Source organism: Ruegeria sp. CE9 (assembly GCF_056537425.1).
In genome coordinates, this window is record NZ_JBQFRO010000006.1 from 54,018 (window position 1) to 110,984 (window position 56,967).

The 56,967-nt window shown below is 59.3% G+C and carries 53 protein-coding genes (2 of these 53 running past the window's edge); 20 read left to right on the top strand and 33 right to left on the bottom strand.

The annotated features are described in order from the left end of the window. From hrpB to ACR0B3_RS12985, 3 genes are all read left to right on the top strand, one after another. Nucleotides 1–2,267: the 3' portion of an ATP-dependent helicase HrpB gene (hrpB, locus tag ACR0B3_RS12975; RefSeq protein ID WP_480809445.1), read on the top strand. The gene continues 172 nt to the left of window position 1, outside the view; 2,267 of the gene's 2,439 nt are visible here — the last part of the coding sequence; the start codon falls outside the window, past its left edge; its stop codon occupies nt 2,265–2,267. A gap of 182 nt (nt 2,268–2,449) precedes the next feature. Next, entirely contained in the window at nt 2,450–2,908 is a 459-nt protein-coding gene (locus tag ACR0B3_RS12980; RefSeq protein ID WP_170759177.1) for an NUDIX hydrolase, read from the top strand. 91 nt (nt 2,909–2,999) lie between these two features. Further along, nucleotides 3,000–4,478 (top strand): inorganic phosphate transporter, encoded by a 1,479-nt coding sequence (locus tag ACR0B3_RS12985; protein WP_480809446.1) that lies wholly within the window; start codon nt 3,000–3,002, stop codon nt 4,476–4,478. 62 nt (nt 4,479–4,540) lie between these two features. Here the strand turns inward: ACR0B3_RS12985 and ACR0B3_RS12990 are convergent, their stop codons facing one another. Together ACR0B3_RS12990 and ACR0B3_RS12995 are read right to left on the bottom strand one after the other, a co-directional pair. Beyond that, nucleotides 4,541–5,515: a 2-dehydropantoate 2-reductase gene (locus ACR0B3_RS12990; protein ID WP_480809447.1), complete on the bottom strand. Its 975-nt coding sequence runs from the start codon at nt 5,513–5,515 to the stop codon at nt 4,541–4,543. A 64-nt stretch (nt 5,516–5,579) separates the two neighbouring features. Then, a complete protein-coding gene (locus ACR0B3_RS12995) occupies nt 5,580–6,545 on the bottom strand; it encodes a pirin family protein (protein ID WP_480809448.1) in 966 nt (321 codons plus the stop codon). Between the two features lie 287 nt (nt 6,546–6,832). On the opposite strand from ACR0B3_RS12995, the gene ACR0B3_RS13000 reads away from it, so the two are divergent. Together ACR0B3_RS13000 and ACR0B3_RS13005 are read left to right on the top strand one after the other, a co-directional pair. Further along, nucleotides 6,833–7,321 carry a twin-arginine translocation pathway signal gene (locus ACR0B3_RS13000; protein ID WP_480809449.1) on the top strand — a complete coding sequence of 163 codons (489 nt, stop codon included), beginning with the start codon at nt 6,833–6,835 and terminating at the stop codon, nt 7,319–7,321. 6 nt (nt 7,322–7,327) lie between these two features. Continuing rightward, complete coding sequence (locus ACR0B3_RS13005) at nt 7,328–7,921, top strand: ferric reductase-like transmembrane domain-containing protein (protein WP_480809640.1); 594 nt, start codon at nt 7,328–7,330, stop codon at nt 7,919–7,921. On the opposite strand, the gene argF is transcribed toward ACR0B3_RS13005, so the two are convergent. Next, nucleotides 7,918–8,844 carry an ornithine carbamoyltransferase gene (gene argF, locus ACR0B3_RS13010; protein ID WP_480809450.1) on the bottom strand — a complete coding sequence of 309 codons (927 nt, stop codon included), beginning with the start codon at nt 8,842–8,844 and terminating at the stop codon, nt 7,918–7,920. The genes ACR0B3_RS13005 and argF overlap by 4 nt on opposite strands. Nucleotides 8,845–8,919: 75 nt before the next feature. Continuing rightward, nucleotides 8,920–10,107, bottom strand: coding sequence for an acetylornithine transaminase (locus tag ACR0B3_RS13015; RefSeq protein WP_480809451.1), 1,188 nt, complete (start codon nt 10,105–10,107; stop codon nt 8,920–8,922). Nucleotides 10,108–10,398: 291 nt separating this feature from the next. On the opposite strand from ACR0B3_RS13015, the gene ACR0B3_RS13020 reads away from it, so the two are divergent. After that, nucleotides 10,399–11,292: a DMT family transporter gene (locus ACR0B3_RS13020; protein WP_480809452.1), complete on the top strand. Its 894-nt coding sequence runs from the start codon at nt 10,399–10,401 to the stop codon at nt 11,290–11,292. Here ACR0B3_RS13020 and ACR0B3_RS13025 read toward each other — a convergent pair. Further along, complete coding sequence (locus tag ACR0B3_RS13025) at nt 11,274–12,077, bottom strand: ABC transporter permease (RefSeq protein WP_480809453.1); 804 nt, start codon at nt 12,075–12,077, stop codon at nt 11,274–11,276. The genes ACR0B3_RS13020 and ACR0B3_RS13025 overlap by 19 nt on opposite strands. A 126-nt stretch (nt 12,078–12,203) precedes the next feature. On the opposite strand from ACR0B3_RS13025, the gene ACR0B3_RS13030 reads away from it, so the two are divergent. After that, nucleotides 12,204–12,773: a GcrA family cell cycle regulator gene (locus ACR0B3_RS13030; protein WP_170686119.1), complete on the top strand. Its 570-nt coding sequence runs from the start codon at nt 12,204–12,206 to the stop codon at nt 12,771–12,773. Nucleotides 12,774–13,028: 255 nt separating this feature from the next. Here the strand turns inward: ACR0B3_RS13030 and ACR0B3_RS13035 are convergent, their stop codons facing one another. After that, entirely contained in the window at nt 13,029–14,465 is a 1,437-nt protein-coding gene (locus ACR0B3_RS13035; protein ID WP_480809454.1) for an arylsulfatase, read from the bottom strand. Between the two features lie 249 nt (nt 14,466–14,714). Here ACR0B3_RS13035 and ACR0B3_RS13040 point away from each other — a divergent pair, with 249 nt between their 5' ends. Beyond that, nucleotides 14,715–16,661, top strand: a complete 1,947-nt coding sequence (locus ACR0B3_RS13040) for a DUF3604 domain-containing protein (RefSeq protein ID WP_480809455.1) — start codon at nt 14,715–14,717, stop codon at nt 16,659–16,661. A 152-nt stretch (nt 16,662–16,813) separates the two neighbouring features. Here the strand turns inward: ACR0B3_RS13040 and ACR0B3_RS13045 are convergent, their stop codons facing one another. Further along, nucleotides 16,814–17,890: a DUF2235 domain-containing protein gene (locus tag ACR0B3_RS13045; RefSeq protein WP_480809456.1), complete on the bottom strand. Its 1,077-nt coding sequence runs from the start codon at nt 17,888–17,890 to the stop codon at nt 16,814–16,816. Next, complete coding sequence (locus tag ACR0B3_RS13050; protein ID WP_480809457.1) at nt 17,868–20,159, bottom strand: xanthine dehydrogenase family protein molybdopterin-binding subunit; 2,292 nt, start codon at nt 20,157–20,159, stop codon at nt 17,868–17,870. Before ACR0B3_RS13050 ends, ACR0B3_RS13045 begins: the two co-directional genes overlap by 23 nt. A gap of 177 nt (nt 20,160–20,336) precedes the next feature. Between ACR0B3_RS13050 and ACR0B3_RS13055 the strand changes: the two genes are divergently transcribed. The 4 genes from ACR0B3_RS13055 to ACR0B3_RS13070 all read left to right on the top strand — a co-directional run bounded on the left by ACR0B3_RS13055 (nt 20,337) and on the right by ACR0B3_RS13070 (nt 26,171). Beyond that, nucleotides 20,337–21,236 carry a phytanoyl-CoA dioxygenase family protein gene (locus tag ACR0B3_RS13055; protein WP_480809458.1) on the top strand — a complete coding sequence of 300 codons (900 nt, stop codon included), beginning with the start codon at nt 20,337–20,339 and terminating at the stop codon, nt 21,234–21,236. 93 nt (nt 21,237–21,329) lie between these two features. Beyond that, nucleotides 21,330–24,497 carry a valine--tRNA ligase gene (locus ACR0B3_RS13060; RefSeq protein WP_480809459.1) on the top strand — a complete coding sequence of 1,056 codons (3,168 nt, stop codon included), beginning with the start codon at nt 21,330–21,332 and terminating at the stop codon, nt 24,495–24,497. Between the two features lie 138 nt (nt 24,498–24,635). Next, entirely contained in the window at nt 24,636–25,799 is a 1,164-nt protein-coding gene (locus ACR0B3_RS13065) for a benzoate/H(+) symporter BenE family transporter (RefSeq protein WP_480809460.1), read from the top strand. A gap of 39 nt (nt 25,800–25,838) precedes the next feature. Beyond that, nucleotides 25,839–26,171 carry a DnaJ family domain-containing protein gene (locus tag ACR0B3_RS13070; protein WP_480809461.1) on the top strand — a complete coding sequence of 111 codons (333 nt, stop codon included), beginning with the start codon at nt 25,839–25,841 and terminating at the stop codon, nt 26,169–26,171. Here the strand turns inward: ACR0B3_RS13070 and ACR0B3_RS13075 are convergent, their stop codons facing one another. Beyond that, complete coding sequence (locus ACR0B3_RS13075) at nt 26,172–26,954, bottom strand: crotonase/enoyl-CoA hydratase family protein (protein ID WP_480809462.1); 783 nt, start codon at nt 26,952–26,954, stop codon at nt 26,172–26,174. A 150-nt stretch (nt 26,955–27,104) separates the two neighbouring features. Between ACR0B3_RS13075 and ACR0B3_RS13080 the strand changes: the two genes are divergently transcribed. Beyond that, nucleotides 27,105–28,214: a pyridoxal phosphate-dependent aminotransferase gene (locus ACR0B3_RS13080; RefSeq protein WP_480809463.1), complete on the top strand. Its 1,110-nt coding sequence runs from the start codon at nt 27,105–27,107 to the stop codon at nt 28,212–28,214. 80 nt (nt 28,215–28,294) lie between these two features. On the opposite strand, the gene ACR0B3_RS13085 is transcribed toward ACR0B3_RS13080, so the two are convergent. The 6 genes from ACR0B3_RS13085 to ACR0B3_RS13110 form a co-directional block, all read right to left on the bottom strand. Then, nucleotides 28,295–29,485 (bottom strand): pyridoxal-phosphate-dependent aminotransferase family protein, encoded by a 1,191-nt coding sequence (locus ACR0B3_RS13085; RefSeq protein WP_480809464.1) that lies wholly within the window; start codon nt 29,483–29,485, stop codon nt 28,295–28,297. Between the two features lie 51 nt (nt 29,486–29,536). After that, on the bottom strand, nt 29,537–30,169 hold the full coding sequence (locus ACR0B3_RS13090) for a bifunctional 4-hydroxy-2-oxoglutarate aldolase/2-dehydro-3-deoxy-phosphogluconate aldolase (protein WP_480809465.1): 633 nt from the start codon (nt 30,167–30,169) through the stop codon (nt 29,537–29,539). Nucleotides 30,170–30,173: 4 nt separating this feature from the next. Further along, nucleotides 30,174–31,979, bottom strand: a complete 1,806-nt coding sequence (edd, locus tag ACR0B3_RS13095; RefSeq protein WP_480809466.1) for a phosphogluconate dehydratase — start codon at nt 31,977–31,979, stop codon at nt 30,174–30,176. 2 nt (nt 31,980–31,981) lie between these two features. Continuing rightward, on the bottom strand, nt 31,982–33,427 hold the full coding sequence (gene zwf / locus ACR0B3_RS13100) for a glucose-6-phosphate dehydrogenase (RefSeq protein ID WP_480809467.1): 1,446 nt from the start codon (nt 33,425–33,427) through the stop codon (nt 31,982–31,984). 308 nt (nt 33,428–33,735) lie between these two features. Beyond that, nucleotides 33,736–35,979 carry a phosphoenolpyruvate--protein phosphotransferase gene (ptsP, locus tag ACR0B3_RS13105; protein WP_480809468.1) on the bottom strand — a complete coding sequence of 748 codons (2,244 nt, stop codon included), beginning with the start codon at nt 35,977–35,979 and terminating at the stop codon, nt 33,736–33,738. 45 nt (nt 35,980–36,024) lie between these two features. Beyond that, nucleotides 36,025–37,263 (bottom strand): aspartate kinase, encoded by a 1,239-nt coding sequence (locus tag ACR0B3_RS13110; protein WP_170685947.1) that lies wholly within the window; start codon nt 37,261–37,263, stop codon nt 36,025–36,027. 155 nt (nt 37,264–37,418) lie between these two features. Between ACR0B3_RS13110 and ACR0B3_RS13115 the strand changes: the two genes are divergently transcribed. Continuing rightward, nucleotides 37,419–37,769, top strand: coding sequence for a GTPase domain-containing protein (locus ACR0B3_RS13115; protein WP_170685948.1), 351 nt, complete (start codon nt 37,419–37,421; stop codon nt 37,767–37,769). Here the strand turns inward: ACR0B3_RS13115 and ACR0B3_RS13120 are convergent. The 5 genes from ACR0B3_RS13120 to ACR0B3_RS13140 form a co-directional block, all read right to left on the bottom strand. After that, nucleotides 37,763–38,401, bottom strand: coding sequence for an SDR family NAD(P)-dependent oxidoreductase (locus tag ACR0B3_RS13120; protein ID WP_480809469.1), 639 nt, complete (start codon nt 38,399–38,401; stop codon nt 37,763–37,765). The two genes, ACR0B3_RS13115 and ACR0B3_RS13120, sit on opposite strands and share 7 nt — an antisense overlap. Before the next feature lie 3 nt (nt 38,402–38,404). Then, nucleotides 38,405–38,860 carry a DUF1178 family protein gene (locus tag ACR0B3_RS13125; protein ID WP_170759220.1) on the bottom strand — a complete coding sequence of 152 codons (456 nt, stop codon included), beginning with the start codon at nt 38,858–38,860 and terminating at the stop codon, nt 38,405–38,407. 71 nt (nt 38,861–38,931) lie between these two features. After that, a complete protein-coding gene (locus ACR0B3_RS13130; protein WP_480809470.1) occupies nt 38,932–39,417 on the bottom strand; it encodes an NUDIX hydrolase in 486 nt (161 codons plus the stop codon). 80 nt (nt 39,418–39,497) lie between these two features. Continuing rightward, nucleotides 39,498–40,265: an EcsC family protein gene (locus ACR0B3_RS13135; protein ID WP_480809471.1), complete on the bottom strand. Its 768-nt coding sequence runs from the start codon at nt 40,263–40,265 to the stop codon at nt 39,498–39,500. A 53-nt stretch (nt 40,266–40,318) separates the two neighbouring features. Continuing rightward, entirely contained in the window at nt 40,319–40,813 is a 495-nt protein-coding gene (locus ACR0B3_RS13140; RefSeq protein ID WP_480809472.1) for a GNAT family N-acetyltransferase, read from the bottom strand. 72 nt (nt 40,814–40,885) lie between these two features. Here ACR0B3_RS13140 and ACR0B3_RS13145 point away from each other — a divergent pair, with 72 nt between their 5' ends. Next, nucleotides 40,886–41,491 (top strand): flavin reductase family protein, encoded by a 606-nt coding sequence (locus ACR0B3_RS13145; RefSeq protein WP_480809473.1) that lies wholly within the window; start codon nt 40,886–40,888, stop codon nt 41,489–41,491. A gap of 137 nt (nt 41,492–41,628) precedes the next feature. Here the strand turns inward: ACR0B3_RS13145 and ACR0B3_RS13150 are convergent, their stop codons facing one another. Beyond that, nucleotides 41,629–43,263 (bottom strand): SulP family inorganic anion transporter, encoded by a 1,635-nt coding sequence (locus tag ACR0B3_RS13150; protein ID WP_480809474.1) that lies wholly within the window; start codon nt 43,261–43,263, stop codon nt 41,629–41,631. A 205-nt stretch (nt 43,264–43,468) separates the two neighbouring features. Here ACR0B3_RS13150 and ACR0B3_RS13155 point away from each other — a divergent pair, with 205 nt between their 5' ends. After that, entirely contained in the window at nt 43,469–44,341 is an 873-nt protein-coding gene (locus tag ACR0B3_RS13155; RefSeq protein ID WP_480809475.1) for an S-methyl-5'-thioadenosine phosphorylase, read from the top strand. 2 nt (nt 44,342–44,343) lie between these two features. Here the strand turns inward: ACR0B3_RS13155 and ACR0B3_RS13160 are convergent, their stop codons facing one another. Beyond that, nucleotides 44,344–45,201 carry an alpha/beta hydrolase gene (locus tag ACR0B3_RS13160; protein WP_480809476.1) on the bottom strand — a complete coding sequence of 286 codons (858 nt, stop codon included), beginning with the start codon at nt 45,199–45,201 and terminating at the stop codon, nt 44,344–44,346. A 222-nt stretch (nt 45,202–45,423) separates the two neighbouring features. Between ACR0B3_RS13160 and ACR0B3_RS13165 the strand changes: the two genes are divergently transcribed. Beyond that, nucleotides 45,424–46,434: a DUF418 domain-containing protein gene (locus ACR0B3_RS13165; protein ID WP_480809477.1), complete on the top strand. Its 1,011-nt coding sequence runs from the start codon at nt 45,424–45,426 to the stop codon at nt 46,432–46,434. A 58-nt stretch (nt 46,435–46,492) separates the two neighbouring features. Continuing rightward, nucleotides 46,493–47,122: a LysE family translocator gene (locus ACR0B3_RS13170; protein WP_170759236.1), complete on the top strand. Its 630-nt coding sequence runs from the start codon at nt 46,493–46,495 to the stop codon at nt 47,120–47,122. Nucleotides 47,123–47,124: 2 nt separating this feature from the next. On the opposite strand, the gene ACR0B3_RS13175 is transcribed toward ACR0B3_RS13170, so the two are convergent. Next, the gene (locus ACR0B3_RS13175; protein ID WP_480684407.1) at nt 47,125–47,298 is read right to left on the bottom strand and encodes a hypothetical protein; all 174 of its coding nucleotides are present in this window, start codon (nt 47,296–47,298) and stop codon (nt 47,125–47,127) included. A gap of 322 nt (nt 47,299–47,620) precedes the next feature. Between ACR0B3_RS13175 and ACR0B3_RS13180 the strand changes: the two genes are divergently transcribed. Continuing rightward, the gene (locus ACR0B3_RS13180) at nt 47,621–48,160 is read left to right on the top strand and encodes an adenine phosphoribosyltransferase (RefSeq protein WP_480809478.1); all 540 of its coding nucleotides are present in this window, start codon (nt 47,621–47,623) and stop codon (nt 48,158–48,160) included. Nucleotides 48,161–48,330: 170 nt separating this feature from the next. Then, a complete protein-coding gene (locus ACR0B3_RS13185) occupies nt 48,331–48,813 on the top strand; it encodes a fasciclin domain-containing protein (protein ID WP_480809479.1) in 483 nt (160 codons plus the stop codon). Between the two features lie 35 nt (nt 48,814–48,848). Here the strand turns inward: ACR0B3_RS13185 and ACR0B3_RS13190 are convergent, their stop codons facing one another. From ACR0B3_RS13190 to cyoE, 10 genes are all read right to left on the bottom strand, one after another. Then, nucleotides 48,849–50,264 (bottom strand): FAD-binding oxidoreductase, encoded by a 1,416-nt coding sequence (locus ACR0B3_RS13190; RefSeq protein WP_480809480.1) that lies wholly within the window; start codon nt 50,262–50,264, stop codon nt 48,849–48,851. A gap of 38 nt (nt 50,265–50,302) precedes the next feature. Next, nucleotides 50,303–51,121, bottom strand: a complete 819-nt coding sequence (locus ACR0B3_RS13195) for an MBL fold metallo-hydrolase (RefSeq protein WP_480809481.1) — start codon at nt 51,119–51,121, stop codon at nt 50,303–50,305. A 102-nt stretch (nt 51,122–51,223) separates the two neighbouring features. Then, entirely contained in the window at nt 51,224–51,808 is a 585-nt protein-coding gene (locus ACR0B3_RS13200; protein ID WP_170685964.1) for a GNAT family N-acetyltransferase, read from the bottom strand. Continuing rightward, nucleotides 51,808–53,070: a M16 family metallopeptidase gene (locus ACR0B3_RS13205; protein WP_480809482.1), complete on the bottom strand. Its 1,263-nt coding sequence runs from the start codon at nt 53,068–53,070 to the stop codon at nt 51,808–51,810. The genes ACR0B3_RS13200 and ACR0B3_RS13205 overlap by 1 nt, the downstream gene beginning before the upstream one ends. Next, the gene (gene thrC / locus ACR0B3_RS13210) at nt 53,067–54,455 is read right to left on the bottom strand and encodes a threonine synthase (protein ID WP_480809483.1); all 1,389 of its coding nucleotides are present in this window, start codon (nt 54,453–54,455) and stop codon (nt 53,067–53,069) included. Before thrC ends, ACR0B3_RS13205 begins: the two co-directional genes overlap by 4 nt. Then, entirely contained in the window at nt 54,452–55,129 is a 678-nt protein-coding gene (locus tag ACR0B3_RS13215; RefSeq protein WP_480809484.1) for an SURF1 family protein, read from the bottom strand. Before ACR0B3_RS13215 ends, thrC begins: the two co-directional genes overlap by 4 nt. A gap of 154 nt (nt 55,130–55,283) precedes the next feature. Continuing rightward, the gene (locus ACR0B3_RS13220) at nt 55,284–56,099 is read right to left on the bottom strand and encodes a cytochrome c oxidase subunit 3 (protein WP_170685968.1); all 816 of its coding nucleotides are present in this window, start codon (nt 56,097–56,099) and stop codon (nt 55,284–55,286) included. Nucleotides 56,100–56,121: 22 nt separating this feature from the next. Further along, nucleotides 56,122–56,697: a cytochrome c oxidase assembly protein gene (locus ACR0B3_RS13225; RefSeq protein ID WP_480809485.1), complete on the bottom strand. Its 576-nt coding sequence runs from the start codon at nt 56,695–56,697 to the stop codon at nt 56,122–56,124. Next, a complete protein-coding gene (locus ACR0B3_RS13230; protein ID WP_162896804.1) occupies nt 56,697–56,858 on the bottom strand; it encodes a hypothetical protein in 162 nt (53 codons plus the stop codon). Before ACR0B3_RS13230 ends, ACR0B3_RS13225 begins: the two co-directional genes overlap by 1 nt. Further along, nucleotides 56,855–56,967: the 3' portion of a heme o synthase gene (cyoE, locus tag ACR0B3_RS13235; protein WP_480809486.1), read on the bottom strand. It continues 844 nt past the right edge of the window; the window shows 113 of its 957 coding nt (coding positions 845–957); the start codon falls outside the window, past its right edge; its stop codon occupies nt 56,855–56,857. The genes ACR0B3_RS13230 and cyoE overlap by 4 nt, the downstream gene beginning before the upstream one ends.

Consider the following 56,967-nt stretch of genomic DNA (forward strand, 5'->3'; position numbering starts at 1 on the left):
GGTTGGCCGCACGCGCCGCTGCCGAGCGCATGGCCGAGACCTTGGGCGAACCTGTGGGCCAGACCGTCGGGTACCGCGTGCGTGGCGATGCGAAGGTGTCAAAAGCAACTCGGATCGAAGTGGTGACCGAGGGCATTCTGACCCGCATGCTGCAATCCGAGCCCGATCTGCCGGGTGTCGGCGCGGTGATTTTCGATGAGTTCCACGAAAGGTCCCTGAATGCGGATCTGGGGCTTGCCTTGTGCCTTGAGGTGACCGGGGCGTTGCGGGATGACCTGATCCTGCTGGCCATGTCTGCCACTTTGGATGCCGAACCGGTGGGTAAGCTGATGGAGGCGCCCCTGGTGACGTCCGAGGGGCGCAGCTATCCGGTCGAAACCCGCTGGCTGGATCGTCCGCTGGGTGCGCAGGTGCGGCGGCTGGATGCGTTGATCGATCTGGTGGTGAGGGCTGAGCGTGAGACGCAGGGCGGTATGCTGGTCTTCTTGCCCGGCGAAGGTGAAATCCGCCGTGCCGAAGCCGCACTGAACAACCGGCTGCCCGATACTTGCGCCGTGCGGCCCCTGTTCGGAGCCCTGCCCTTTGCCGCCCAGCGCGCGGCGATTGCTCTGGTGAAACAGGGGCGCAAGGTGGTGCTGGCGACGTCCATTGCCGAAACCTCGCTGACCATCCCCGACATCCGCGTGGTGGTGGATATGGGGCAAGCGCGACGGGCGCGGTTCGATCCGGGATCAGGCATGTCACGGCTGGTGACCGAACGCGTGACACGGGCCGAAGCGACCCAGCGTGCAGGTCGAGCGGGTCGCGTGGCTGAGGGCGTGTGCTATCGCCTGTGGTCAAAGGGCGAAGAAGGTGCGCTGTCGGCTTATCCGCCTGCCGAGATCGAGGCTGCTGATCTGACAGGGTTGGCGTTGGAATTGGCGCTGTGGGGCGCTGAACCCGGAGATCTGGCCTTTCTGACGCCTCCGCCCGAGGGGACTCTGGCTGAGGCACGGGCGTTGCTGGCGATGCTGGGTGCATTGGACACCAAAGGCCGGATCACCGATCACGGTCGGGCGCTCGCAGCGCTGCCGCTGCACCCGCGTTTGGGGCATATGCTGGTGCGCGCTGGGTCTGATGCCGCGCCTTTGGCGGCGCTGATGGCAGAACGTGATCCGCTGCGGGGGGCTCCGGTCGATCTATTGCTACGGCTTGAAGCGCTGCGCGACGTGCGCGCGTTTCAGCGCAACCGGGTCTGGCAGGTCAATATGGGTGCTCTGGATCGGATCAACGGCGAATCCAAACGGCTGCGCGCGCGGGCCAAAGGCACAGATGGCCTGAGCCCGGCGGCGATGGCCGCGCTGGCCTACCCGGACCGGATCGGGCAGCGGCGCAAGGGCGATACGCCACGCTATGTGCTGTCTGGCGGCAAGGGCGTTGTGCTGGACAACGGCGATACTCTGGCCGGTGCGCCTTATCTGGTGGTGACGGATACGGATGGAAACCCGCGTGAGGCGCGCGTTCGTATGGCCGCGCAGATTTCCGAGAGTGAAATCCGCGCGCTGTTCAGTGATCAGATCGCTTGGGTCGACAGCTGCAACTGGTCAAAACGCGAGCGCCGGGTGGTGGCCCGCAGGCAGGAGCGGTTTGGCGCGATTACGCTGGATGATCGCATCTGGAAGGATGTGCCCGAGGACGCTGTGGCGCTGGCCATGTTGGATGGGGTGCGTGATCTGGGCATTCGGTTGAACGGCGCGGCGGCGCGACTGGCTGCGCGGGTCGAGTTGGTGCGCGCGGAAGGGGCTGACTTGCCGGATTTCTCGGATCAGGGGTTGCTGGCTTCGGTGGAAGACTGGCTGCTGCCCATGCTCTCGGGCGTACGCAACGCCGAGGATTGGAAGCGGTTCGATCTGTTGCCAGCGTTACGCGCCAGGCTGGATTGGGACCAGATGCAAGAGCTGGATCGGCGCGCGCCGGGCTCATTCGTGACCCCTCTGGGACGGAAATTGCCGATCGACTATGGGGGTGCTGTGCCCGAAATCTCAGTCCGTCTGCAAGAGGTGTTCGGCGTCACACAACACCCGGTGGTTGGCGGTGAGCCCTTGAAGATCACCCTGCTGTCACCGGCGCAACGGCCGATCCAGATCACCCGCGATCTGCCCGGGTTCTGGGCGGGGTCTTATGCCGATGTGCGAAAGGATATGCGCGCGCAATATCCCAAACACCCGTGGCCCGAAGACCCGACACAGGCCGATCCGACGCTGCGCGCGAAACGCCGGAAGACCTGAAATTTGGTCGTCATGCCAGGCGCCTCCTACAGGAAAACGGCAAAAAACACACATATCTCGCTATAATTCGGCCATAACTGCCCACTAGCGTGGGAGAGTATTGTTTAATCTGCAGTACATAATTAAGTAATGTTTTCTGACCAATGTAGCATTGTCCAAAAATACGTTTGAGCAGGCCGAAAATGACAAAGTGGATACACAACATCTGGGAAGAGGTCGCACGACCTTTGATCCAGCGCCCCAGCCGGGTGCAGGTTGCCGCATTGTGCACGCGCGACACAAGCCCGGACGGTGATGTTCTGCTGATCACCAGCCGAGATACCAAACGCTGGATCATCCCCAAGGGCTGGCCCATCGATGGGCTCAACGGGCCTGAAACGGCGCTGCAGGAAGCCTGGGAAGAGGCTGGCGTTCGGGCGACAGAGGTTGGCCAGACGCCGGTCGGCTATTACTCGTACGACAAGAAATTGAGCGATGGTACGGCGCAACCCGTTACCACGAGCGTCTATCACGTTGAGGTGTCTGATCTGGCCGACGACTATCCCGAGGCTGATCAGCGCACACGCTGCTGGGTTTCGCGAAAAGTGGCCGCTGAGCGGGTGCAAGAGCCTGAATTGCGTGATCTGCTGCTGCAAATGTAACAGTTATACGAAGTTTTGATGACATCCCGGTTGCTGCGCGCGCCGGAAAGGGTTAGCGCCGAGCGTTAACTCAAACAGCTTCTGTGGACTGATGTCGGATCAACCTACCAAAGCCCGCTGGCACGCGCTGGATCGTGATCTTCAGCGTATCTCTCGCGTTGAACATGCCAATGCCCATGTGGCGCGCCCGCTTCTGGCACCCGGTATTGCGCTGGCCTTTATTGCCCTGGCCGGACTGGTCGCAGCGCTTCTGTTCGGACGCGTCGATGGCGGCCTGATCGTTGTCGCTGCAGCTGCGTTCGGGGCCTATATGGCGATCAACATTGGCGCCAATGATGTGGCCAACAATATGGGCCCGGCCGTGGGGGCCAACGCGCTGACTATGGGTGGCGCGATCCTGATCGCTGCCATTGCCGAAAGCGCGGGCGCTTTGCTGGCAGGCGGAGATGTGGTTTCAACCATCTCAAAAGGCATCATCGATCCGATGTCGGTTCAGAACAGCAACGTGTTCATCTGGGCGATGATGGCGGCGCTGATCTCGTCGGCGCTGTGGGTCAATCTGGCGACCTGGGTCGGCGCTCCGGTCTCGACCACGCATTCCGTTGTGGGTGGCGTCATGGGTGCAGGTATTGCTGCCGCAGGCCTGAGCGCAGTGAGCTGGGGCACGATGAGTGCGATTGCCGCCAGTTGGGTGATCTCGCCGGTTCTGGGCGGGGTGATTGCGGCCGCATTTCTGGCGCTGATCAAGCATAAGATTCAGTATCAGGACGACAAGCTCGCCGCCGCGCGCCGCTGGGTGCCCATATTGGTTGCGGTGATGGCCGGGGCCTTCGCCACTTATTTGGCGGTGAAGGGCCTGAAGCGGATCGTGAAAATCGATCTGCAAATTGCGATCCTGATCGGGCTGGCCTTCGGCGGGCTGGTTTGGGCTGTGACGGTGCCTTGGGTCAAGCGCAAGTCCGAGGGTCTGGAGAACCGAACCCGGTCATTGAAAGCATTGTTCGGCCTTCCGTTGGTGATTTCAGCCACGTTTCTGAGCTTTGCCCATGGGGCCAATGACGTGGCCAATGCGGTGGGTCCGCTTGCAGCGATTGTGCACGCGGCTGAATTTGGGGACTTTGCCTCGAAAGTGTCGATCCCGACATGGGTGATGGTGATCGGGGCCTTTGGCATTTCGTTCGGTCTGTTCCTGTTCGGCCCCAAGCTGATCCGGATGGTGGGCAGCCAGATCACCAAGCTGAACCCGATGCGCGCCTTTTGCGTGGCGCTTTCGGCAGCGATCACGGTGATCGTCGCCAGTTGGTTGGGTTTGCCGGTGAGTTCGACCCATATCGCGGTTGGAGCGGTCTTTGGTGTTGGCTTCTATCGGGAGTGGCACGCAGAACGGCGGTGGAAATACTCGAACCGCCAGAGACCCGCAGAGCTGCGTTTGGCGCGCGAGGAGCATCGGCGGCGCAAGCTGGTGCGGCGTTCGCATTTCATGACCATCGTCGCGGCCTGGGTGATTACAGTTCCGGCGGCAGCAGTGATGTCAGCGGTAATCTTCTGGGTTCTGACGGCGTTTGGATGATCGGTTTTCTGCGAGGCTCTGCCTCGCGCTCCGGGATATTTTTGGCCAGATGAAGAGGCGGATCAGGGATTGATCTGATTCACCGTGAGCGGTGTCGACGGGGCTTGTTGGATCAGGTCGGCGATCCGGCTGTTGATCGGGGTTGGGATCGCGTGTTGCTGGCCGAGCCTGATGATTTCGCCCTGCAGACTGTCGATTTCTGTTGGTCGACCTGCCATCAGATCATATGCCATCGAGGTGCGCGCAGTAGGATCGATGGTCAACATCTTTGCCGCGATCCGTGAAAAGACTGGCGTTGGCAAGCGCAGGATATGCGGGGTCATCCATGCGGGCAGCGGTGTGGTCGAGGCGGCATCGATGTTAGCAGCTTTTAGCACGCGTAGCGCCTCGGCCATTTGGTCGGCCATCAGGCGACGCCAGTTTCTGTCGAGCAATTGGTTTTGCAGGGTCAGCCCCGAGAGTGCGTTAAGCGCGTTGTTGAGGTTGATCACCAGCTTGCCCCATTGCACCGCTTCGATCCGGTCGCTTTCTGTGACGGGCAAATCAGGGGTGCTGATCTGATTGGCCAGCGCCCTGGGGCCGTGCTCGATCACAATCTCTCCGGACGTGGCACGGTGATAGGTGGCCGTATCAGTCGGCACCACGTTGAAGGGCACCATTCCAGCGCGCACGTCGCGGCCGGTGAGGGATGCGTGCAATATTCGGGCGTTCTCCAGACCGTTTTGCCAGGACAGGATCGGGGCCGTTTCCGGTGTATGCGCGGCGATCAGTGCAGCCATCTCGGCAGTTGCGCTGGTTTTGACCGTCACGATGACCAGTTCGGTATCCACAAGACAGTCCGGGTCTTCGCTGAGTGTCAGTTGCGCGGCGGGGATGTGATGATGCAGGTTCGAGAAATCTGTCACCGTCAAACCCCGAGCCCGGATCGCGTCCAGCACGCGGGCACGGCCCAGCATCGTCATGTTATGGCCCTTGGCGGCCAGTAATGCGCCGCAAAAGCAGCCGATGCTACCCGCACCTGCGATGACGATCTTCATGGTGCACCTCCGTTGTGCGCCAATGATTGCCGGGATCGCTCAGTGCGGCCAGTGTAACGTGAGGTCAGACGCGGGCGCGGCGTGGCTGCGTGCGTTCCAGTGCATCCGGGATCGGGATGAATTCCTGATCGTCACCGGGGGGCAGATGGAAGGCCCCGTTGGCCCAGTCAGCGGTGTTCCATTCGCGGGTGGCGGTTTCGATCTTTTCCTTGGAGGACGAGACGAAGTTCCACCAGATATAGCGATCTTCGTTCAGCGTCGCACCGCCCAGAAGCATCAGCCGGGCCCCTAGGGCCCCCGCCTTGACCGACAGCTTGTCACCGGGTCGGAACACCATCATGCGCCCTTCATCGAAGGTATCACCCGCGACCTCGACCGAGCCTTGGGTGACATAGACACCGCGATCCTCATGATTGTCGGGCAGCGGGAACGAGGCGCCGGGGGTAAGTTGGACGTCGAGATAGAAAGTCTCGGACAGCATAGTGACCGGGCTGGTTTCGCCATAGGCCGAGCCCAGGATCAACCGGGCGCTGACGCCCGTGTCTTCAATAAAGGGCAACGCGCCTTGTTTGTGGTGTTCGAAATCGGGGGCCATATCCTCATGCGATTCCGGCAGGGCCAGCCAGGTCTGGATACCGAACAGTTTGTTCTGGCGGGCGCGGGTTTCGTCGCTGGTGCGTTCGGAATGGGTGACGCCGCGGCCTGCGACCATCCAGTTGACCTCGCCTGGATAGATCATCTGATGGGTGCCGATACTGTCACGATGTTCAAACTCACCCTGATACAGGTAGGTCACGGTGCCCAGTCCGATGTGAGGATGCGGGCGGACATCGATGCCGCCTTCAGTGATGAATTCTGCCGGGCCCATCTGGTCGAAGAAGATGAACGGGCCGACCAGTTGTCTCTCGACCGAGGGAAGCGCGCGACGCACCTCGAACCCGCCCAGATCGCGGGCGCGCGGGATGATCAACGTTTCGAGCGCACCGTTTTCGGAGGCGCATTCGGGGTTATGGGTGGGGTTCCAACTCATTCCTGATCTCCCTGTTTTCGGTTCCATGAGACACTCTCATGTTCGCTTGTGCAAATGTATAGCTAAATCATCACGTGAAAAGTGCATCTTCGCACAATATCCGTGCGATGGTTCGAGCGGCCTGAGACAACTTACGCTGGATATTCACAGAGGCGTGAAGTGGATCACTTGCTACTCACCCTCATGCCTCTCGGAATCGGGGGTAATCGTGCTAGTCTTAGGGATCGGGTGCGGCTGGTTCAGGAAAGCCAGTCAACGATGGGGTTCAACCGACTGGAGTGGATGCAATGACCCGACTGAAAATCAATCGCCGCAGGTTTGTTGCGACCGGGCTTGGCACGGTTGCCGCCGGCATGACCGGCGTTATTACACCGGCCCGCGCGGCGGGTCTTGCGCCGACACGCTCGATGCGGGGCGGATCCAATAATTACCGACCGGGCGCGCCGATTGTCGACCGGATCGGCGGCGGTGGGTTTTGGATGACCGGAACCGTGCGCCGCGCCGGCGACGGAGCCCCCCTGCCCGACCAGCGCATCCAGATCTGGGCGCATACGACCGAAGGGCATGAGCGCGACCAGCGCAGCCATGGCGCGACGCTGACGGATGCCAACGGAGAATTCCGGCTTGAGATGCCCCAGATCGTGCCTGCCTTTGGTCAGGCGCATGGGCATCTGGCTTATGACAGCGGTGAATTTGAAACGGTATTTCTGCGCCCCGTGATGTCGAGTTCGCGGGACAAAACCCTTGCCGCGCATTTTGTGCTGCAGCCTGTCTGATAGGTGCTGAAACGCGTGGCGATCTGGGCGGCGTTATTCGTTGCCGTTTTGGGTCCGGTTATTGCGGCAGCGTTCAGCCCATACTTGGCGTGGCGCGATCCGATTTACATCGTGGCCGGATTTGCCGGGATCATCAGCATGGGCCTGCTGCTGGTGCAGCCACTTTTGGCGGGGCGGGATTTGCCTGGGATATCCCCTGTCGCAAGCCGACATATTCACCGATTGATTGGGCTGGTTCTGGTTGCGGCGATTGCAATCCATGTCGGCGGGCTGTGGATCACCAGCCCGCCTGATGTTGTGGACGCGTTGCTGTTCGTGTCGCCGACACCGTTTTCCGCATGGGGTGTCGTGGCCATGTGGGCGGCGTTTGCGGCGGCCCTGTTCGGGGTTTTTCGCCACCGTCTGAACCTTCGGTTCCGGGTCTGGAGGCTGGGTCACGCGGGGTTGGCCTGCGTGACCATCCTGGGCAGCGTGGTGCATGCGATGCTGATCGAAGGCACGATGGAGATCATGACGAAAACCGCCCTGTGCGCGCTGGTCTTGATGGCGAGCGTCCGAACGCTCGCCCGATTGAGGATCTGGGACATTAAGCGGCGTTAGACGCCAAGGCACCAACGCATGATCGCCTTTTGCGCATGCAAGCGGTTTTCGGCCTCGTCGAAAATAACCGAGATTGGGCCATCCATAACCTCAGAGGTCACCTCTTCTTCGCGGTGGGCGGGCAGGCAGTGCATGAACAGCGCGTCGGGCTTGGCATGTGACATCAGCTCGGTGTTCACCTGATAGGGGCGCAACATGTTGTGGCGGCGTTCCTTGGCGGATTGGCTGTCGTGCATCGACACCCAAGTGTCGGCCACCACCAGATCGGCGCCTTGGACTGCCTTATGCGGGTCGCGTTCGATCACCACCTTCGAGCCCTGCTGGCGGGCAAGCCCCATAAACTCGTCTTCAGGATCCAGCTGGGCCGGGCCGGTGAAGGTAAAATCGAACCCAAACTGTCCGGCTGCATGCAGGAAAGAGGCGCAGACATTATTGCCATCGCCAGTCCACACGACTTTTTTGCCTTTGATCGGGCCGCGATGTTCCTCGAAGGTCAGCACGTCAGCCATGATCTGGCAGGGATGGGTGCGGTCCGTCAGGCCGTTGATCACCGGTACGTCCGAATATTCCGCCATCTCGGTCAGGATCGTCTCGTCAAAAGTGCGGATCATGATCATGTCGACATAGCGCGAGAGCACACGTGCGGTATCGGCGATGGTTTCACCGTGGCCCAGTTGCATGTCCTTGCCCGAGAGCACCATGGTTTGCCCGCCCATCTGGCGCACGCCGACGTCGAAAGACACGCGTGTCCGGGTTGAAGGTTTTTCGAAGATCAGCGCCACCATGCGACCCTTTAGCGGCTGCTCATCATCTGGCGCGGCTTTGGGGCGGCCAAGGCGGGCCTGCTTCATGACGCTGGCCTGATCGATCATACCCCGCAGAGCGGGTACATCGGTTTTGTGGATATCGAGGAAATGGTTCATTTCATATCGCTTTTGGCTGTCGAAGACCGGGGGCGCTGCCCCCGGACCCCCGGAGTATTTGGGAAAAGATGAAGATCAAGCTGTGGTCAGGCTGGCTTCGATTTGCGCTGCGACCTTGTCGAGGCGGATCATGGCTTGAGCGATGTCGTCCTCGGTTAAGGTCAGGGGTGGCAGCAGGCGGATCACGTTGTCGGCGGCGGGAACCGTTATGACCTCGTTATCATAGCCTGCATTCACCACGTCGATATTGGTTGGTTTGCATTTCAGGCCGAGCATCAGGCCGGAACCGCGCACCTCTTCGAATACCTCGGGATGGTCGGCGATCAGGCCTTCGAGCTTTTGACGCAGCAGGCCTGCCTTGCGGTTGACGCCTTCGAGGAATGCGGGCGTGGCGACCTGATCGATCACCGCGCAGCCTACGGCGCAGCCGAGCGGGTTGCCGCCGTAAGTGGACCCATGCGTGCCTGCCGTCATGCCGCTGGCGGCCTCTTCGGTGGCAAGAACCGCACCCAAGGGGAAACCACCGCCGATGCCCTTGGCGACCATCATGATATCGGGGGTGATACCGGCCCATTCATGGGCGAAGAGCTTGCCGGTGCGGCCCACGCCGCATTGCACTTCGTCAAGGATCAAAAGCAGCCCATTGTCGTCGCAGATCTGGCGCAGGGCCTTGAGTTCTGCGTCGGGAACGGGGCGGATACCGCCTTCGCCCTGGACAGGTTCGATCAGGATCGCCGCCGTTTTGTCGGAGATGGCGTTGGTGACACCATCGAGATCGCCGAACATGACATGCACAAAGCCGGGCAGCAGGGGGCCAAAGCCTTTGGTCATTTTCTCGGACCCAGCTGCAGCGATGCCAGCCGAAGACCGGCCATGGAAAGAGCCGTCAAACGTAATGATCTCAACCTTTTCGGGCTGGCCTTTGTCATAGAAATACTTGCGGGCCATTTTCACGGCCAACTCACAGGATTCCGTGCCCGAGTTGGTGAAGAACACCGTATCGGCGAAGGTGTGCTCGACCAGCTTGTCAGCCAGCGCCTGCTGCTGCGGGATGTTGTAGAGGTTCGAGACATGCCACAGAGCATGCGCCTGTTCGGTCAGAGCAGCGACCAGCGCAGGATGTGCATGGCCCAGCGCGTTTACCGCGATGCCCGCGCCGAGGTCCAGAAAACGTCGGCCATCCGCCTCGGTCAGCCAGGCGCCTTCGCCCTTTACGAATGTCAGGGGCGCACGGTTATAGGTCGGCAGAACGGACGGGATCATCGGATCATCCTTTTCGAATAGCTTGAGCCCTGTGAGTGATACACTGGGGCCATGGTCGTCAACTGATTTGGTGGGGATTGCGCGGATTTGGACAGCGCAAATAGATCAAACGGGCCGGTTACGCGGAAAAGCGTCGGCGTCGGAGTCGCAGGATATGTGAGGTTTTGATCATGGCGGGTCGTATAACGGGGCCAACCCGATCTGAAAACCCTGTTTTTGTCTTTCAGAAAATATTCATTCTGAGATCAGGATTTGCCGCTTGCCATTTGCCCGGCGCTGGCGCACGGGTGAATGATGACGCCGATACGCCAGAACCCTGCCCTTGCGGCCCTGTTAATCCTCGCGGCAAGCGCGCTTTTGGCGGCCACGACGTTGCTGGCCAAGGCATTGGGCACGGATGTTCTGGGCCCTGCGCTGCATCCGATGCAGATCAGCCATGGGCGGTTTCTGTTCGCCTTTCTGGTGATCATCACGGCTGTGGGCGTTCTGCGTCCGCGTTTGGGGCGCGTTCATTGGGGGCTGCATATCGGGCGGACGAGTTTTGGCTGGCTGGGTATCACGCTGATGTTTGCCTCAGTCGCTTATATCCCCATTGCAGATGCAACGGCGATTTCATTTCTGAACCCGGTCTTTGCCATGGTGCTGGCGATCCCGCTGCTGAAAGAAGGCGTTGGCCCCTGGCGTTGGCTGGCTGCTGCGGTTGCGCTGGTCGGAGCCTTGATCCTGCTGCGTCCAACACCCGCCAGCTTTCAACCCGCCGCCTTGCTGGCCCTGACTGCGGCCGCCGTGATCGGGATGGAGCTGATTTTCATCAAGAAACTCTCAGGCCGCGAAATTCCAATACAGATTTTGCTGATCAACAATTCCATGGGGCTGACCATCGCCACAGTCGCCGTGAGTTTTGTGTTTCAGATGCCAACGCCACAGCAATGGGCCGCGCTGGCAGGGATCGGCGTGCTGATGGCTTGCGCGCAGGCCTGTTTCGTCAACGGGATGGCGCGGGCGGATGCCTCATTCGTGGCACCGATCAGCTATGCGACGCTGATCTTTGCAGCCTTTTACGATTTTGCGATCTTTGATGTGATCCCGGACAGTGTCAGCCTGATCGGATCAGCGATCATCCTGACCGGCGGGCTGATCCTTGTCTGGCGCGAAACCCGGCAGCGTCAGGCCTTGAGCCGGTAGCCGGTCCTCAGCATTTGCCAGGTCGCGGCCCCAACCAGCAGTGTTGCGGCACCACAAACGACCATTCCAAGCCACGGAGAGCTGTCAGAGACGCCGATCATGCCATACCGCAATCCGTCGATCAGATAGAAGACCGGGTTCACATGGCTGAGACGGTTCAATACCGGAGGCAGTGCCTGGACCGAGTAGAAAGTGCCCGACAGAAAGGCCAAAGGGGTGACGATGAAATTGGTGATCGCCGCCATCTGATCAAACTTGTTGGCAAAAATCCCCGCCAACAGGCCGAGCGCGCCCATGAACGCGCCCCCGAGAATCACAAAGCCCAGCGCGATCAGCGGATGCTGCGGCAGGATGCCCAGAACCAGCGCCAGCGCAGTGGCCACTACAAACGCAATCAGGACGCCGCGCGCGATACCTCCGGCCAGATATCCCAGCAAAATCTCAAGCGGCGACAAGGGCGGCATCAGTGTATCCACGATATTGCCCTGAATTTTGGCAATCACCATCGACGAGGACGTATTAGCAAAGGCGTTCTGGATCACCGTCATCATCATGATGCCAGGGGCTAGAAAGGTCAGAAAGGGCACGCCCATCACATCCGATCGGCTGGGTCCAATGGCGATGTTGAAGATCAGCAGAAATAATCCCGCCGTCACCAGAGGGGCCAGCAGGGTCTGCGTCCAGACCGCCAGAAAGCGCAGCGTTTCGCGTTGCGCCAGCGTAAAGAGGCCCATCCAATTCACCGCCCCAAAGCGGCGCGCGTCGTGATCCATGAGATTCTGCATGCCCTGCCCTATAACTGATTCGAAGAGCGCTTGTAACTCGGGCAGCAGTGATTAAAATAGGGGGCTGAGACGATTTCCCAAGGCGGCCCGAATCCGGGGCCGCTTTCCGCTTTTGAAAGGCAAATGATGTCCTGGACTGACGAGCGTGTAGAGCTGCTGAAAAAGATGTGGGGCGAGGGCCAGTCGGCCAGCCAGATCGCCAAGGAACTGGGCGGTGTGACCCGCAACGCGGTGATCGGCAAGGTGCACCGTCTGGGCCTGTCGAACCGCGCCACCAGCGCCAGCCCGGCCAAGGCCGAACCCAAGGAAAAGCCGGCGCCCGCGCCCAAGGCCGAGGCCAAGCCCAAACCGGCACCCAAGACCGAACCGGCCCGCCCGGCGCCTGCGCCTGAGGCCAAACCGGCCACCCCGGCCCGCCGTCAGATTATTCCCGCCGGTCAACCGCTGCCGCCGCAGCCTTCGGCCAACGAAATAAGCCCCGAGGCGCTGGCCAAGGTCAACGAGGTTGAGAAGAAGGCCAAAAAGCTGACCTTGATGGAACTGACCGAGAAGACCTGCAAATGGCCCGTCGGCGACCCCGCAACCGAGGATTTCTGGTTCTGCGGCCTGCCGGTTGAGGCGGGCAAGCCCTATTGCGAGGCGCATGTGGGCGTGGCGTTCCAGCCGATGAGCTCGCGTCGGGATCGTCGGCGGTAGTTGCGGGCGCCAGAACCTAAATTATTACTGTGGAACGGGAAAAGAGCGCACGCGTTTCGCCACGCCTCTTACCCGAAGCGTTGCATAATCAAGAACGACGCACGGCGTAACGAGCTCTTACAAGGAATACACCCTCGCTGAATGCTGCGAGGGTGTTTTAGTTCGGAGCGCCAGCTTTCGGACCTAAGCCGCCGTTCGCTGCTGCGCGCCACGTTTCGTTTGAACGAACAACCACTTTACGGACAAAGCCACCATTCAGTTTTTGGGTGGTTCATAGGGATCAGGCGTTCCCGGTGGGATTGGAGGGTATTCCTCGAACGTTGCAATGTGCTCCTGTAGTTGAGGCAGCGCCTTTTCGGCGGCCCATGTGTGCGGGAAGAGTACGCTTTCGCGCTCATGCGGATCATTCAGAAGATTGTAGACCCTTGGTGTGTCGAAAGACTCCGTAGCGCCAAAAGCCGTTGTGTTCTCTTTGAACAGAACTTTCCAATCCTTCCATTTTACGCCGAATATCTGCTCGCCCATGTAGACAATCACGCCTTCTCGGTTCGATCTCGGCTGGACGCCCAGAAAGAACTTGGATTGGTCGATGCCATCAAAAGCCCTGTCCTCTGGCACTTTGCCGCCTGCGAATGCCGCCAGTGTTGGAAATAGATCCATCGAGTGAACAACGTCATTGCTTTCTGAACCAGCGGGAATCTTCCCCGGCCACTTGATGGCGAAGGGCACGCGCATACTTCCTTCGAGGCTTGTGAACAGAGTGCCGCGCCAAGGCCCCGCAGTACCATGTACCGCAGGAACCGGCGAGACGTTGGCATTTCCAATTGGAAGAGCTTCGGGGCCGTTGTCAGCAGTAAATATCACCACGGTGTCGTCGGAAACGCCTGCAGCCTCAATCGCATCAACGATGCGTCCGATATAGCTATCTGTTTGAAGCAGAATGTCGGCCCAGACGCCGTTTCCGGTGGCGCCATCAAACTCCTCGGACGCGATGTTTGGATAGTGGGTCTGCGTATATGCAAGATAGATAAAAAACGGCGCGTCTTCGGCACTCTTTGCTTTGATAAAGTCGATAGCCTTTTTCGTCAGTTCGCCATCAATCTCGCCGCGATAATCCAGATCGTAATCCCGCGCGATGGTTGCGGGCTCGCCTGCAATACCCTGCATCACAACAGGCTCTTCCATGTTGGCTTCGGCAAATCCCGGAAGCGTGCGCCAGACTGTAACGTCAGCGGTCTCAACTCCGTAAAATTCGTCGAATCCTTGATTCGTTGGATAGCGTCCTTCGGTCCAGCCAAGGTGCCACTTGCCGTACATGGCCGTGTTATATCCTTCATCCTTTAGCATCTCAGCCATTGTGATTTCCCACTGAGTTAGGCCGTAGACGCCGCCGCCCAGTGGGACCGTGTGGTTGCCGCTTCGGATACCGTATCGTCCTGTCATGGTCGCTGCTCGGGACGGCGTGCACTGGCTTTCCACGTTGAAGTTTGTGAGTCGTAGCCCCTCTGCAGCGAGGGCGTCCATCTCGGGAGTCGCAGTACCTCGGATTATGCCGCCTCCATTGAACCCGGGCTCGCCCCAACCAAAATTATCTAGAAATATGAATACGATGTTGGGTTTGTCATGTGCTGAAGCAGCTGTGGAAAATAGAAGTGAAAAGGACAGTAGGAATGTGCGGGACAACCATTTCATAGCAACGACTCCATTCAAGCTCACGTAATCAAGACTGTCGAACGAAGCCGCCAGTCGTCAAGAACGTCCACTCGTTGCGGTGTTTTCTCACAACGGTAGAGCGTCAGAATTGCAGACGAAGCGGGGGCCCGATTTTGGTCAAAGCTCCCCCGCGAACTCTATCGCTCAATAAAAACCTTTGTTTTCCTTGACGAACAGCCGCGTCAGATGTTGCCATGGACTGGCATTCAGCTCGGCTGGGAGGTTCAAATGAAGTTTTTTCTGACGACATCGACGGCAATAGTTTCCGCAGCATTCATAGCAAGTTCGTCAAATGCTCAAGAGGCCGCACAAGGTGGGCAAGTCGGAGAGATGACAATTTCGGTAGACGATATGCGTGAACCCGCGCCTGCTGATTTCTCACCTTATGCGGGTCGAGATTTTCCTACACGCCCATTGTGGGTTGACACTCACCTGCACACGTCAAACTCGCTCGACGCCCGCGGATTTGGCGTCATTCTGAGCCCCGACGATGCCTATAGGTTTGCACGTGGTGAGGAAGTCACTACATCACACGGCCTACGCGTGAAGCTGTCACGTCCGCTCGACTGGCTTGTCGTATCCGATCATTCTGATGCCATGGGTGCAATGAATGAAATCATCGCAGGAAACTCCTCGCTGATGCGCGATGCAACGCTCCGAGACTGGAGCGAACGGCTTAACGCGGGTGGAGACGTTGCACTTGGAGCCACTATGGAAGTCATTGAAACCTTTGCTGGCATCACCGGCGAGGCACTTCCCGAGGCTGTTTCAGATCGCAGGTTTGTACAATCCGTCTGGGACGAGTTCACGCAAACCGCAGATCATCACAACGCCCCGGGCACATTCACTGCGTTCATTGGATACGAATGGACGTCCACCGAAGCTGGCAACAACCTCCACCGCAATGTGATCTACCGGGATGATGCCATTCGCGCGCGGCAGATGCTGCCCTTCACAACCGCAGAAACCTTTAATCCGGAACGGTTATGGGACTGGATGGAAACATATGAACAGGAAACTGGCGGTCGAGTACTCGCCCTTGCTCACAACGGCAACGTCTCTAACGGCCTGATGTTCCCAGTCGAGACTAACCCGGAAACGGGTGAAGCGTTGACAGCAGACTACGCAGAACGGCGTGCGAAGTGGGAGCCGATGTATGAGATCACTCAAATCAAAGGTGACGGAGAAGCGCATCCGTTTCTAAGCCCAAATGATGAGTTCGCGGACTATGAAACCTGGGATAAGTCCAATCTGGGTCCGACACCCAAAGAAGACTGGATGCTGCAATACGAGTATGCCCGTGAGGCTCTGAAGAACGGACTGAAGCTTGAGGCTCAACTAGGTACCAATCCATACAAATTCGGGGTGGTAGGTTCAACAGACAGCCATACCGCTTTGGCGACGGCGGAAGAAGACAATTTCTTTGGCAAACACTCTGGCGTCGAACCGGAACCCGGTCGTTGGCAGCATGTCGTTGGTGAGTTCGATACGACAAGAATTCTTGGGTGGGAAATGGCAGCCTCAGGTTACGCTGCAGTCTGGGCAGAAGATAACACGCGCGAAGCGATATTCGACGCCATGGAAAGGAAAGAAGTATATGGGACGACTGGTAGTCGCATTGCGGTTCGCTTCTTTGGTGGCTGGGATTTTACGGAAGCTGATGCAAAATCTCGTTTGCCCGCCGACGTCGGATATGAAAAAGGCGTTCCGATGGGTGGGGACCTCGCAGACGCGACAGAAGGCGCGGATGCCCCAACATTCTTGGTTGCTGCGCTGAAAGATCCGTTCTCCGGCAATCTCGACCGTATTCAGATTGTGAAAGGTTGGTTAAACGCCGACGGCGACACTGAAGAGCGCGTCTATGACGTGGCTTGGTCAGGAGACCGAGAACCTGATGCGGACGGCAACCTACCAGCGGTGGGGAATACCGTGGATGTTGCAACGGGCACGTTTACCAATTCGATCGGGTCTCCAGAGCTGATCACTGTTTGGACGGACCCTGAGTTCGATCCTTCAGTGCGGGCTTTCTACTATGCCCGTGTCTTGGAAATCCCCACGCCGAGGTGGACTATTTACGACGCCGTTCGCTTCGGAGACGAACTTCCCGCGGAGGTTCCGACTTCAACGCAGGAACGCGCGTACACTTCGCCAATTTGGTATACGCCCGAGAACTGAAATATACCTGATCAGATGTCGTTGCGGTAAAAGCCCGGCAGTTCCTGTCGCAGCAATACTAGGATAATACGTTTATGCAAACGTCCGCTTTGGTCTCAAAACAGACATTGAGGTGTCGGTGATCTTGGAACCGCTGGCACGTGATCAGCCTATCACTGCGCCGGATGCGAGGGCAAATCCGGCATCGGCACCCAGCGGGGCAGTTCATCTGGTGAGACCGAGACATGCAGCTTCTCTGACCGGTCACGCCCCACTTTGCGATGCTTGCGCAGCAGGAAAATCTTGCCCCAACCGCGCCATGTGCCGACCGAACGAGCGTGCGGGTCGGTTGGATAGCGGTCGCGCCAGCCTTCGGGCAAGGGCAGGCCGTGTAGTTCGGCCTTGTCCAGCATCCAGATCAGGGAAATGTTACTGAGCGGGCGGGCCTCTTCGAAACCATTCAGCTGGCCCCCCACGTCACCGTGGGTGCCGCGGAACCAGACCTGCTCGATATGGCCTTTGAAATCGGGTGTGCATTTCCACAACACGGGCTCAAACACTTCGCGGGTCTCGTCCAGCGCCATGGCGTGATAGCCGTGGCGGGTGGCAGGGCCAAGCTGGTGGTTGTGGAAAGCGTGGCGTTCCTCGGCCCAGCGCCACAGCAGTGGCAGGCGCAGGCCCAGCGCTTTGACCGTATCCCAGACACCGACCATCTCGATAGCCACATCCTCGTGACAGAATTCCCGACGAAAGACTGCTGCTGCTTCGCCATTGGCGTTACATTCATAGTGGCGGTAGGCCTGTTTGATGTTGCGCACGGTGGCGTGCTCGGCCTTGAGCAAGCCAATCGCATCGATCACGCCCGCAAGGCTGCGCACGCCGTAAGCGCCACGGGAATAGCCAATGAAAAAGATCTTGTCGCCGGGTTTGTAGCGCGAGGCGAGGTAGCCATAGGCACGGCGAATCTGGCGATTGATGCCCCGGCCCATCATCACGTCCATGGTGGATTTCCAACTGTCCCACTGCACGCCTGCCTCGTAAAACACCGAGACCTTGCTGCCCATTTCGCAACACAACTGCAGGGTCTGACCGGCATGGGTTTCCCGCCCCGGTTCCAGCGTCGACATCGTGCCGTCGAGGATGATGACATGGCTGATCGGTTCGCGGTGGCGCGCTTCGGCTGAGTGCTCGGACCGCAGGGGCCGTCCGAGCCATCCCAGTACCTTTCTACTCAGCCGTGACAGAACCATGCGTCAGCAATTCCCAAACTTTGTGAGGTGTGAAAGGCATATCCGCCTGCCGCACCCCGTGATCCCAGAGCGCATCCTGAACCGCATTTGCCACTGCGGCCAGTGCGCCCACGGTGCCGGCCTCGCCACAGCCTTTCATCCCCATCGGGTTGGCGGTTGACGGAACCGGCGCCGAGGTAAACTCTATCATGGGTATCTCAGCAGCGCGGGGCAAGGCGTAGTCCATGAACGAAGCCGTGAGCAGTTGCCCCTCGGCATCATGAACTACATGCTCGGTCAGCGCCTGACCAATGCCCTGTACGACTCCGCCGTGCACCTGCCCCTCGGCCAGCATCGGGTTGATAAGATTGCCGAAATCATCCACCACCGTGTAGCGATCGACCCATGTTTCACCAGTGAAAGAATCGATAACGACTTCGGCAACATGTGCGCCGTTTGGATAGCTGCGAGCTTCGAGCTTGGCGCGCGCCTCGTGCTGCAACAGATCGACGCGCCCGTCTGCGCGCGCCATCTGGGCCGCTTCGGTCAGCGTGGGGGTCAGGTTGGACCCGGGTGCGCGGAAGGTTTCATGGTCGAAGGTCACATCGCTTTCCTCGACCCCCATCTTATCGGCAAGATAGGGCGTGAATGCGGCGATCATCGTATCAACTGTGACCAGCGTGGCATTGCTTTGGGTCGTGACCGAGCGTGATCCGCCGGTTCCGCCGCCCTGCGCCAGCCTGTCCGTGTCGCCCTGAACCACATTGATGAGATGCGCCGGAATGCCCGTCTGGTCTGACAGAAACTGGGCGTAGACCGTTTCATGCCCCTGCCCGTTGGACTGTGTGCCGACATAGAGGTTCACCGTTCCATCTTCGCAAAACTCAACCTTTGCGCCTTCGGAAGGGTCTCCCAAAATACTTTCGATATAGTAACAGAGCCCCTGCCCGCGGATCAGGCCGTTTTCCGCATCTGCCTCCTTGCGAGCCTCAAAGCCGGTGGTCTGATCAGCGGCGCGGCTGAGGACCATGGCGAAATCGCCGACGTCATAGGTTTCACCGGTTGCGGTCTTGTAGGGGAAAGCTTCGGGTCGGATGAAATTCTTGCGCCGCAGCTCCCACGGGTCAACGCCCAGTTCGCGTGCGGCGCGGTCCATGACGCGTTCCAAAACATAGATCGCCTCGGGCCGACCGGCACCGCGATAGGCGTCGACCTGCGTTGTGTTGGTGTAAAACCCTTCGACGCGCAGATAGGTGGTTTGCACATCATAGACACCCATCAGGACCTTGCTGAACAGGCTGGTCTGAATGGCCTGTGCAAAGTGGCTGTTATAGGCGCCAAGGTTGATTTTGTTGTGGACCCGATAGGCGGTAATCTTGTGATCGGTGTCAAAAGCCAGTTCCGCCAGCGAGGTCAAATCTCGACCATGGTGATCCGACAACATCGCCTCGGACCGGTCAGACATCCAATGCACGGGCTGGCCCAGCTTCATCGCTGCCACGGCAACCGAGAAATATTCGGGATACGGCATCGCCTTCATCCCAAAACCGCCGCCGACATCCGGCGTGGTGACCCGGATCGCCTCTGGCTCTAGCTTCAGCTTTTGCGCCAATTGCGCCTTCATCCCCCAGACGCCCTGCCCGCCGTAGGAGAAATGCAGGCGACCACCCGACCACTCGGCCTGACAGCCGCGCGGTTCGATCGAGCTGGCGATGACCCGATTATCATGCACATTCAGCGCAACCGTGTGGGCCGCCGCCTGAAACGCCGCGTTGGTCGCCTGTTCATCGCCCAGCCCCCAGTCGAAGGCGCGATTGTCGGGGGCCTGTGGATGCAACGGCTCCCCGCCTGCGGCGACATCCATCTTGACCGGCAGATCCTCGGTTTCCATCCAGATCTGTTCAGCTGCATCGCGGGCTTGCAGAAAGGTGTCAGCGATGACAACCGCAATTGGTTCGCCGACGAAACGCACGCGGTCTTTGGCCAACATGTGCCGCTCGGACGCGGCGCCTTGGCTGCCGTCGCGGTTGGCGACTGTGGTGGCGTTCATCACCGTATCGATTTCGGCATCGGTCAGATCGTCGAGTGTCATGACCAAACGCACCCCATCCGCGGCGCGCGCGTCTTCGAGGTCCAGCGACGTGATTGTGGCATGTGCGACCGAGCTGCGAAAGAACGCCGCGAACAGGGCAGTCTCGGGAACGGAATCGTCCATGTACTGCCCCTGCCCGGTTAGAAACCGTTGATCCTCGGTCCGTTTGACGGGCTGGCTTTTGCCGAATTTTTCCATGGGGTGATCCTCTGGCTGCCTGAACGCGCGACCCTAGCGTGAAGCTGCGCCTTGTCCAGAGGCCAAGAAATTTACCTGCGCACGGTCTGAAAGCGACATTCATGTCTGGAAACAGCGTTGCGCGCCGATCTGGGCCGCGCCTAGGCTGAACCCATATTCAGTCTTGCGGAGGTTCCTATGCCCACAGAAATCAAGCTGACGAATGGCCGATTGGACAGCCAAAGTGCCGAGGCCTATTGGGACGATGGGTTTATCTTTCCGATCCCTGTGTTCTCTGCCGCAGAAGCCGCCGGATTCCGAGCTGAGTTGGAAGATGTCGAGGCCAATTGGCGCGAGGCAGATCTGCCGCTGCCCCTGAACATGTACAAACGCATCAACGCGCATGTGGTGATGCCGTTCGCAACGCGCATCGCGCTGGACCCGCGCGTTTTGGACGTGGTTGAGGGCGTGTTGGGCCCAGACCTGCTGTTGTGGTCGGCCGAGCTGTTCATCAAGGAACCACGCACGACGCAAGTGGTGGGCATGCATCAGGACCTGACCTATTGGGGCATGGGCGAAACCTCGGACCAGTTGACCGCCTGGATCGCCCTGTCGCCCGCGACGGTCGAAAGTGGTTGCATGGATTTCGTGAAGGCCAGCCACAAGAACCCGATCCTGCCGCATAATGATACGTTTTCCGACAACAACCTGCTGTCGCGTGGGCAAGAGGTGGCGGTCGATGTGGCAGGGGAAGACAAAACCCATATCGAGCTGCAGCCCGGCGAGATGTCGCTGCATCACGGTCTGACAATTCACGGGTCAGGGCCGAACGTTTCGGATGATCGTCGGATTGGCCTCGCCATCCGCTATCTCAACCCCAATGCGCAGCAGAAAGTGGCGGATCGCGACTATGCCATTCTGGCACGCGGTGAGGATCGGGTTGGGAATTTCATCCATATCCCCGAGCCGACCGCACTGTTTGCGCCCGAGGCGCTGGACCTGCACGCCCAGATCCGCAGCGATCAGGCCAAGGCGATGGGCCAAGGAGCCAGCGAAAAACTCGATCTTTACGCGCCCGCCCCGTCAAATCCCGGCTGATCAGCGCAGGACCGCCGCGCAGGGCCTTCCCCTTCCCGCGTCCATTCGCTATTGCAGGCGCTGACCCAAGATAGACGACGCAGGACGCATCCCATGGCGATGGAAAAGACATTCAACGCGGCCGAGGCCGAGGCCCGCATCTACGAGGCCTGGGAACAGGCCGGAGCCTTCAAGGCAGGCGCGAATAAATCGCGCGATGAAAGCTTTACCATCATGATCCCGCCGCCCAACGTGACGGGGGCGCTGCATGTGGGGCACGCGTTCAACAACACGCTGCAGGATATTCTGACCCGCTGGCACCGGATGCGCGGGTTCGACACGCTGTGGCAGCCCGGCCAGGATCACGCTGGTATCGCCACCCAGATGCAGGTGGAAAAGATGCTGGCGGCCACTCAGCAACCTGGTCGGCGCGAACTGGGGCGTGAGGCGTTTCTGGACAAGGTCTGGGAGTGGAAAGGCCAATACGGCGGTACGATCATCGAGCAGCTAAAGCGGCTGGGTTCGTCCTGCGACTGGTCGCGTAACGCCTTCACCATGGCAGGCGCGCCGCGCGACCCGCGCACGGGCCACGAAAATTCTGCGAATTTTCACGACGCGGTGATCAAGGTCTTCGTCGATATGTACGAGAAGCGCCTGATCTATCGCGGCAAGCGGTTGGTCAACTGGGACCCGCATTTCGAAACCGCGATTTCGGACCTTGAGGTCGAGAACATCGAAGTCGCGGGTCAAATGTGGCATTTCAAGTACCCTTTGGCAGGCGGTGAGACATATGAGTATTTGGAAAAAGATGAAGACGGGAATGTGATTTTCCGCGAGGAGCGGGATTATATTTCCATCGCCACGACCCGCCCCGAGACCATGCTGGGTGATGGTGCGGTTGCCGTTCATCCATCGGATGAGCGCTATGCACCCATCGTCGGGAAGCTTTGCGAAATCCCGGTTGGTCCGAAGGAACATCGCCGTCAGATCCCGATCATCACCGATGACTACCCTGATCCCGATTTCGGCTCGGGCGCGGTGAAGATCACTGGTGCCCATGACTTCAACGACAACATGGTTGCGAAGCGTGGTGGCATCCCGATGTACCGCCTGATGGACACCAAGGGCGCGATGCGCGCGGATGGCGCGCCTTATGCGGAGGCGGCTGTTTTGGCGCAGGAATATGCGCGTGGTCGTGAATTTACTGAGAACGAGATCGACGCGATCAACCTGGTCCCCGATCACCTGCGTGGGCTTGATCGGTTCGAGGCGCGCGCGAAGGTCGTAGAAGAGATCACTGCTGACGGCCTTGCCGTGATGACCCGCGCCGACGATCCGGTTTTGGGCACCAAACTGAGCGAGGATGACGATCCGGCGGCGCTGGTCCCGCTGGTCGAGAGCAAACCGATCATGCAGCCCTTCGGCGACCGCTCGAAGGTTGTGATCGAGCCGATGTTTACCGACCAATGGTTCGTGGATGCCGAGAAGGTCGTCGGCCCAGCGCTGGATGCGGTCAAGGATGGCACGGTCAAGATCATCCCCGAGTCGGGTGAGAAGACTTATTACCACTGGCTGGAAAACATCGAGCCCTGGTGCATCTCGCGCCAGCTGTGGTGGGGGCATCAGATTCCGGTTTGGACTGCTCAAGTCCCGGATTTGGACGGGTCTGTTGGGACGCATAGCGTTAACGTTGGTGGCGGAATTGAACTTTCCAGAGCCATTGACTTCATGCGCGAAAACGCTCCCAAAGATGACCCAGAGGCCGGCTACCGGAGCCGCGGAGGCTTACTGGTAAAAGATTTTTGTGCCGCTTCTATCGAGGAGGCGCAGGCCCAAATTTCAAAGGTTTGGATGGATCGTGCTGGATACACCCCTCCGAGTTTCTTCGACACAGAGGGAGACCCGGGTTCTTGGGCAATGAATTTCCCAGAAGCCCCAAATGGTGCCTGCCCGATGTGGCGCGACCCCGACGTCCTCGACACATGGTTCTCGTCCGGCCTCTGGCCCATCGGCACGCTGGGCTGGCCCGAGCAGACCGAGGAGCTAAAGCGCTACTTCCCTACGGACGTTCTGATCACTGGTTTTGACATCCTGTTTTTCTGGGTCGCCCGGATGATGATGATGCAACTGGCCGTAGTCGATCAGATCCCGTTCCACACGGTCTACCTGCACCAGCTCGTCCGCGACGAGAAGGGCAAGAAGATGTCCAAGACCACCGGCAACGTCATCGACCCGCTTGAAATCGTTGACGAGTTCGGCGCCGATGCGCTGCGCTTTACCAACGCGTCGATGGCGGCGATTGGTGGGGTGCTGAAACTATCGCGCGAGCGTATTACCGGCTATCGCAACTTTGGCACCAAACTGTGGAACGCCGTCCGCTTTGCCGAGATGAACGAGGTCTTCACCGATGCCGTTCCGCAACTTGATGTGGCCGACCTGAGACCCAAAGCCGCCGTGAACCGTTGGATCATCGGCGAAACCGCTCGGGTGCGGGAAGAGGTTGACGCAGCACTGGAAAGCTATCGCTTCAACGACGCGGCCAACGGGCTCTACGCCTTTGTCTGGGGCAAGGTCTGCGACTGGTACGTGGAACTCTCTAAACCCTTGCTGCAAGGCGACGATGCCGAGGCACAGTCTGAGACCCGCGCCACCATGCGTTGGGTTCTGGATCAGTGCATGGTCCTGCTGCACCCGATCATGCCCTTTATCACCGAAGAACTCTGGGGCCTGACCGGCAACCGCACGAAGATGGTCGTCCACGCCGACTGGCCAACCTATGCGGCGGCTGACCTGATCGACGCGGATGCGGATCGCGAGATGAACTGGGTGATCTCGGTGATCGAAAACACCCGCTCGGCCCGTGCCCAGATGCGCGTGCCTGCAGGCCTCTATGTGCCGATGCTGGTGACTGAGATCGACGCCGACGGAAAAGCCGCATGGGACCGCAACGAAGCGCTGATCAAGCGTTTGGCGCGGATCGACAGCCTGACCCACGCGGATGAGCTGCCCAAGGGCACAATCTCAATTGCTGCCCCCGGTGCCTCCTTTGGCCTGCCGCTGGCCGATATCATCGATATCGGTGCAGAAAAGGAACGTCTTGAGAAAGCCAAAGGCAAGTTGGCCAAAGAGCTGGGCGGCCTGCGCGGCCGTCTGAACAACCCCAAATTCGTGGCCTCCGCCCCGGAGGAAGTGGTTGCGGAAGCCAAAGCCAACCTCGCCGCTCGCGAGGAAGAAGAGGCGAAACTGAACGAAGCCCTGGCGCGATTGGCCGAAATCGCCTGATCTTCATCTTTTCCTAAATACTCAAATCCAAAAACCCGCCGCATGTGTGGCGGGTTTTCATTTCGCGCTGACGGTTTTCCACTTGTTCGCAGCGGCTTGCGATTGCTAGCAAGTTCACAAAACAACCCCGAGGCTGTGATGGTACGCGCTTTTCCTCCGATGCAGACGATCTCAACCGGTCTGGTTGTGGCTATTGTCGGCTTCTTCAGCTCATTTCCGATTGTCCTGCAGGGGCTAAACGCAATGGGGGCCTCGGCGTCGGAATCCGCATCCGGCCTTATGATGGCAGCGGTGGCGATGGGGCTGGCGGCGATTGTGCTTAGCCTGTGGTACAAGCAACCGATCAGCGTGGCGTGGTCGACACCGGGCGTCGCGCTGCTCGCCGTGTCTGCTGCCCCCGCCGAAGGTTTCTCGGGCGCAATCGGCGCATTCCTCTGCGCTGGGGCGCTGACGGTCATCGCCGGGCTGTGGCGTCCGCTGGGGCGGCTGGCTGCGGCGATCCCAACTACTTTGGCGCAGGCGATGTTGGGGGGTGTTTTGCTGCCGCTGTGTATCGTGCCGTTCAAAGCCGCTGTGGACATCCCCTGGCAAGCTCTACCCGTTATCTTGACGTGGTTCATCGCAGGCCGGATTAACCGGCTGGTGGCGGTTCCTGCAGCGGTTGTCGCGGCGGCGATTGTTGTCATTCTGAATGCCGGTGACAGCTCGATCAGGCCCGAACGCCTTATCGCGGCCCCGGTCTGGACCATACCGGGCTTTTCGCTGGCCTCTGCCATCGGAATTGGCCTGCCGCTGTTTATCGTGACAATGGCCACGCAGAATATCCCCGGCATCGCCGTAATGCGCAGCTTTGGTTATACACCCAATCCGGGCAAGCTGTTCTCAGCCGTGGGCGGGGCCAGTATGCTATCAGCCCCGTTCGGCGCTCCGGCCACTTGCCTGGCTGCAATCACAGCTGCGATGTGTTCAAATGAGGACAGCCACCCCGATCCTGCGCTGCGCTATTGGTCAGCAATAATGGGCGGTGTGTTTTACTGCCTGTTCGGTATCTTCGCCATTGCGATCACCAGCTTTGCCGCCCATGCTGACCCTCTGTTGATGGGCACTCTGGCAGGTGTCGCGCTGATCGGCGTGATGGCCAATGCCACCTTCGCGGCACTGGAGGTTCCGGCAGAGCGGGAAGCCGCCGTGTTGACCTTTGCCATCACGGCTTCGGGCATCACCGCCTTTGGGCTGGGGGCTGCGGTCTGGGGGCTGGCGGTTGGCGGGTTGGTATATCTGGCCAGTAACCGGGTGCGCTGAGCGTTTTCGTATCACGCCCCGATAGCGTAAGGTTGCCCCATGCTGGGATCGTTAGGAAAACTGGTGGAAAGCCAGATAAAAAAGGCACAGGCCGAAGGGCAGCTAGAAGGGCTGGAGGGTGAAGGCCAACCCCTTCCTGACCGCTCGGGCGAGGCACAAAGCGACCCGGCCATTGCCGCAGGTCACCGGATCATGGCTCAGGCCGGAGTGTTGCCCGAAGAGTTTGATATCAAGAAACAGCTGGATACCGCGCGCAAGGAATATGCAAAGCTGACCGACGCACAGGCTCGCCAGGACGCGATGGCAAAGATCGCCGATCTGGAGATGCGCTATAACATGGCCCGCGACGCCCGCCGGGCATTTATGCGGTGATCATTTGAACTCGGGCTTGCGGCCCTGCATCTGCGCCATGACAACCTCCATCTGATCGGGTTTGCCAATCAGATCGACTTGTTCTGAGGATTCAGCCAACAGAACATCGGTGCGATCCCGGGTTTCGGCCACATCGATCAGCCGTTTGGCGGCACGCATGGCCGAGGGGCTTTTGCCCGCAATGTCCTCGGCCAGCGCAAGTGCCTCGGTCAGCGGATCGTCCGACAACTTGGTCACAAGCCCCCACTCCGCCGCTTGTGGCGCGCCGATGGGGCGGGCGGTGTAGGTCAGGAGGCGTAGCACGTCCGAGCGGACAAGCTCGGGCAACAGAACCATCCCGCCCATATCGGGGATGATGCCCCATTTCATCTCCATCACCGCCAGTTTGGCTTCGGGATGAGCGATGCGAATATCTGCACCCAGCGCGATCTGCAGCCCGCCACCATAAGCGACGCCTTGAATAGCGCAGATCACCGGGACCGGGACGCGCCGCCAGATCAGAGCAAGCTCCTGCATCTCGTTGGCATCCTCGTGGCTGCGGGTCATAAGCCATTCGGTCGGGTCCGTGTGCGCCATGCTGGCAAAGCTGGCCATATCGAGACCGGCGCAGAAGCTTTTGCCCTCGCCCGATAGCACGACGGCTCGGATATCCGCCGCAGCAACCTCTTGACCCGCCGCGAGGATCGCCTTGATCATCGCATCGTCCAGCGCGTTCATCTTGTCGCCGCGGGTCAGCGCGACATGGGCGATGTGGTCTTTGTATTCGACGGATACGCGGGACATGGGGCCTCCGGTGCTTTTTTCGTGTTGCGCCAACCATGCCAGCAACCGCCGTGCAGCGCTACTGCGACGTCAGGGCAGAGTGGTGGCCGATCCGAACAACGCTATCATGCAAGGCTTGCCCCGCTTGAGAGGTTGCGCTTATCTGCGGCCATGACTGGTCCTCGCTATACCCCGCTTGCGCAATCTCTACCTGCAACCGTGCCCTTTGTTGGCCCCGAAACGCAGGAGCGCCAGCGCGGTGCGCCCTTTGTTGCCCGGATCGGTGCGAATGAAAGCATATTTGGCCCATCCCCACGCGCCATTGAGGCCATGCAGCAGGCGGCGGGCGAGATTTGGATGTATGGCGATCCTGAGAATTACGATCTGCGCCATGCGCTGGCGGCGCACCATGGTGTCGCGCCCGAGAATATCGTTGTTGGCGAAGGCATAGACGGGCTGCTGGGCTATCTGGTTCGGCTACTGGTTGGGCCAGGCGATCCGGTTGTGACCTCGGACGGGGCTTATCCCACCTTCAATTATCACGTGGCCGGGTTTGGCGGGGTTTTGCACAAAGTCCCCTATCGGAGCGATCATGAGTACCCAGCGGCGCTGTTTGCCAAAGCGGCAGAGGTGGGTGCAAAGCTGGTCTATCTGGCCAACCCTGACAACCCGATGGGGACCTGGCATTCGGGTGCGGATGTCGCAGCCGCGTTGGAAGCGATGCCTGAGGGCTGTGTGCTGGTTCTGGATGAGGCTTATGTGGAATGCGCGCCCGAAGGGACGGCTGCGCAGGTATCTGTGGATGATCCGCGCGTGATACGAATGCGGACCTTTTCCAAGGTTTACGGCATGGCCGGGGCGCGGGTAGGCTATGCGATCGGTGCGCCGGGGTTGATCTCTGCCTTCAGCAAGGTGCGCAACCATTTTGGCATGAACCGGGCGGCGCAAGCCGGTGCCTTGGCAGCGCTACGAGATCAGGCATGGCTGGCGGAAGTTCAGGCGAAAATCGCGGCATCGCGCGCGCGGATCGAGCAGATTGCGCGATCGAATGGACTTGAGCCGGTACCTTCGGCCACGAACTTCGTCGCGATTGACTGCGGGCAAGATGGCGCATTTGCCAAGGCCGTTTTGGATGCGTTGGTCGAACAAGGTGTGTTCGTGCGGATGCCGTTCGCGGCCCCTCAGAACCGGTGCATTCGGGTGAGTTGCGGAGGTGACGCTGAGATGGCGGCGTTTGAGGCCGCTTTGCCCCAGGCTTTGGCAATGGCTCGGGCCGTGTAGGGGAGCTGTCTGCCCCCCATCGCGCCGAGGCGCGATTCCCCCCGAGGATATTTCTGGCCAGATGAAACGACGGATCGGGCTTAGCTGGCTAACGTTGCGGCAGCGGCTTCGAGCGCGCCCCGGCCACGCGGGATATCAAGCGCGGCCATAGCGGTTTCCACGCCACCCAACATGGCCATGACCATCTGCGCGTTCACGTGCCCCATATGTCCCAGGCGGAAGCAACCGTCCCAATCCTCCATCCCCAGGCCGATGCCCAATGTCAGACCCAGCTGCGTTTCGGTATAGGCGCGCAGCGGAGTGCCGCGCCCTTCGGTCAGGCGCAGTGTGGTGACGGCGTGGCTGCGATGAGCCGGGTCAATGACGTTGAGTTGGAGCGCGCCGCCTTCAGCCCAGACATCACATGCGGCCCAGATGGCTTTGGCGAGATGTTCATGACGGGTCCAGACCTGTTCGATGCCTTCGCCATGGATCAGATCCAGTGCGGCGCGCAGGCCGTAGAGATGGTGGGTTGGCGCGGTACCGTCGAAATACTGGTAGAACAATTCGGGGTTGGCGCGCGGCTGCCAGTCCCAATATTTCGAGACGCGGGGCATTGTGGCGCGTTTGGCTTGCGCTTTGTCGTTGAAGAAAACAAATCCGGTGCCTGCCGGGGTCATCAACCCCTTCTGGCAGGCGGTGACGGTGACATCAACGCCCCAGGCATCCATCTCGAACCGGTCGCAGCCCATGGATGCAATGCAGTCGGCCATCAGCAAAGCTGGGTGGTCGAGGTCGTCGAGCAAGGCGCGCAGGGTTGGAATATCGTTGCGGATCGATGTGGAGGTATCGACGTGAACGGCAAGCACGGCCTTGATTTTGTGGCTGGAGTCGGCGCGCAGTACTTCGGCGACGCGCTCGAGATCCCAGGGTGAGGACATGCCGAAATCGATCAGTTCAGCTTTGGCACCGAGTCCCTCGGCCATCTCGGCCCAGCCATGTGTGAAGCGACCTGAGGCAGGGGCCAGCACGGTTTCGCCCGGGACGATCACATTTGACAGCGCGGCCTCCCAAGTGCCGTGGCCATTGGCGATGTAGATGGCGACGTTGTGCTGGGTTCGGGCCACCCGCTTCAGGTCGCGGGTGAGCGCGGGCATCATCTCGATCAATTCGCCATCATAGATATTGGGCGACGGGCGGTGCATAGCCTGCAGCACCGCGTCGGGCATGACCGAAGGGCCGGGAATGGCCAGATACTCGCGCCCCTGCGCGAGGGAGATTTGGTTTGTCATGAGGGCAACCTGTTTGAATTGAGGCCTACCCTAGCGTCTTGCCTTGCGACGTCAATCCAAGAGGCCGGCGGCCTCACGCGCAAGTGCCTCGATCCCGGACCAGTCGCCGCTCTGAACCATCTGCTTGGGTGCGACCCAGCTGCCGCCAGCGCAAACCACATTGGAAAGCGACAGGTAGTCGAGGGCATTTGACGGCGACACGCCACCCGTGGGGCAGAAGGTGATCTGCGGCAGGGGTGCGCCGATAGCTTTCAGGGCAGGCGCGCCGCCTGAGGCCTCGGCGGGGAAGAATTTCAGCATGTCATAGCCCTTTTCCAGCAGGGCCATGGCTTCGCTGGCTGTTGCCGCGCCGGGCAGAAGGGGCAGACCTTCGGCTTCGCAGGCCGCGATCAGTGTGTCGGTTGCACCGGGTGAGACGCCAAACTGCGCACCGGCCTCTTTGGCGGCGCGGACATCTTCGGGGGTGATCAGCGTGCCTGCACCGACCACACCGCCGGGGACGTCAGCCATGGCACGGATGGCATCCAGCGCGGCGGGTGTGCGCAACGTCACTTCGAGCGCGGGAAGGCCACCTGCGACCAGAGCTTCGGCAAGCGGGCGAGCATGGGCCGCGTCATCGACCACCAAAACGGGGACGATCGGGGCCAGAGCGCAAATCTCGCGGGTGCGTTGGGTTTTGGACATGGGATTAAACTCCGAAAATGCTGGCGCCTGTATCGGCCGAGCCGACATTCTGGCGGAATGCGCCGAAAAGATCTCGGCCAACGCCGTGTTGATTTGCAGTGAGGTCTGCGGTGGCTGGGGCACGGTCTAGAACGCCGGGGGTGAGGATTTCAAGCTCACCTTTCACAGCATCGACACGCAGGAGGTCTCCATCCTGCAGATAGGCAATTGGGCCGCCATCCAGCGCCTCGGGGCAGACATGGATCGCAGCGGGGACTTTGCCTGACGCGCCCGACATGCGGCCATCGGTGACCAGCGCCACTTTCTGCCCCCTGCCCTGCAGGATTGACAGAATCGGGGTCAGCGAGTGCAGCTCAGGCATGCCGTTGGCCTTTGGGCCTTGGAAGCGAACGACGACGATGACGTCACCGGTGAATTCGCCAGCTTTATAGGCCGCCTTGACGGCATTCTGGTCGTGGAATACCCGCACGGGCGCTTCGACCACTTGGTGTTCCGGCGCGACGGCCGAGACCTTCATCACCCCGGTACCCAGGTTGCCCGTCAGACGCGACAGGCCGCCGGTTGGCTGGAACGGATCGTTGGCAGGGCGGACGATTTTTTCGTTCAGGCTGTGGCCCGCGCCGTCTTCCCAGACCAACTCGCCGTCTTTCAGTTTCGGTTCCTTGGTGTAGTTGTGAAGCCCCTGCCCGGCAACGGTGAGCGTATCGGGGTGAAGCAAGCCATCATCCAGCAATGTACCGATGGCAAAGCCCAACCCGCCAGCGGCGTGGAAGTGGTTCACGTCGGCCAAACCGTTGGGATAGACCCGTGCGACCAGCGGGACAACGCCGGAGATGTCAGAAAAGTCCTCCCAATCCAGCACGATCCCGCCCGCGCGCGCCATGGCGATCAGGTGGATCAGCAGGTTGGTGGAGCCGCCAGTGGCCATCAGACCAACAATGCCGTTGACGAAAGCGCGCTCGTCAAGGATCTGGCAGACCGGAGTGTAGTGATTGCCCAACGCGCTGAGCGACAGGGCGCGGCGCGCGCCTTCCTCGGTCAGAGCATCGCGTAGAGGCGTATTGGGGTTAACGAAGCTGGAGCCCGGCAAGTGCAGACCCATGAACTCCATCAGCATCTGATTGGTGTTGGCGGTGCCGTAGAAGGTGCAGGTGCCAGGGCCATGATAAGCGGCCATCTCGGCCTTCATGAGTTCGTCGCGGCCGACTTCACCGGCGGCGAATTTCTGTCGAACCTTGGCCTTTTCATCGTTCGGCAAACCGCTGGTCATGGGTCCGGCGGGCAGGAAGACGGCAGGCAGATGCCCGAAAGCCTGCGCGCCGATGATTAGGCCGGGTACGATCTTGTCGCAGACGCCAAGGAACACCGCCGCATCGTATGTGTTGTGGCTCAGCGCCACACCCGTTGCCAACGCGATCACATCGCGCGAGAACAGAGACAATTCCATCCCTGCTTCACCTTGTGTCACGCCATCACACATTGCCGGAACCCCGCCCGCAACCTGCGCGGTGCCGCCCGCTGCACGGATCGCATCGCGGATCAGGCCGGGATAGCGTTCAAACGGCTGGTGGGCTGAGAGCATGTCGTTATAGGCCGTGACGATACCCAGATTTCCGGCGGTGCCGGTGGCCATCGAGTTCTGGTCTTCACCCGCTCCGGCATAGGCATGGGCCTGACCACTGCAGGACAGATGCGCGCGCGCCGGGCCTTTGGATTTGGCCTGCTCCATCCGTTCAAGATGCGGGCCACGCAGATCGGCGCTGCGGTCGATGATGCGTTTGGTGACGTCGGATATAACTGAGTTGACCATGATTACCCTCCGATCTGACGCCAGCGGCGCCCATCGCGATGCATCAGCATCAATGCTTCTTCGGGGCCCGAGCTGCCCTGATCGTATTTCGCGGGCTTATCGCCACGCTCTTCCCAGCCGTGAATGATGGGGTCAACCCAGGCCCAGGCGGCCTCGGCTTCATCTCCACGCATGAACAGGGTCTGATCACCACGGATCACATCCATGATCAGGCGTTCATAGGCGTCGGGAGATTGCCCATCATCGCCCAGCGCGTCGGCAAAACTCATATCGAGCGCGACATCTGACAGGCGGAACCCGCCCTGCCCCGGTTCCTTGATGGTGGTGCGCAACGTGATGCCTTCGTCCGGTTGCAAGCGGATCACCAGTACATTCCCGTGCAGCGGGCCGACATTCGGGAAAATCGTGTGCGGCGGGTCGCGGAAGAACACGGCAATTTCAGACTCGCGCGAGCGCAGGCGCTTGCCGGTCCGCAGATAAAACGGCACCCCGGCCCAGCGCCAGTTGCCGATATGCGCCTTAAGTGCGATGAAACTTTCGGTGCGGCTGGCCGGATCTCCGACGTGATCGAGATAGCCGTCTCCGCCTTTTTCGGTGCGATATTGTCCTCGGGCGATATCCTTTGGTTCGACCGGTTCGAGCGCTTCGATCACCTTAACTTTCTCATCGCGTACCGCGTTAGGCGAGAATTTCGAGGGCGGCTCCATCGCGGTCAGGCACAGCAACTGCACCAGATGGTTCTGGATCATGTCCCGCATCGCGCCGGACTGATCATAGTAGGCGCCGCGCCCTTCGACGCCCACGGTTTCGGCCACAGTGATCTGGACGTTATCAACATGCGTGGCGTTCCAGAGTGGCTCAAAAAGCGAGTTGGCAAAGCGCAAGGCCATCAGGTTCTGAACAGTTTCCTTGCCCAGATAATGATCGATCCGATAGATCTGCTGTTCTTCGAAACAAGCGCGCAAGCCCGCGTTCAGGGCCTTGGCCGAGGCCAGGTCATGACCAAAGGGCTTTTCGACCACAATGCGACTGTCGGGTGTGGCAAGACCATTATCGTTCAGACGTTGCGCAATCCCCGAGAACAGGCTGGGGCCGACCGACAGGTAGAAAGCACGCACCACATCTGCGCGCAGCAATTTGGCCAGTTCAGTCCAACCCGCATCGCCCACGGCATCAACCGGAGCATATTCGACGCGGGACAGGAAACGCTCGAGCGTCTCCTTGTCGAACTTGGGTGCGAATTCCTTCATCGATGCACGCAGTTGATTTCGAAACCCGTCGCTGTCCATGTCGGAACGCGCAGTTCCAATGATGCGCGCATCTTCCGGCATCTGGCCGACTTCGAACCGGTGATAGAGGCCAGGAAGGATCTTGCGCTGCGCCAGATCACCTGTCGCGCCGAACAACACCAGGTCGAACGGATCTACCGGAATAACGCGTGAGACCATTGCAAGGCTCCTTCTGAGTTCCCCGCCCGTCTGGGCAAGGCATCGACGCGGGACGGAGACACTGATGTGTCACAGGTCATGTTATCGCTAACATTTATCGGGTGGATAAGAAACCCGGCGTTAAAAATCAAGTCTGGAATCGTGAATGAGCAAATAAATCGGCACTCACACTGACCCTCGCGCGATTTCGACTGAATGATCTGGCCATGTTCCCGCGCCCGAATATCCAACCCTGCGCTTTGAACCGGCGTACCGGTTTCTTGAAAAGAAACCGAGCCTGAAACTTTGAAAGTTTCAGGTACCAGCGGTCAGGACTGTGTCCGCAGCCAATCCATCACGGCTGGACGCACGGATTGTTCACCGCGATGACGGGCGTCGGCGATGATCTTGCGCACATCCTGCAGGTTCGACCGCAGCAGCAAGCTTTTGACCGGCCCGATCGAGGCCGGACGCATCGACAGGGTACGAATGCCCATTGCCGCAAGACACAGAGCTTCGACAGGGCGGCCGGCATCTTCGCCACAGAAGCTGAGCGGTGTATCCGATATCGCGCAGCGTTCCACGATACGTTCGATGAAGCTTAGAAAGCTCACATTCAACGTATCATAGCGTCTCCGCACCAGTTCATTTTCACGGTCGGCGGCGAAGAAGAACTGTTTCAGATCGTTGCCCCCAATCGAGATGAAGCCCACTTCGTCAAAGAACTTCTGCGGTGCGAACCCCAGCGAAGGTGTCTCGAGCATCGCACCCACTTCGAGCGTCTCCGGCAGGACGTGACCCAATCGCCGCTCGCGTTCTATGGTTTTCTTTACCTCCCACCTTGCCTCGCGAAACTCATCCGCCTGCGCCACAAAGGGGAACATGACTGTCAGCGGACGGCCCTCAGCCGCACGGATCAGCGCCTGCAACTGCATCCGCATCACGCCGCGTTTGTCGAGCCCAACACGGATCGCGCGCCAACCCAGCGCCGGGTTTGGCTCTTCCACATGTTTCATGTAGGGCAGAACCTTGTCAGACCCGATATCAAGCGTACGGAATACAACGCGTTTGTCACCCGCAGCATCCAAGACGCGCTTGTATTGTGTCACCAGCTCGGACCGCTTCGGCATCTGGTTGCGGATCAGGAATTGCAACTCGGTCCGGAACAGGCCCACCCCTTCGGCGCCCGAGTTACCCAACGAAGGCAAATCGGCCATCAGCCCAGCGTTCATCACCATATTGATGCGCGCGCCATCTTTCGTCACCGTTGGGGTTTCTCGGATCGAGGCATAGCGCTCCTGCGCTTTGGCCTCCATCGCGATCTTATCGCGAAACGCGCTGACAACCGTATCTTCGGGGCGCAGATGAACGACGCCGCTATCGCCATCGACCAGAATGTGGTCACCGTTCAGGGCTTCGGTCGTGATGCGGCCAACATGCACAACCAGCGGGATTGCCAATGCGCGGGCGACGATGGTGGCATGGCTGCCGACCGAGCCTTCCTCCAGCACAATACCTTTGAGCGAGCGGCCATATTCCAGCAAATCGCCGGGGCCTATGTTGCGGGCGATCAAAATTGGATCGGGCGGCAGATCGGCAGCATTGCCGTTGCCCTGCCCGGTCAAAATCCGCAACAGTCGGTTGCTGAGATCGTCCAGATCCGCCAACCGTTCGCGCAGATACGGGTCGGTGACCTGCCCCATGCGGGCCCGAGCCTGCGATTGCTCTTTTTCCACCGCAGCTTCGGCGCTGAGGCCCAGAGCGATGTCTTCCTCCATCCGGCGCATCCAACCTTTGGAGTTGGCAAACATCCGGTAGGCTTCCAGTACCTGCAGTTGCTCTTTATCCCCGCCTTGGGAAATTTCGAGCATCTTGTCGACGCCAACGCGGAGTTCTTCGACAGCCTCGGATAGCCGCTCACGCTCGCGATGCGGGTCTTCTGCAATCGGGTTGGTGACGACAACCCGGGGTTCATGCAGCCAAACATGGCCTTCGGCAGAACCTTCTTGCGCCGTGCCCCCGGTCAGCTGAACAGATTGTTGGTGTAGCGGCGAAAGGGCGGCACCTTCGCCAACGAACGCACCCAGTTCGGCCATTTCGGCCAGAACCATTGCGACAACTTCCAGCGCATAGACCTCATCCGCGGAAAACTCGCGCGCTTCCCGTGACTGTACCACCAGGACGCCGAGCTTTTGGCCCAGGCGTTGAACCGGCACACCAAGGAACGAGGAATAACGTTCCTCGCCGGTTTCCGGCATATACCGAAAGCCTTTGGCCGAGGGCGCATCAGCGGTGTTCACCACCTTGCCGGATTTGGCGACGCGACCAACCAGCCCCTCGCCCATGCGCATCCGGGTCTGGTGCACCGCTTCGGGCGACAGACCTTCGGTTGCGCAAAGTTCCAGCGTATCCTCATCCCGGAACAGGTAAATCGAACAGACTTCGCGCGCGGTGCTGTCTGCAATTAGGTGCGTAATCCGATCAAGACGCTCTTGACCAGCGGCCTCGCTGGCCATTTCCTCGCGCAGCCGTCCCAGCAGCTTACGGGATTCTGTTTCCGTGCCTTCCGCCATGGCCCACCCACGTTACGGTTTCAGACGGGACACTTGGCTGAAAGCTCAGGCCGCCTTGTCCAGTTCAAAGGCATCATGCAGTGCCTGAACCGCAAGTTCCATGTATTTCCTGTCGATCAGGACGGAAATTTTTATCTCAGAGGTTGTAATGACCTTAATGTTGATCCCCTCATCCGAGAGAATCTTGAACATCTTGGCCGCTACACCGGATTGCGACCGCATGCCGATCCCCACGACCGAGACCTTGCAAACGTCTTCGTCGGCTACCAGTTCGGCATAGTTCAGCTCGCCCTGCTCTTTAATCGCCAACAGCGCTTTTTCGGCGCGGGTGACCTGATTGGTAGGGCATGAGAAGGTCATGTCGGTGCGCCCTTCGTCCGAGATGTTCTGGACGATCATATCAACATTGACGCCTTCTTCGCTGAGCGCGGTGAAGATGATCGAAGCGATACCGGGCCGGTCCGCCACGGAAACGACTGTCATCTTGGCTTCGTCGCGGGAATAGGCCACACCGGCCACAACATTGGATTCCATGATATCCTCCTCGTCGCAGACCAGTGTACCGGCCTCGTCGGATTGTTCCTCAAAGCTTGAAAGAACGCGCAGTTTCACTTTGTAACGCATCGCCAGCTCGACCGAGCGGGTTTGCAGCACCTTGGCCCCCAATGAGGCCAGTTCGAGCATTTCCTCGAACGAAATCCGATCCAGCTTGCGCGCTTTCTCGCAGATGCGCGGGTCAGTGGTATAGACGCCATCAACGTCAGTATAGATATCGCAGCGCTCGGCCTCGAACGCGGCGGCAAAGGCCACGGCGGTGGTGTCAGACCCACCCCGGCCCAGCGTGGTGATGCGCCCTTCGGGACTGATGCCCTGAAAGCCTGCGACGACTGCAACGCGCATGCCTTCGCCGAATTTCTGAGTGATGTTTTCTGGCGGGATTTCTTCGATTCGGGCGGCGGAATGCGCACCGTTGGTGATCAGCGGGACCTGCCAGCCCTGCCAGCTGCGCGCAGGGATATCCATTTCCTGTAGCGTCAGCGCCATCAGACCTGCAGTGACATTTTCACCCGAAGACACGACCGCATCATATTCACGCGCGTCATAGAGCGGCGAAATCTCATCGACCCAGCCCACCAGCTCGTTGGTCTTGCCTGACATGGCCGAGACGATGACGATGACGTCATACCCTTTGGCAACCTCAACGCCCACACGCTTTGCCGCGCGGCGGATCCGGTCAAGGTTGGCGACCGAAGTGCCGCCGAATTTCATCACGAGTACGGGCATGGGGGCAAAAGTCTCCGCGCCAGGGATTTCTGATCCCGAGCCTCTTATGCGAGGGGGGACGCAAGGGCAAGGGCGCAAAGGCGCTGCAGCGGTGCTTTACTTTGGTCTCGCGTGGTGTAAGCGTGCTGTAAACGCTTTTGACCACGAGGATTTCCATGCTCCGCTTTGCCCTTGCTCTGACCCTGATCTCAACCGCCGCGCAGGCTCAGGTCGCCACCTTGTCAGGGACTGATGGCCAGAATTCCTTGGGCACTGTCCCTTGTGCCGCTTTGGCGGGTGATACGCTGGCCAGTTGCCCAGCCGAGTTGCGCAAGCGCGAGGATGGGACAGCCACACTGGCGGTGCAGTTGAACACAGGCGAGGTGCGGCGGATCTACTTCACCAAAGGCGTGCCAGATTCCAGCAGCTCGACATCGAGGCTGACCTACGAGACACGCGGCGACATAATGGTGATTTTCATCGATCCCGGCGAGGTCTACGAAATCCCAAAGGCAGCCCTTCAGTAAGCGTGCGTGCGACCATCCCAGGTTTCGAAACAGCCCGTACTTTCGAGTGATAGTGAGTCAAATCGCTGCATCAAGCCCTCTGCCGCCTGATCCACAGTGATGTCTGCGGCGGTCCCGCCCATATCGGTCTGCACCCAGCCCGGATGATAGATTCCAACTGCGATGCCATCGGCCTGCAGGTCAGTCGCCAGATTGCGCCCCAAGTTCAGCACCGCAGCTTTAGAGGCCCGGTAGATATAACTGCCACCTGGCGCGCGCGTATGTGACGCCATCTGAGATGAGAGGATCGCAATGCGGCCCTGCCCCGCACGCAAGTTCGGCAACAGAGATTGAACTGTCAGGAACACGCCTGTCACATTGGTGGCAAAGCTTTGGGCCCACATCTCGACCGGATAGCCGTCGATATCGTGACCTTTGTCCAGATACACGCCCGCATTGCAGATCAGCAAATCAATGGGCTGGTTCTGCAACTGCTCGGCCATGGCGGCGTGCTGGGTTGGGTCGGTGACATCCAGCACCATGTCCGCGCTGCCGTCACGGGCCGTTCCGGTCACCGAATGGCCTGCAGCACGGTACTGATCCGCAAGCGTTTTTCCGATCCCTCGGTTCGCACCCGTAATGACAATATGCATGGATCAGTTGGTCTTGCGGCTGGGAACAAACGGCAAAGGTGCGACAGGCACGCCGTCTTCGATCAGAGACTTCGCCTCTTCCGGCTGGGCCTCGCCATAAATCGCTCGCTCGGGCGCATCGCCGAGATGGATTTTCCGCGCTTCCTTGGCAAAATCCTTGCCGACATAGTCGGAGTTTTCTTCGACCTTGCGACGCAGTTCGCTCAGAACCTCTGCGATCTCAGCCGAAGGAGTGGCCATGCTGATCTCATCCGCCGGTGGCTGCGCCGGAGCGGCCTCGACAACCGCATTGCGCGCAGGCCGAACTCGCGGAGTCATCACCGCCTTTTCCACATTGTCACAACCGCAGACCGCGCAGGTAACCATTCCGGCCGCCGACAACTTGTCAAACGCGGCTGCGGACTGAAACCAACTGTCAAAGCTGTGACCATTGCTGCATTTCAATGCGTATTGAATCATGTCACGTCCAAAATCCGGTTTGCGAATAGATACCGACCAACATGGCAATATCAAGTCTTGATATTGGCTCGCTACTGCCGTTTAAGCCCGAATCCTCGCAAAAGCGCGGCGAGATCAGGCGAGGCTACCTTTAGCGATGCCTTTTTGGGCGATACCCATTTGCGCCTGCGTTGACTCGCCTCGGGAAAATTTGCCTCCAAGCGCCGTACATGCAGCGGAAAGACATCCACCAAACACAGTGCAGAATCCTTACCAGGCCTGTTTTTGACATAGGCAAACCGACCAAGACTATCGGTGCCGCAAAGCCCAAGAGCTCCGGCCTCTTCCCAAGCCTCACGGGCGGCTGTTTCTGACGGGGTCAGCCCATTGATCAACCAGCCCTTGGGAATGATCCAGCGCCGAGACCGGCGCGATGTGATCAGCAAAATCTCTGGCTGGCTATCTGTGATGCGATAGCAAAGAGCCGCAGATTGCGTATAAACGGGCAGCGCCCCGGAAAGGGAGAGGTTTTCGGCCGAAAGTCCGGCACTCGCACCAATACTGCGCCCGTCAAACACGGTTCATACCCACTGCTCGCTCCGCTTATGTTGCGGTTTATAAAGTGATATTTACCATATCCTGCGGAGTCTGCCAAGCTTTACGAGAAAGCGCCTTTGTTGAGGGCCATTCGCCCTGACAAACGGCGCACCAACTCGTCATGGGGAATATCTGCATCAATCGCTAGCCTGCGCAGCCCGAAATGCACCCGCGCGATTTGCTGATAATACCGAGTATAGACGAAATTCGTACCACCCCCGGCAAGCGCCCCAAGCAGTGGCACAGACTGCGCTGCCAGCTTTTGGCCCAGCACGACCGACAAGCGGGGAGCTACCAGTGCGATAAGGCGCTGCATGGTTGGCCCGGTCAGCGTCAGACGCATTGAGAAAAAGCCCAGATCTGCCCCGTCATCTTCGGCCAACGGGCCTGCGGCGGACAGCACGCGGATCGAGTCGAACTTCACGTTTTCGGCCTTTGGATCGAACCCTTCGCGCGCTGCCGCGCCTTGTATGGCGCGCAGCATCATCGCTGTTGTGGCGGGCAGTTCTACCAACGCGGTAGAGACGCCACCCAGACCTCCGGCTGCACCCATGGCGGTGGTCAGCGCAGTGTTGACCCAGGGTTTCTGATCCGGGACTGCTCGGCGTGAACCTTCGGCGGCATGCATGGCAACCCAGAGCGCCTGTTCGGTGGCTTCGGTCAGGCCTTCGCGCACCGGTTTTGGGAGCTGATCCAACAAAGATTCCGCAGACCCGCCCAGCTTGTTCAGCAGATTGACACCTGCCCCACCTGCTGACCCGTAGAGTTGCGCCAGCCGGTCAAGCTCGGCCTCGGGGTCGAGTTTTTCAACAAGAACGACGTCCTGCATCTGTGCCCTCCTGACTTGAAAACATCGGCACTTTGCAGCGGGTTTTCAATAGGTCAACGTGTCCAACGGGTGACAACCCCTTGGATTCCGGACCAAACTCCGGGTGTCAGTTCTAACCCAAGCACACGATCCGGGTTAGTCGGCGGAGGCATTTCAACACCGGAAAGTCGATTGAAACCAAATCGTGCATAATAGGGCGCATCGCCCACCAGCATGATCCGATCCCACCCTTTGGCGCGCCCGGCTTCAACGCCCTGATGGATCAAATAGCCACCCAGCCCCTCACCCTGATGGGTTGGATGTACGGCAACAGGACCCAGCAACAGCGCGTCGTGATCGCCCACATGTACAGGCCAGAACCGGATCGCGCCCGCCAGAATATCCAGCCCGTCACGCGCGACCAGCGACAGCCCGGCAACCGGCGGCACATCATCGCGCAGCCGATAGGACGATAACGCCTCGCGGCCTGGTGCAAAGCACAGGTCATAGAGCGCTTCGACCTCCCACCAGTCCTCCGCCTCTTCCGGCCTGATCTTGAATTGCTGCACGCGCGCCCTCTTATCCTTGCTGGAAATCGCCCTAGCACTTCGATAGGCCTTGGGCAAACGCTTGGAGTCCATATGTTCTATCGCCCCGAAGACGGCCACGGCCTGCCGCACAACCCGTTCAACGCCATCATCACGCCGCGCCCCATCGGCTGGATCTCCTCGCGCGATGCAGAGGGGATCAACAACCTGGCCCCCTATTCCTTCTTCAACGGCGTCGCTTACACACCGCCCCAGGTGATGTTCGCCACGACCGGCACAAAGCACGATCAGGATGGCGGCAAGGACAGCATCGCCAATATCGAAGCCACCGGGGTGTTCTGCGTGAACGTCGTTGCGCATGCGCATCGCGATGCGATGAATGCAAGCTCAGAGGGTTTGGATAAGCACATCGACGAGTTTGCCCATGCCGGGCTGACCCCGATTGAATGCGATACGATCGCCTGCTCGCGGGTCGCAGGCGCACCCGCAGCGCTGGAATGCAAACTGACGCAGATTGTGACCCTACCTGGTGAGGCCAACCGAGTTGTTTTTGGTGAGGTTACCGGCGTGCACCTCCATGACGACCACATCCGCGACGGCAAATTTGACGTGACCTCTTTCAACCCGCTCGCGCGGTTGGGATATCGGGATTATTCTGTGGTGACCGAGTTGTTCTCGCTCAACCGTCCCGACGACTGAAGCATTGGCAATGGGGGCCAGCCCCCGCCGCCCTTCGGGCGACTCCCCCGAGATATTTTTAGCCAGGTGAAGCACGAGATCCGCTCTTCATCTGGCCTTAATTATCCCGGAGCGCGAGGCAGAGCCTCGCAAAATACTCAGTGACCGCCCAAAATACCGGTGCGGACCGAATAATCGACGGCCAATTCGTAATCCGGGTCGTCATCGCTATCGACCATCAGATGGCCCGCCTTGTTCAACAGCGTATGGCAGTCGCGGCTCAGGTGCCGCAGCATGACGCGTTTGCCAGCCGCTTCGTATTTGGCGGCGATGTTTTCGATGGCCTGTAGCGCGGATTGGTCAACCACACGGCTGGCAGCAAAATCGATAATCACAGTCTCGGGATCGTTTGGCACGTCGAACAATTCCACAAAACCCTCGGACGAGCCAAAAAACAGTGGGCCTTGGATCTCATAGACCTTTGCACCTTCTTCGGTTTCCGAGTCGCGTGTGACCGCGTGGATGCGTTTGGCGTTGTTCCAGGCGTAAGCCAGTGCCGATACGATCACACCAACCACAACGGCCACCGCAAGGTCTTCCATCACGGTCACGACGGTCACCAGAACAATGACGAAGGCGTCCATCAAAGGCACCTTGCGCATGATCTTCAGCGAGTTCCAGGCAAAGGTTCCGATCACCACCATGAACATCACACCCACCAGCGCCGCCAACGGGATCTGCTCGATCAGGGGCGAGCCCACAAGGATGAAGAACAACAGGAACAGTGCGGCGGCGATACCTGCGATACGCGTCCGTCCGCCGGATTTTACGTTGATCATCGACTGACCAATCATGGCACAGCCACCCATGCCGCCGAAAAAGCCGGTGACGACATTGGCGGTACCTTGTGCGATGCATTCCTGCGAAGCACCACCGCGTTTGCCGGTGATCTCACCTACAAGGTTCAGTGTGAGCAGGGATTCGATCAGACCAATTGCGGCAAGGATCAGGGCGTAGGGCAGGATGATCTCAAAGGTCTCCCACGTCAGCGGCACCATCGGAATGTGGAAGCTGGGCAAACCGCCCTCGATCGAGGCCAGATCGCCGACACGGGGCACATCCAGACCAACACCGATCACCAGCGCGGCCACAACCACAATCCCGGCCAGTGGCGCAGGAATGACACGCGTGATGCGAGGCATGACCCATATCACCGCCATTGTCAGCGCGACCAGAGCCAGCATCGTATAGAGTTCTAGGCCTGACAGCCACTCACCGCCGCTCATGCCGTGGCCTGTGTTTTCCATGGTGCCGGGCACTTTGAACTGGCCCATCTGCGCCAGAAAGATCACAATCGCCAGCCCGTTGACAAAACCCAGCATAACCGGGTGCGGCACAAGGCGGATGAAACGGCCCCAATGCATAGCCCCTGCGATGATCTGTAATATCCCCATCAGCACGACGGTTGCGAACAGATATTCAACCCCGTGCTGCGCGACCAGAGCGACCATGACCACAGCCAACGCACCGGTAGCGCCTGAGATCATGCCAGGGCGACCGCCAATCAGCGCTGTGATCAGACCAACCAAAAACGCGGCATACAGCCCGACCAGAGGGTGCACCCCAGCAACAAAGGCAAAGGCCACAGCTTCGGGGACCAGAGCCAAGGCAACGGTGAGGCCAGACAAAAGCTCGATCCGCATGCGGGAAAAGGTCAACCCCTCGTCCGGGACCCAGCGCAAATCGGGTTTGGCTATACGATTGGCAAAGCTTGCCAGCATGGCTCGGGGCATGGATCGGTCCTGTTGGTCGGTTTTGTTTGCGCGAAAGGGGCCTTCTAGCGGTCAAAGGCGGGCTGAGATACCGCGCCAGGTGGGACCCTGATATGCGCCTTGCGCATAGCTGGACGCAGATGCACACAAACCGTTGAACCCACTTGTCAAATGGGGCCGTGGCCCGCAGAACTCAGTGAGCAGGAAATTTCAACGGAGAGCACTCGTGACCCAAACAAAAATCGCCGTCATCGGAGGATCGGGCATTTATGACATCGAAGGTCTGGAAAATGCCGAGTGGGTCACGGTGGAGACACCATGGGGTGCGCCATCGGATCAAATTCTGACCGGATCGCTGGACGGGATTGAAATGGCGTTTCTACCACGTCACGGGCGCGGCCACGTGCATTCACCAACCGACGTCCCCTATCGCGCCAATATCGATGCGCTCAAGCGGCTGAAGGCGACGGATGTGATCTCGGTTTCGGCCTGCGGATCGTTCCGCGAACATATGGCACCGGGTGATTTCGTAATCGTGGATCAGTTCATCGACCGGACTTTTGCCCGCGAGAAAAGCTTTTTCGGCACCGGATGCGTTGCCCATGTCAGTGCGGCGCATCCGACCTGTCCGCGCCTGTCGGACGCTTGTGAGACTGCTGGCAAGGCCGCAGGGATCAATATCCACCGCGGCGGCACCTATCTTGCGATGGAAGGGCCGCAGTTTTCATCGCTGGCGGAGTCGAAGATGTATCGCGAGCAATGGGGCTGCGACGTGATCGGAATGACCAACATGCCCGAGGCGAAACTCGCCCGCGAGGCAGAGCTTTGTTACGCCTCCATCGCCATGGTCACCGATTATGACAGCTGGCACCCGGATCATGGTGAGGTCGACGTGACCGCCATCATCGCCACCCTCACCGGAAACGCCGAAAAGGGCCGTGCGCTCGTCAAGGGTCTGCCTGCTTTGCTGGGGCCTGAGCGGGCGCCCTGCCCGCATGGCTGCGACCGCGCACTAGAATATGCCATTCTGACCGCGCCTGAAAAGCGCGACCCGGCCTTGTTGGCCAAGCTGGATGCGGTGGCTGGGCGGGTGCTTTAACCTCAGTTCTGCGACAAGTTCTTTTGCACCTGGTCCCACAGACCATGCGACCACAGATCGTTATGGGTGCCATCCGGGATCACATAAAGCTGTGCAGTCTCAGACATCTCGGCCAAAGCCTGCCCATGGTGCAGAGGGATAGTTTCATCTTCGGTTCCGTGAAAAATCAACGTCGGCACCGTGATTTGTTTGATCAGGTCACGGGTCGCAAACTGGTCTTTCATAAGGGCTGAGACGGGCAGAAACGGATAACGTTCGGCCGCGACATCGACAGTTGCTGTAAAGGGGGCCTCTAGCACCAGAAGTTCCGCGCTGGGGCGTTCGGCGGCCACGGCAGCGGCGATGCCGGTGCCGAGGCTCTGGCCGTGCAGAACCACAGGCTGCCCATCGCCCGCCAGTCTGTCAAAGAGTTGCACCCCATCCGAGATAAGCGCCAGTTCCGATGGCTCACCTTCGCTGCCCGGAAAACCGCGATAGCTGGGGGCCAGCAGGCCGTGACCGGAGTTGAGGATTTCGCGCAACCGGTCCGCGCGGTCACCCAGATTACCACTTTGTCCATGAAAGAACAGCACCGTCGGCGCATCCGGTGTCGCGGCGGGCGCGGCCCAGACCGTCAGGACTGTACCGTCAGTCATCGGTATTTGCAGTGCATCAACATCTGCCAGCCCTACGCTGGCCGGATCGGGCAGTTCGCCCTCGGGTTTATACAGCAGGGATTGCTGGTTGATGAACATGTAACCGACGATGCCTGCATATATGGTCGCCCCGGCCAGTAGGAGACCGACCAGGATGCTTTTTACGCGTTCGACACCAGAACGGCCGATATCTGCATTCGCACTTGCGTGTTGGGTCTGAACCATTGCGCCCTCCCGTTGTCACATTGCGAGTGTGGGAAGTCTTGGCCGTGATTCAAGACACATAAGCCAAGCTTCATTCAATCTTTAGCCTGTTACCGCAATGCCAGATCGCGCAGCATTCTGGCCCACAGATGGTTGAAAAGCCCCAATACCTTGCCATGTTGGCGCTGATTAACAGCGGCGACGCAACACCTTAGCCCGTTTGCAATTCGGATGAGAGGCCCAATGAAACGATTGGACGCGCTGGACGCTGCCCGCTTTTTGGCCTTTTGCGGCATGGTTCTGGTTAATTTCCGCATCGCGGCCGAGGTTGCGCCAGGTACGGATTGGGCCACAGTCCTGGTTGATGCGCTGGAAGGGCGCGCGGCGGCTTTGTTTGTTGTTTTGGCCGGTATTGGTATCGGATTGTCACGCAGCTCAGCCGGATTGCTGCTGCGCCGGGCTGCATTTCTGTTTGTGATCGGCCTGATCAACATGACCATATTTGACGCCGATATACTGCATTTCTACGCGCTTTACTTCGTGGTTGGGTCCGCGTTTCTGACAACCCCGGCGCGCGGATTGTGGTTGGGTGCCCTTGGTATTCTGATCCTCTCGGTGATCGCCCATTTGTTTTTCAATTATGATCAAGGCTGGGATTGGGATGCGCTGGTTTACACCGATCTCTGGACCCTCCCCGGATTTCTACGCAATACGCTGTTCAACGGTTGGCATCCGGTCCTGCCCTGGGCGGCTTTCCTGCTGATCGGTATGGCAATCGGACGATCTGAGCTTCACACACTTTGCGTTCAGCACCGTCTGATCATGTGGGGATTTGGCGCGGCAGTGCTGGCGCTGTTTCCGCACATGATGACCTCGGATCCGGAGTTGGTGGCTTATCTGGGAACCGAGTCGATCCCGCCGGGGCCGTTTTACATTATGGCCGGGACAGGTACGGCATGTGTGGTGATCGGCTTGTTGCTGAAACTCTGGCCCACGATTGAGCGCAGCAGGATCGCGCCGGTTCTGACCGCGCCAGGACGTCAGAGCCTGACGCTCTACATGGCGCATATCCTGATTGGCATGGGGCTTTTGGAAGAGCTTGGGTTGCTGAATGGGTCGCTGAGCGCGCCACAGATTGTTCTGTACGCGCTGTTGTTCTGCGCGCTGTCTTCCGTATTCGCCCTGCTTTGGTTCCGCAAATTCAAGCGCGGACCGTTAGAGTACGTGATGCGCCGCGTGACGGAACGCACATAGGCTTGACCTCGCCGTTTTTGCGAGGCTTGGTGTGGGAAACGCATCAATAGGAATTCCCATGTCGCTTGAACTCTGGCTGGCCTTTGTGGCCGCATCGACCGCTCTGCTGCTGATCCCCGGCCCAACCGTGCTGCTGGTGCTGAGCTATGCGCTGTCGAAAGGGCGCAGTGTGGCGGTCGCCTCGGCCACCGGAGTTGCTTTGGGGGATCTGGTGGCGATGACCGCATCGCTGCTGGGTTTGGGCGCACTGGTGCTGGCCTCAGCGACATTGTTCACGGTACTGAAATGGGTGGGCGCAGTGTATTTGGTGTGGCTGGGTATCAAACTGCTGCGCAGCGCCCCCTCGGGTGGTTTGCAAGCGATTGAGACCGAACGAAATGTCACAGCTCGCAGCGTCTTTGCCCATGCTGCTGCGGTCACGGCGCTGAACCCGAAATCCATCGCGTTCTTCATCGCCTTCGTACCGCAGTTCATACGCCCGGCAGAACCGCTGGGTCCGCAATTCGTGATCCTGATTGCCACTTTCGTTGGCCTCGCCGGTCTGAACGCGTTGGCCTATGCGCTGCTCGCGGACAGGCTGCGCCGCATGATCGGACGCGCAAGCGTCATTACAGCCATAACGCGGTTTGGCGGGCTAACCCTCATTGGAATGGGCGTTGCCACTGCGATCTTGCGCCGCCCGGCCTAAGGTCAGCTTTCGGCATTTTCTTTCATGAAACCCCGGATGAACCGGCGGATTTCTCGCGCGGCGGACGTGTCCAGTTCCTTGCACAGCTCGACAAACGCATCGCGTTCATCCTTGTCGAGGCGCAGCACCAACTGACTGTTTTTCTTTGTGGATTTCTTCACGTCTTTCTTAGCCACGCGCCCTGACCCCATTCAATCTTGATTCATATCGCGATGCATTGTATATACATAGGATATAAGATGTAGATATCGGGCACATAACAACAAAAGAGAAATTAAAGCAATGAACCTTCATGTCGCGCAGGCCTTTTTACTTCGGGATCAACGCAATTGGCGTAAACCGCACCTTTCGTGGTTGCCGAACGCTTTGTATCGTTACTATGGCCTGCCCAACGCCATCAGCCGTCGCCGCAAATAGCCGCAAGGGCCAGAGTTTTCTTGCATGACCGACCTTGATGGGCCAAACACCCCCGCGTGTTTGATGCCAAAGGGGTGGCCCATGTCCAGAAACAAAACGGTCAAGGATTACATTCGGACCATCGTCGATTTCCCGCATGAGGGGATCATGTTCCGCGATGTCACCACGTTGTTTGCCGACCCGCGCGGCTTTCGTATGGCAATTGACCAAATGCTGCACCCCTATGCGGGTGAACAAATCGACAAGGTCGTGGGACTTGAGGCGCGCGGCTTCATCCTAGGCGGCGCCATTGCCCACCAACTGAGCGTTGGTTTCGTACCGATCCGCAAGAAAGGCAAACTGCCCGGTACCACGATCAGCCAAGACTATAAGCTGGAATATGGCGAGGCCATCGTTGAGATCCATGATGATGCGATACAGCCGGGCGAGAAGATTCTGGTGGTTGATGATCTGCTGGCGACCGGCGGAACAGCAGCCGCTGGCATCAAGCTGATCGAACGGTTGGGCGGCGAGATCATTTCCTGCGCCTTCATCATCGATCTGCCAGAGCTGGGTGGTCGCAAGGCGCTGGAAGATATGGGCATGGATGTGCACGTGCTGTGCGAGTTTGAAGGGCTCTGAGTGACACGTATTTCACAAACTTGTGATTGGAAATCGCTCAAGGCACTGGCTTAGCGCCGGGCTTCCAGATGTCCAGTAACAGAAACCCATAATAACTGTGATCCCTTGCCCAAACGAGTGCGTAACCGGGATGATGCCGCTTAGGGCATTCTCAACAAGGGAACCTTATCATGTTGCGCAAAGTCGCTGTTGCCGGAGTAGCAAGCATTTTGTTGTCCACCGCCGCCTTCGCGGACGGTCATTCGAAGGATATCGTCGACACCGCCGTAAATGCAGGAAGCTTTGAGACACTTGTTGCCGCGGTGCAGGCCGCCGAGTTGGTTGACACTCTGAAGGGTGAAGGCCCGTTCACTGTGTTCGCTCCGACAGACGAGGCGTTTGCAGCGCTGCCGGAAGGCACAGTCGAGAACCTGCTGAAACCCGAGAATAAAGACCAGCTGGTTGCCGTGCTGACCTATCACGTTGTACCGGGCAAGGTGATGTCAGGTGATCTGTCCGACGACATGACCGCCGCGACCGTGCAGGGCGGAGATATCACGATCGATCTGGACAATGGCGTCATGGTGAATGACGCAAATGTCGTACAAGCCGATATCGAAGCCGAAAACGGTGTGATCCACGTAATCGACAAGGTCATTCTGCCTGCTTCATAAATCTGTAACGCGACCCGCGATTGAGCGGGTCGCGCCTATGCCTTCAAAACAGCGCCTGGATTCATGATCCCGTTTGGATCAAGTGCAGCCTTGATGGAGCGCATTGCATGCAGCCTGACCGGGTCACCGTAATGTTCAAGATCGTCCGTCTTAAGCCTTCCGATACCATGCTCCGCGCTGACTGAGCCGTCAAACTCGTTCACCAGATCATGCACAGCACTCTGAACCGCGATGCGTTGCGCAACAAACTCTGCTTTGTCGTGTCCGGCGGGGGGGAACACGTTATAGTGCAGATTGCCGTCCCCAAGGTGCCCAAAACAGTTGATCCTGAATGGCCCTTGTTCCGCCACCACATCCGCTCCGCGCTGAATGAATTCAGGAATGCACGAGATCGGGACCGAGATATCATGGCTTGAAACGGATCCAACCAGCCGGTTCGCCTCGGGGATCTGTTCGCGCACGGCCCAAAGCTCGGCCCTTTGGGCTTCGCTCTGGGCAATGACTGCGTCACTTACCAAACCAAGTTCATCAGCAGCAACATAGATCGCCTCGAGCATATCCGAAGGGTCTTGCCCAGCAGACAGACCCAATTCAATCAAAACGCTCCATTCCGGCTGCGTCGCAAAGGGTTGCCGGATATCGGGCAATACTTCAGTCAGGAACTCAAGACCTTGCCGATGGATCAGCTCAAATGTGCTGACCGCCTCGCCCACCTGATCCCGCGCCAGCGACAAGAGATCGATGGCTGCCTCGGGTGAGGTAACTTCCAACATCGCGGTCCCAACCCCTTTGGGCCTTGGAAACAGCTTCAACGCAGCTGCCGTAATGATCCCCAGAGTCCCTTCGGACCCGATCATCAGATTGCGTAGGTCATAACCGGTATTGTCCTTTCGCAACCGGCTGAGCCCGTGCCATATCTCACCGTTCGGCAGAACCACCTCAAGCCCCAGGCACAGATCGCGCGCGTTGCCGTATCGCAGCACATTCACGCCACCTGCATTGGTGGCCAGATTGCCCCCGATCCGGCAGGACCCCTGCGCCGCCAGCGACAAGGGAAACAGACGATCGGCCTCTTCGGCTGCGGCCTGTACGTCAGCCAGAATGGCACCGGCCTCAGCCACCAGAATATTCTCGGTCGGATAAATCGCGCGGATCGCCGTCATTCGCTCCAGCGATAGGATCAGCGGTGTCGGACCATCCGGGGAGACCTGACCGCCGACCAGCCCCGTGCCGCCGCCATAGGGGATGACGGGCACACTCGCTTGATCAGCCAGCCGTACAAGCGTGGCAACCTCTTCCACGGTCCGAGGCAAAGCCAACACCCCAGCTTGTCCCACATACCGCTGACGGGGCTCTTCAAGATAACGGTCTGCAATCGGGCGCAAGACATCCTTACCCAACTGGGCGTGGATAGCTTCGACAAGGCGGTCATCGGCAGGGTTCAATCTCATGGCTCTTCCCTGCCAAAGGCGGCTGGCTGCGGCAAGCCCTATTCCTGCTCAATCAGGTACTGAGGCTCCAACACGACAACCGTCGGTCGATCAGGCAGCGTGCGCAGCGAGACGACGATTTCGGAAACACCCTGCCGCTCCACCGGAAATTCATCGCGGATGTCCACCAGAAACCTCTGCAGCGAGAAATCCGAGAACCAGTGCATCGGGATGATGACCGAGCTTTTCAGCCGTTTCAAAACCTCGATCATCTCGGGCAGGGGCATTGTCGTGCCCCCATCGACCGCCGCCATAACCACATCAAGCCGCCCAAGGGCCGCAAACTGTTCATCCGATGGGATATGATGCAGATGCCCGAGGTGGCCGATACACAAGCCCTCAATCTCAAAAACAAAGATCGAGTTTCCGCGTTCCTCGACGCCACCGTAGATCGATCGAATATCCGTCGACACATTGCGCACCAGCATCTCGCCAAGATCGAGATGATGATCGATGCCTTGGCCAAACTCGCCCCACCCCGGCAGCACATATGGGATGGCAGGATCGGGATGGGCGGTCCAATGGGTGCTGTGGGCATGGTTCATCGTGACCACATCAGGGATCAGATCGGCACCGCCGATGAAACCGGTGAAATCAGTCACCGCGTTCAAGCCACCCTGTGTCTGAATCAGAAACGAAGCATGTGCGACATAGCTTATCCGAACCGAAAATTCAGGAACCGGATCCTGCCACGCCGCCTTGTGTAAATACTCGATCCCCGGCGCTGCATCCGCAATCGCGATGCAATGACTTGGCCGCCGCTCTTGCGCCACCGCCCCGCTTGAGATCAAAATCAGTCCCGCAACAATCCACCGCATGAGGGGAGTGTAGCGCAGAACGCCAACAAGTCATGCCCCTTGTTCATCTGGCCAGAAATATCCCGGGGGAGTCGCGGCTTGCCGCGGCGGGGGCAGAGCCCCCTAGCCCGCGTCGGTCTTGCCGCGTCGATCCGATCTTAAGCTTGCATAGAGAACATGCGTCCGCCAGCGCCCGTTAATCTGAAGATAGGACTGCGCCACGCCTTCGTACTTGAAGCCCGAACTTTCGAGCAACCCGCGCGAGGCTTTGTTTTCTGGCAAACAGGCAGCCTCGATCCGGCTTAGATCCAGTCGGGTGAAGGCGTGATGCACCACTGCCCCAATTGCTTCGCGCATGAAACCCTGACGGGCATAGGCCTGGCCCGTCCAATAGCCCAGCGTTCCTGCTTGAGCCGGGCCACGGCGTATGTTGTCCAGCGTGATCGCCCCCAGCAGCACATTATCCGTGCGGCGAAACAGAAAGAGCGGTATTGCCGTACCGCTCGCGACTGAGCGCTGCGCCCAGTACACGCGGTTGGTGAAGGACTTGCGGCTCAGGTGATCCTTGGCCCAAATCGGCTCCCATGGGGTCAGGTATTCTTTTGAGGCGCGCCGCAGGGCTGCCCAGTCGTTAAAGTCAGAATGGATCGGCGGGCGCAGGCTCAGGCGCTCGGTTTCGAGTTTCAGCTTGCGTCTGCCTAACAGCATCAAGCCGCACGCCTCTCCTGCAAGTCAGCCAGTGACGGTGCACCCGAGACCGGGCCATAAAGCGCCAGCGCGGCCGGGGCTTTCACCGCCATATCCTCGGCAAAGGCTCGGACATCCTCGGTGCTGACCGCATCAATCTTGGCAACGGTATCTTCAAGTGAGGGCACCCGGCCCCAAATCTGCACCAGCCGCGCCAAACGTTCGGCCCGGTTCGACGGGCTTTCCAGCCCCATCAGCATCCCGGCCTTCATCTGGGCGCGCGCACGCGCGACCTCTTCGGCGCTCATGTCATCAGCCGCGCGCTTCATCTCATCGATCGTGATACCTGCCAGTTCCGCGACCTGATCGGCGGAAGTTCCGGCATAGATCGTGGTTGTACCTGTATCCGCATAAGCGCCGGTCTGGGCAAAGATCGTATAGCAGAGCCCACGCGTCTCGCGGACCTCCTGAAACAGGCGCGAGGACATGCCGCCGCCCAAAGCGGTGGAATAAATCTGCGCCGTATAAATCGCATCATCGCGATAACCGGGGCTTTCCAACGCCAGTGCGAAATGCGCTTGCTCCAGCTCTTTCTCCTGCCGCGCCTCTCCGCCGGTGAACCGCGCCGCCTCAGGGATCAGTCCCGTGCGCGGTTTCAGGTGGCCGAACATCTTTTCGGCCAGTTTCATCAGCGCGTCATGGTCTACGGCTCCTGCGGCAGACAGAATCATCTGCTCCGGCCCGTAATGCTCGGCGACAAAGCCCGACAAGTCCTCGCGCGAGAACGCGCTGACCCGTTCGGACGGCCCCAGAATGGTCCGGCCCAAGGGTTGATCGTGATAGCTCTGCTCTTGCAGCCAATCAAAGATCACATCGTCGGGCGTATCATAGGCCTGGCCGATTTCCTGCAGGATCACGCCACGCTCGACCTCGATCTCGCGCGGATCAAATACCGGGTTCAGAACGATATCGCCAATGACATCCATCGCCAGCGCCACATCGTCTTTCAGCACTCGCGCATAGTAGGCCGTCACCTCGCGCGACGTATATGCATTGATATAGCCACCCACATCCTCGATCGCCTCAGCGATTTGCAGCGCGGATCGGCGCTCGGTCCCCTTGAACGCCATATGCTCTAGGAAATGCGCAATGCCGTTCTGTTCGATCCGTTCATGCCGCCCACCGGCGGTTACCCAGATGCCTATCGAGGCTGATTGCAGCCCCGGCATATTTTCACTGACGATACGAAATCCGTTCTTCAGTTGGTCTTGTCTGACAGTCACTCAGCGATATGCCTTCTGATATGATCCTCAAGGGCACCCAGATCATTGGCGATGCGGGTCACCCGTTCCGGACGTTCATACAGATCAGACATGCGGGATGGAAGAGGCGGATGTTCGCCGCTTGCCTTCTCAACCGCCGCAGGGAATTTCGCCGGCTGTGCGGTGGCCAGAGTGATCATCGGAACGTCAGCGGTGCGATGCTCTTCGGCGACCTTGATACCAACGGCAGTGTGCGGACAAACCAGTTCGCCACTATGGGCCAGCGTTTGCTTGATCGTCTCTAGCGTTTCTTCCTCGGACACACGACCCGAGTCGAAGCTTTCCCGCAGCGCCTCCATCGCGCCTTGGCTGACGTTGAAACCGCCGGTCTTCAACTCATCCATCAGTTGCGCGACGGCGCTGCCGTCCTCGCCATAGGCATAGTACAGCGCGCGTTCAAAGTTTGAGCTGACCTGAATATCCATCGACGGGCTGATCGAGGGGACGGTGTCGCCTTTGAAATACCCCTCGCCCGACAGGCAGCGGTGCAGGATATCGTTCTGGTTGGTCGCCACAACCAGCCGGTCAATCGGCAGCCCCATACGCTTGGCCAGATAGCCCGCGAAGATGTCGCCGAAATTTCCGGTCGGCACGGTGAAGCTGACCTTGCGATGGGGTGCACCAAGGCTAACGGCGGCAGAGAAGTAATAGACGATCTGCGCCAGAACGCGCGCGAAGTTGATCGAGTTCACACCGGCCAGTTTCACGCCGTCGCGGAAGGCGAAATCGTTGAACATGTCCTTCAACGCGGCCTGACAGTCATCGAAATCCCCGTCGACTGCCAACGCGTGAACGTTGTTGTCCGCTGGCGTCGTCATCTGGCGGCGCTGAACCTCGGACACGCGGCCATGCGGAAACAGGATGAACACATCGACTGCGTCTAGCCCCCGGAACGCCTCGATCGCGGCCGAGCCTGTATCGCCACTGGTCGCGCCAACAATGGTCACACGATCATCGCGCCGTTTCAGAGCCACCTGAAACAGTTGGCCGATCAACTGCATGGCGAAATCCTTAAACGCCAGCGTCGGCCCGTGGAACAGTTCAAGCAGGAAGTGGTTCTCGTTCAGCTGTTTCAGCGGGGCGCGGGCGTCATGACCGAACCCTTCATAGGCGCGTGCAATGATCGCCTTGAACTCATCCTCGGCAAACGATCCGCTGACATAGGGCCACATGACGCGGAAGGCGATTTCCTCATATGGCAAGCCAGCCAATGCCGCGATCTCGTCCTGCGACATCACGGGGATTTCTGCCGGTAGGTACAGGCCACCGTCACGGGCCAGCCCGGTCAGCATCGCCTCTTCAAAACTCAGTTCCGGCGCTTGGCCACGGGTCGAGATGTATTTCATTGCTCTTCTCTCTCAGAAGGGGCGCGATTGCGCCACAGGAAGTACCCGGTCATCGCGGCCCAGACCAGAGCCAGACCAAACCAGGTGATTGCGTATTGCAGGTGATCATTGGGAATGCCCGCCGTGTCTACAGGCAAGGGCGTCACATTCGGATCGGTTTCGGACCGGGCAATCAGTAACACGGGCTCGGCCCCCAGTGCCGCCGCCAGTTCAGGAACATCCCGTGCGAACCAAATGTTGGCGTCGATATCGGGCTCCGGCGTGTAACTGTCTATCTCATCCGGCCAGTGCAAGTTGCCGGTGATTTCCATTGGGCCTTTCTGGCGCTCGGCCTGCTTCGCGGTCGTAGGCACAAATCCCCGATCCACCAGAATGGTACGATCTTCAGTGCTAAACGGCTGGATGATCCGATACCCAGCCCCGACCTGCTTGACCGAGACCAGTACGTGGACCTCGTTCGGCGCCATCTCACCCGAGATTGTCACCGGCAGGTATTTGTCTTCGACTTCGGAAACTTGCTGCGGCAAGGAAATCGGGGCTGCTGAGATGCGGTCTTCGATCTCGGCAAGCACATCCTGCTTCCACCCCAGTCGCTGCACCTGCCAGATGCCAAGCGACAGCAGCACGCCCAGACCGGCGAGGCCGAAGATCAGCAGAAACAAAATGCGGCGCATGGCGGGATCAAACCTAATTGCGGAAATCGGCGTCTTGTTAAGGGGCGCGTGCACCGAAATGCAACCACGCAATTGTACGGGGCGCAATCTTGCGCCCCTGATAGAGAAAAAGCCGCCCCATGGGGCGGCTTTTGCAATTGGATCACGATCTGCCTCAGAACAGTGGAGCTTGGCCCCAGATGTAAACGGCAAAGAACAGGAACAGCCAGACAACGTCGACGAAGTGCCAGTACCAGGCTGCAGCCTCAAAGCCCACGTGTTTCTCGGGTGTGAAATCCCCTTTGAGCGCTCGGATCAGGCAGACCGACAAGAAGATCGTACCGATGATCACATGCGCACCGTGGAAACCGGTTGCCATGAAGAAATTCGAGTAGAACTGGTCGCCACCGAATTCCCAGCCCTCATGCGCCAGCAGTTCGTAATATTCGAACGCCTGCAGCGCGGTAAAGGCGATGCCAAGAACGATGCCGATGGCCAAACCGTTGATCAGCGCCTTGCGGTCATTGTCATGCACCAGGGCATGGTGCGCCCAAGTGATCGCACAGCCAGACAGCAGCAGCACCAGCGTGTTGATCAGCGGCAGGTGGAACGGGTCAACCGCGTGAATATCCGGCTGGATGTACTCGGTGCCGGCATAGTCGTACATCGGATACATGCGATGTTTGAAGAACGACCAGAACCAGGCGAAGAAGAACATCACCTCGGACATAACGAACAGGATAAAGCCATAGCGCAGGCCAATACGCACGACTGGCGTATGATCGCCCTGACGGCTTTCAACCACAACTTCGGACCACCAGGCGAACATGGTGTACAGAACACCGACCATCCCCATCCAGAAGATCCACGGGGTGACCCCGTGCATCCAGAGAACGGCCCCAAACAGCATCACAAAGCCAGAGACCGCGCCGACCAGTGGCCAGATCGACGGGTTCAGAATGTGATAATCATGGTCTTTTGCGTGTGCCATCAGCGTCCCTCACCTACAGGCGTTAGTTCTTGTTTGTTTCTGCCTGCACGTCCAGGGCGGCATAGCCCTCGGGCAGGTCAATTTCATAGAATGTATACGACAGAGTGATCGTATGCACATACTTGGCTTCCAGATCTTCGACCAACTCCGGGTCAACGAAGAACGTCACCGGCATCTCAACCCGCTCACCGGGCTGCAGTACCTGCTCTTCAAAGCAGAAACAGGCGATTTTCTGGAAATATCCACCAGCCGAATACGGCGCCACGTTATAGGACGCTTGTCCTGCAATCGGGCGATCGGTTGGATTATATGCTTCATAGAAGGCCAGACCGGTCTCACCGATGCGAACTTCCATCTCGCGCTCGACCGGCTTGAACTCCCACCCCATGCCTTTGGCTTTGGAGGCGTCAAAGCGCACTGTGATGGTCCGATTTAGAATCTGGTCGGGGGCGGCTTCGGCCACGCCAGTTGTGCCGCCAAATCCCGTGACCCGGCAGAACCAGTCATAAAACGGCACAGCCGCCCATGCGAGGCTGCCCATCAAAATGACAACGCCCACGGTCTGGACGACCGTTTTCTGAGGACCCGTAAGCGCCATCAGTTCTGCACCTCTTGCGTCGCCATGTTGAAATCGGTTCCCGATACTTTGACGATGGTCAGGCCGAAAATGATTACGATGAACGCAGCCAGAGTAAGGCCGACACCAAGGTTGCGGCTGAAGCGGCGTTGATGCAGTTCATGGCTTTTGCGCAGGCTCATGACCAGCCTCCCAAACCATAGGGTTTCAGCAGAGCCTCGGCCAGAATCGCGCCGAAATGCAGGAAGAGATACAGGAGCGACAGCTTGAAAAAGCTCCGCTCGGCCTTGA

Excerpts from the sequence above, each read along its gene's own strand:
- ACR0B3_RS12980 (WP_170759177.1), top strand. The coding sequence starts at position 2,450 with ATGACAAAGTGGATACACAACATCTGGGAAGAGGTCGCACGACCTTTG.
- ACR0B3_RS12985 (WP_480809446.1), top strand. The coding sequence starts at position 3,000 with ATGTCGGATCAACCTACCAAAGCCCGCTGGCACGCGCTGGATCGTGAT.
- ACR0B3_RS12990 (WP_480809447.1), bottom strand. The coding sequence starts at position 5,515 with ATGAAGATCGTCATCGCAGGTGCGGGTAGCATCGGCTGCTTTTGCGGC.
- ACR0B3_RS12995 (WP_480809448.1), bottom strand. The coding sequence starts at position 6,545 with ATGAGTTGGAACCCCACCCATAACCCCGAATGCGCCTCCGAAAACGGT.
- ACR0B3_RS13000 (WP_480809449.1), top strand. The coding sequence starts at position 6,833 with ATGACCCGACTGAAAATCAATCGCCGCAGGTTTGTTGCGACCGGGCTT.
- argF (WP_480809450.1), bottom strand. The coding sequence starts at position 8,844 with ATGAACCATTTCCTCGATATCCACAAAACCGATGTACCCGCTCTGCGG.
- ACR0B3_RS13015 (WP_480809451.1), bottom strand. The coding sequence starts at position 10,107 with ATGATCCCGTCCGTTCTGCCGACCTATAACCGTGCGCCCCTGACATTC.
- ACR0B3_RS13020 (WP_480809452.1), top strand. The coding sequence starts at position 10,399 with ATGATGACGCCGATACGCCAGAACCCTGCCCTTGCGGCCCTGTTAATC.
- ACR0B3_RS13025 (WP_480809453.1), bottom strand. The coding sequence starts at position 12,077 with ATGCAGAATCTCATGGATCACGACGCGCGCCGCTTTGGGGCGGTGAAT.
- ACR0B3_RS13030 (WP_170686119.1), top strand. The coding sequence starts at position 12,204 with ATGTCCTGGACTGACGAGCGTGTAGAGCTGCTGAAAAAGATGTGGGGC.
- ACR0B3_RS13035 (WP_480809454.1), bottom strand. The coding sequence starts at position 14,465 with ATGAAATGGTTGTCCCGCACATTCCTACTGTCCTTTTCACTTCTATTT.
- ACR0B3_RS13040 (WP_480809455.1), top strand. The coding sequence starts at position 14,715 with ATGAAGTTTTTTCTGACGACATCGACGGCAATAGTTTCCGCAGCATTC.
- ACR0B3_RS13045 (WP_480809456.1), bottom strand. The coding sequence starts at position 17,890 with ATGGTTCTGTCACGGCTGAGTAGAAAGGTACTGGGATGGCTCGGACGG.
- ACR0B3_RS13050 (WP_480809457.1), bottom strand. The coding sequence starts at position 20,159 with ATGGAAAAATTCGGCAAAAGCCAGCCCGTCAAACGGACCGAGGATCAA.
- ACR0B3_RS13055 (WP_480809458.1), top strand. The coding sequence starts at position 20,337 with ATGCCCACAGAAATCAAGCTGACGAATGGCCGATTGGACAGCCAAAGT.
- ACR0B3_RS13060 (WP_480809459.1), top strand. The coding sequence starts at position 21,330 with ATGGCGATGGAAAAGACATTCAACGCGGCCGAGGCCGAGGCCCGCATC.
- ACR0B3_RS13065 (WP_480809460.1), top strand. The coding sequence starts at position 24,636 with ATGGTACGCGCTTTTCCTCCGATGCAGACGATCTCAACCGGTCTGGTT.
- ACR0B3_RS13070 (WP_480809461.1), top strand. The coding sequence starts at position 25,839 with ATGCTGGGATCGTTAGGAAAACTGGTGGAAAGCCAGATAAAAAAGGCA.
- ACR0B3_RS13075 (WP_480809462.1), bottom strand. The coding sequence starts at position 26,954 with ATGTCCCGCGTATCCGTCGAATACAAAGACCACATCGCCCATGTCGCG.
- ACR0B3_RS13080 (WP_480809463.1), top strand. The coding sequence starts at position 27,105 with ATGACTGGTCCTCGCTATACCCCGCTTGCGCAATCTCTACCTGCAACC.
- ACR0B3_RS13085 (WP_480809464.1), bottom strand. The coding sequence starts at position 29,485 with ATGACAAACCAAATCTCCCTCGCGCAGGGGCGCGAGTATCTGGCCATT.
- ACR0B3_RS13090 (WP_480809465.1), bottom strand. The coding sequence starts at position 30,169 with ATGTCCAAAACCCAACGCACCCGCGAGATTTGCGCTCTGGCCCCGATC.
- edd (WP_480809466.1), bottom strand. The coding sequence starts at position 31,979 with ATGGTCAACTCAGTTATATCCGACGTCACCAAACGCATCATCGACCGC.
- zwf (WP_480809467.1), bottom strand. The coding sequence starts at position 33,427 with ATGGTCTCACGCGTTATTCCGGTAGATCCGTTCGACCTGGTGTTGTTC.
- ptsP (WP_480809468.1), bottom strand. The coding sequence starts at position 35,979 with ATGGCGGAAGGCACGGAAACAGAATCCCGTAAGCTGCTGGGACGGCTG.
- ACR0B3_RS13110 (WP_170685947.1), bottom strand. The coding sequence starts at position 37,263 with ATGCCCGTACTCGTGATGAAATTCGGCGGCACTTCGGTCGCCAACCTT.
- ACR0B3_RS13115 (WP_170685948.1), top strand. The coding sequence starts at position 37,419 with ATGCTCCGCTTTGCCCTTGCTCTGACCCTGATCTCAACCGCCGCGCAG.
- ACR0B3_RS13120 (WP_480809469.1), bottom strand. The coding sequence starts at position 38,401 with ATGCATATTGTCATTACGGGTGCGAACCGAGGGATCGGAAAAACGCTT.
- ACR0B3_RS13125 (WP_170759220.1), bottom strand. The coding sequence starts at position 38,860 with ATGATTCAATACGCATTGAAATGCAGCAATGGTCACAGCTTTGACAGT.
- ACR0B3_RS13135 (WP_480809471.1), bottom strand. The coding sequence starts at position 40,265 with ATGCAGGACGTCGTTCTTGTTGAAAAACTCGACCCCGAGGCCGAGCTT.
- ACR0B3_RS13145 (WP_480809473.1), top strand. The coding sequence starts at position 40,886 with ATGTTCTATCGCCCCGAAGACGGCCACGGCCTGCCGCACAACCCGTTC.
- ACR0B3_RS13150 (WP_480809474.1), bottom strand. The coding sequence starts at position 43,263 with ATGCCCCGAGCCATGCTGGCAAGCTTTGCCAATCGTATAGCCAAACCC.
- ACR0B3_RS13160 (WP_480809476.1), bottom strand. The coding sequence starts at position 45,201 with ATGGTTCAGACCCAACACGCAAGTGCGAATGCAGATATCGGCCGTTCT.
- ACR0B3_RS13165 (WP_480809477.1), top strand. The coding sequence starts at position 45,424 with ATGAAACGATTGGACGCGCTGGACGCTGCCCGCTTTTTGGCCTTTTGC.
- ACR0B3_RS13170 (WP_170759236.1), top strand. The coding sequence starts at position 46,493 with ATGTCGCTTGAACTCTGGCTGGCCTTTGTGGCCGCATCGACCGCTCTG.
- ACR0B3_RS13180 (WP_480809478.1), top strand. The coding sequence starts at position 47,621 with ATGTCCAGAAACAAAACGGTCAAGGATTACATTCGGACCATCGTCGAT.
- ACR0B3_RS13185 (WP_480809479.1), top strand. The coding sequence starts at position 48,331 with ATGTTGCGCAAAGTCGCTGTTGCCGGAGTAGCAAGCATTTTGTTGTCC.
- ACR0B3_RS13190 (WP_480809480.1), bottom strand. The coding sequence starts at position 50,264 with ATGAGATTGAACCCTGCCGATGACCGCCTTGTCGAAGCTATCCACGCC.
- ACR0B3_RS13195 (WP_480809481.1), bottom strand. The coding sequence starts at position 51,121 with ATGCGGTGGATTGTTGCGGGACTGATTTTGATCTCAAGCGGGGCGGTG.
- ACR0B3_RS13200 (WP_170685964.1), bottom strand. The coding sequence starts at position 51,808 with ATGCTGTTAGGCAGACGCAAGCTGAAACTCGAAACCGAGCGCCTGAGC.
- thrC (WP_480809483.1), bottom strand. The coding sequence starts at position 54,455 with ATGAAATACATCTCGACCCGTGGCCAAGCGCCGGAACTGAGTTTTGAA.
- ACR0B3_RS13215 (WP_480809484.1), bottom strand. The coding sequence starts at position 55,129 with ATGCGCCGCATTTTGTTTCTGCTGATCTTCGGCCTCGCCGGTCTGGGC.
- ACR0B3_RS13220 (WP_170685968.1), bottom strand. The coding sequence starts at position 56,099 with ATGGCACACGCAAAAGACCATGATTATCACATTCTGAACCCGTCGATC.
- ACR0B3_RS13225 (WP_480809485.1), bottom strand. The coding sequence starts at position 56,697 with ATGGCGCTTACGGGTCCTCAGAAAACGGTCGTCCAGACCGTGGGCGTT.
- ACR0B3_RS13230 (WP_162896804.1), bottom strand. The coding sequence starts at position 56,858 with ATGAGCCTGCGCAAAAGCCATGAACTGCATCAACGCCGCTTCAGCCGC.